Origin of the sequence: Brevibacillus migulae, from assembly GCF_004521915.1 — a bacterium.
Lineage (GTDB): Bacteria > Bacillota > Bacilli > Brevibacillales > Brevibacillaceae > Brevibacillus_F > Brevibacillus_F migulae.
This window is the reverse complement of the sequence record NZ_SDKD01000024.1, coordinates 1-56737: the sequence shown is the minus strand read 5'-3', so window position 1 is coordinate 56737 and position 56737 is coordinate 1. Positions and strand designations below refer to the sequence as shown.

Genomic DNA, 56737 nt, shown 5'->3' with positions numbered 1-56737 from the left:
AAACCATCAACTAATTTTCCTGAATCTAAATAACGAGCAATGCTTACGTCAAATTGCACAAAGGCGTAACGAACAACCAGAAAGAGCAGCTTTTGACACGGAAGCCGTGTTTATTCATGTTACTAAATTTTTTGAGGCACCAGAAGCATCCGAGGGTTTAAATATTTTAGAGTTTAGTGGAAAAGATAAATAACTATATAAATAAATGAAGATCGAAACGGGTTCGATAGCTCAACCAACGAAAGCAGAGGGAAAACAAGTGAATGGAAAGTACTCCAATGCATTGATCGAGTGGGATATTGACCTTAGAAGAATTCCATACATCGATTTATTGAAACGTTCATTTTTCATTAACTCTTTTTTAGGCTGACCGCAATCCATGTTGGACTACGGGTAGAATGAAACTGATAAAAAGCAAAGGTCCTAACCATTCGGCTGGGACCTTTTTGGCATTCAATATTTGATTTTAAGGCTCTCTCCGTCGACATAAACACCTTGGGAACGAGTAATCGGCAATTTCTGTTCGGCCGTAAATCCGATCGTTTCTCCATCCTTTAATGTGACATCATGTTCGACAACATAAGTGGATATATCGATGAGGAATTCACGCAGCTCGCTAGGAGTCAACCGACTGTCCAAAATTTCGATTTCGTCCTTGCCGAATGATTTCAGCCCGTAGGTATATGCATTCATTCCGGTTTCGCTTCGAACTAGACCGAAGTAGACCAGATTCAATAATGGAAAAGCGTCATCAGTTTTCATAAAGTTCGCCATTTCAAGAAATAGCTCAGGCTGGAATACGGTGCCGGACGTGTAAATTCCGATCGCGTTAGGAAGCTTCAAGCAGCTGGCGGCCAGCTTGGTGTACATTCTGCCGCTGTCCAGCGCGGAACCGGAGCTGTTAAGTACAGCCACGATGATTTGGGCTACGTGTGTCTTGGTGACGTCCACGGCTTCCGGCCAAAGATAGTTGCCCTGTGCGAAATGCTCGGCCTCACCATTCGGCACGGGGGCGTCGACAAAGGTTAGCGCCAAGGTGAAGTTGTCGATGTTACAGACAAGCACCCCTTCCTTTTCTTCCCCGGGGTCCCGCTCTTCTCCCGTTTCCGGTGAGCAGGAGATATTCCAATCATGGAGAAGGTTCGCCTTCACTTGTTCAAGATCACACTCGGAAGTATTCAGCAAAACAAACCCGTGAAAAATGCCGGAAGATTCCTCTTGAGGCTCATGTTGGCTATCTTGGGGCTGAGCGGCTTCCAGCATGGCAGCCTGATTCATCCAATATTGACGGATCATTTCCACCATAGCGGTCGCTTCCTGTTCCGCAGTAATAGGGTTATAGGGAGTCATCTCGCTGAAGACATGGCCGCAATGTTCCGTATCCGATGGATGCTCATAGCCGCCACAGACGCCGAGGAGCCAGTTCCCGAACAGTGTTTTTTTATATTTGATTAGGTAGTAGCGCATGCCGTGTAAATCAAATTCTCCTGCAATTTCGATTTTGTTGGGCTTACGGCCGAGTTCGCGTTCGTCCTCCAGCCAGTCGGTCATAGCTTGAATCGCCGCTTGTTGTTGGGGTGTCATGGATTCAGCTCCTTAATGGAGGAATAGTCTTACAAATGCATATTTTACCATTAATAGAATGTGTTTGAAACCAGTAATGAACAGCTGTAGGGAGAAAAGAATATTATCCTTCTATTAGCCACGTATATCGCGTTTTTTTGTTTGGAGGGATAAACTGGGTCTTGCGCCTAATTGTTCCTCCGTGGAGGACAGGCTATGATAGGAAGTAAGTCGCAACTAGCCGTATCTTTGGAACGGTAAGCGCTGCGTTGAAGCAGGAATTTCTTCCTTATTGATAAAGGTTTTTCGGTTTTTGCAGGATCAAACCGGCAAAGGTGCTGTCGTCAGAATACTTGAAGGGAAGCGCAAGTACAAACTACATCACTGCATAAAGGAGCCTTGGATGGATATGGATCACACTTTGGATAGCATTCTGGACGACATGAAGCAGGAGATCGACAAATGGATGGCCTATATTCGTTATATGAACGCGGAAAATAACGTGAAGCGAACCTCACTGCAGGTGGGAATTCATGATTGCGCTCTGCTCGAATATGCCAAAGGCAGGGTGGACGTGACGGATGGGGAGTTCGATTTATCGATGCCGGGAGACGTGGCCAGCCCCGACGAATCGCTGAGCGAGAAACAAGTGCGAGAGCAGATCGTCCCTGAGCTCTCATCTTATATGCGGTATAAATTAAACGAGCTGCCGTCGGAGTTATTTGATTATCAATTTACTTTTAACGGAAAATTTCAGGTGCTGGAAGGCGAAGTCAACATTCGCATTCTCGAATACGTCGACGAGGCGAAGAAGAAACAGTTGCTGGAACGAATCTCCATTTATATCGCGGATAAGCTCGAAGCGGGAAAATATCCAACCCAACCCTTGGAGACGTTTTTTCTCTCCAGGCACTTGTTGGACGAGGGACTGTTTCCAGATGCGGATCCCGGCCAGATCATTTCTATTTTTGAGAACATTCAACAAGTGAATAAAGGGAACAACCAACTTGCTGAGCATCGGAGTTATCTGATTGGAGCTTTACGGGATTGGGTAGAGAAGCATTGGTTGCCCCGTTATTTCGATGATATGGGGACTCCGTGGCAGAAGGAATATAAGAAAAAAAGCGATGCCCGGCTGGAAAATACGGAGCAAGGTCCAATCGAACTGGTCATCTATGCCGCAAAGTTGATTCTGAAACATGAGCCTTCCTACAGTAGAAGTGTGGGACTGGCATTTTTGCATTACGCGATCGAGATGGGGAGTGCCCAAGCAAAACGTCTGACGCAGGAAGGCAGCGGAACCTTCGCTCACGAAGACATCCGTTTTCGCGACGAAATGGTGGAATGCACAGCTAACGATGTGTTTGCTGAGGTGTCCATAGCGATTAAGCAGGAAACGGAGGAGAGCTATGAGCGTGCGCTCCGATTTCTGACTCGCTTGCTTAGCATGGGCTTCCCGAAAAGCTACCAAATCAAGCTGAAATCCGGCGTCAAGCAATGGCTGCCGATCAAAGGGTTGGCCAAATCGAGCACGCACCGCTTCTTTGCCAACGCCCTGCAATATCCGGAATTGCATCCATTGTTGGAGGAGTACGCCCGGGTGGCGATGGAAACATTTGAATGGTATGCGGATACGGAAGGGGAAAAAAATTGCATGCCGGGCAGTTATGCGGTCTTCGGCCTTGGAGTGGCGGATCGGGCTTATTTTCCGTTAGTAGAACAATATATGGAGAAGGTTGACGTAGAGCACCAGTCCGTTCAGAACGAGTTCACTGCTGCTTTCGCCGAGCGGCATGGAGTTAACGCAGAGACGATTCCTACGCTGGTGAAGTGCATGCTGCATAGCACAGATTCGTTGAAAGTGAAGATCAATGCCGATATGGAAGACGAAATGCATCTCCGGCAGCTGTACGAACAAGTGCGCGGCCTTCAGGACCATGAGGTGGAGCATGTCGTTTATTTGATCTGGGGCGGCACGGATAAGTTGAAAAAGATAGCCGCCAAAGCTGAAGGTGATCGGGGAAAATGGCTATCCGAACTAGCACAGGCAGCCAGCCGCGGTTAACTTCGCTTCCTGGACTGCTGACAGGTTCCTTGCAATATGTAGTGATATGAGCAGCGCATTAACTCCGATGAGGTGGCTTATGTACGAACAAGTATTCAAGGGCAGGGTTGAAATCAAAGACAGGCTATCAGAGGAAGAAGTAAAAGAACTACTTGCCAATAAAGACCTCGAAGTGATCCAGTTCTCGAAACCAGTGGAGCCTTATACGTTTGAACTTCTCAATGATCTTTTGTTTGCCATGCGCGATGACGTTGAGCTGCGTGTTTATGGTGCCTATGGTTGGAAATGTGATCTGAGCTTTCTTTCCGCACTACCGAATGTGACTTGTTTTACGGTCGATTCTATGAGTGGTGAGGTTGACCATCTGGATGCCATTATTCAACTCAACCAATTGAAATCTCTGCATATTGGTATTTCTAATTTGGATAATTTCGATATACTTCATCACCTTCCTGATACGCTAGAGTCGATCATGTTGGAGCGCACTCAATCCAAAAAAGCCGATCTAGCTGTTCTGGAAAGGTTCACTCAATTGAAAAAAATCTATATTGAAGGCCATACCAAAAATATTGATGTCATTGGCAGGCTGCACCAGCTGGAAGATGTCACCTTAAGGTCGGTAACCACAAAGCATGTAGAATTCCTTGCCCCACTAAAAAAGATGTGGTCTCTCGATATTAAGTTGGGTGGAATCAATAACTTTGAAGCCATTGAAGGAATGGAAAACATCAAGTATTTGGAACTATGGCAAGTTCGTGGACTGAAGGATCTATCGTTTATCTCCACATTGACGGGTCTTCAATATCTTTTTCTTCAATCCCTCCGAAATGTGGAAACACTGCCGGCTTTGAATGGCTTGTCTAGGCTGCGAAAAATACATTTAGATACCATGAATGGACTCAAGGATATTAGCAGTTTGGGACAGGCACCCTCATTGGTGGAATTCACGCATTGGTCGGCAAAGAATATGCGAATCGAGGATTACATTCCATTGCTAACCAACCCTTCTGTGCAAAGAGTTCGCGCAAGCTTCGGCAGCGATAAACGGAATCAAGAGTTTGATAGGATGGTTGAAAGGTATGGCAAAGCATGTGAAAAGTTGTGGGGGGAGTTCCCCTTTGAGTAACAAGGAAAGTTGAAATGGAATTTTTCATTCTAAATCAAAGAGGTGATCCTACTGGAGGATGTTTTTAAAGAAATTGATGATGTCTTAGAAAAGATGCAAGCGGCTTTAAGGGAGATGCGGGAACAAGAGCCCGAATTTTACGCAAAGTATCTCCCCACGCAACGGATAAGTGAAGCAGAGGAGCAGGAGCTACGCAGTGTAACCGACCAATGGACTCTTCCTGAGGAATACGTGTACTTTTTGAAGCGTTATGCCCCCGAAAAGGTTTCTTGGAGTACGGACGAATATATCAGTCTTACCATTTATGGCGCCAAGGATATCCTGCCTGGTCAATCGGGGTACAATTATAATCATGTTACGGACGAAGTGATTACGGATTGGCCGAGTACCTATCTAGTCATCGCTTCAGATGAAGGCGATCCTTATTGTATCGATCTTTCCAGAGGGGATACCGTCATTTATACCGCGAGGCATGGAGCGGGATCTTGGGATTTTTCCATTGCTTACGACAATCTTGTGGAGTTTCTTCATAGTGTCTTACGGCCACGCAGCTTCCAGGATTGGGAGACTGCTGAGAGTGAACAATATGACTACTACAAAGTGTTTATTACAGGTACAGGTAGCGACAAGATCAAAACATTGGTGTTCATCAAAAAAAGGTTCGCCTGTGATTATGCGCAAGCGAAAGTATATTTAGAGGCGAGACCTCTGCTCGTGTTCAAGGGCATTGAATTAGCCGCTGCTAAAATAGAGGATGAATTAAAGAGCATAGGTGCGGACTATGAATGTCACAAAATTAGTCTGGACGAATTTTTGCGCAAAGACTGAGGTCGTTGTAGGGCATACTCAACACTGAAATGAGGGCTACTATTGAAACAAAACCGTCATGAGGAATCGATGAAATACCTAACAACTGCACCTTTTTCCGAAAGAGATCCTATGTTCATTAGAGCTATAAATAATGTAGACTATACTCTATTAACGAATGCTGAAGTAGGTTTATTAGAGTTTTTGTATTTTCAATTGAAAGATATAGCATTACGAAATAAAATCCTTCAAAGTTTGATGCGAAGCGAACCATTCGAACGGAAGGATTTTTTTCAGAAAGCCTATAAAAAAGAACGATACCTGGACATGAGACTCATGGCGATTCGAGGGTTAGCTCAGTTTTCGTCCAAAGAAGAGATCGACAAGGTAATGGAACATTTCTTGCAAATCTTGAAGAAGAGACCGGAAACTACACCATACAACTACCAAGAATATGAATTTTTAAGGTCAGCATTCGGTTTGCCCTATCTCATAAAAACTTACGGTTATCCTTGTTTTGAAAAAACATTTCAACAAGTCGAGAAACAGTATCACGATATGCCAGACGCATTTAAAGGGCATTTTACAATTGATGAGGATGGGAACTTTATTGAACTGAGGAGTCCAAAAGAAACGAAGCAAATGATGGATAACTTTTTTGCAACGCGGTAGAGTTATTAAACGATCGGGTATCGATAATGGAATCACAACCATTAGAGGCTGCCTCGAAACCACGTGCTTCAGCAGCCGTCTTTTAATTGTGATGCAAGCGGGCAGATACATAATAGCAATCGAAAAGAAATCCAGATGCAGCTTCTTGCTATAATGGGTGTAGGAAAGCTTTGCAACTTAACCACCATGGAGGTTTTGTAATGGGAACAGGTAATCCGGTAACGATAACAGTGGAAACGATCGTTCATTGTCCCGTAGAAAGCGTGTGGAAGTATTGGACAGATCCGAAGCATATCACGCAATGGAATAATGCTTCCGATGACTGGCACACGCCATATGCCGAGAATGATCTAAAGGCCGGGGGTAAATTCATTACGAGAATGGAAGCCAAAGACGGCAGTTTTGGATTTGATTTCAGCGGCGTTTATGACGAGGTGAGCCTTAACGAGAGCATCTCCTATACGTTGGGCGACGGTAGAAAAGTGAAGATCGCGTTTATTCGCCAAGACAACGACACGCAAATCATCGAATCGTTCGAAGCGGAAGAGACCAATGCTGTCGAAATGCAACAAGCTGGGTGGCAGGCGATTTTGGACAATTTCAAAAAGTATGCGGAAACGGCTAAAGAGGAGTAGGAATCTTTCCGCAAACCGATTATGGAGCAGTTTGCCAGCGGCAGCTGCTCTTTCTTTATGCATACGAGAATAAAAGTAAAGGTAAAATGGAGAAGTATGGAAGACTTGATAAAGAATAAAAACTAGTTGGTTACAATTAGCTGGGTAGTAAGGGAGTGCAAAAATATGGATTTCGAAACAGTTATGCAGGAGCTTGAAGCACTCGGCAAGGAACGAATGAAAAAAATGTACATAACTAATGTGGCGCACGAGCCGCTTTTTGGCGTGGCGACCGGTGCTATGAAACCCCTCGCAAAGAAAATAAAAAGGAACCAACGTTTAGCTGAAGAACTTTATGCCACAGGTAACTATGATGCAATGTACTTTGCAGGCATTATTGCAGACCCTAAAGCCATGACTGAGTCGGATTTTAATCGATGGATGGATGGAGCGTATTTTTATATGCTGTCCGATTATGTGGTGGCAGTAACCTTATCAGAGTCAGATCTTGCACAAGACATTGCTGATAAATGGATTGCAAGCGGTGACGAGCTGAGAATGTCAGCAGGCTGGAGTTGCTACTGTTGGCTTTTAGGGAATCGGCTAGACAATGAATTTTCCGAAAGTAAGATTTCCAATATGCTTGATATTGTCAGGAATACGATTCATGATTCACCAGAACGAACGAAATCCGCTATGAATCATTTTCTGTACACGGTGGGGATTTCATATTTGCCGCTACATGAAAAGGCAGTGGAGACCGCAAAGGAAGTAGGGACTGTAGAAGTCAAACGGGACAAGAAAAAAAGCAGTTTCCTAAACGCTTACGAAAGCATTAAAAAAGAAATGGATAGGGGGAGGCTTGGTTTCAAACGTAAATATGTAAGATGTTAAAAATTGGCTTCGCTACGGGGTGTTAATCCAAAAGAATGATTGACGCTCTTTTTTTTGTGAAGGTACTGAACGAAAGGGCAGCATAGTCGAAAAGATAACCTTTCCTTTTTATATGACATAAGTTGACATATTTGAGGTCTATAATCGGTTGTATATCAACGAAAGGAGCTTCCAATCATGAAACGAAGAATCATTTTAGATTTAGCGGTTACTTTAGATAGCTTTATTGAAGGGAAAAATGGGGAAGTTGATTGGTGCATAATGGACTCTGAGATGGGGTTTACTAATTTCTTAAATCAAATAGATACTATTTTATATGGTAGAAAAAGCTATGACTTATGGGGACAATTTACTCCAGAAAATGAACATACGGATACTGAAAAAGAAATATGGGGATTGATTCATAGTAAAGATAAGTATGTGTTTTCCAAGACTCAAAAAGGGACTGATAATAAAGCAATATTCATTAATGATAATATTTTTGAAGAAGTCATTCAATTAAAGGATAAGCCTGGTAAGAACATCTGGCTATATGGTGGAGCAAGTCTGATTACTACTTTTATCAATTTAGGGCTTGTTGATGAATTAAGATTATCTGTTCACCCTGTTATTTTGGGAGAAGGAAAACCGCTGTTTATTGATATCAAACAGAGGTTGAATTTAAAACTGGTTCATACAAGAACGTTCACCTCCGGCGTTGTTCAACTAATCTATCATTTGAATGGGAAATAATATTACTTGTCGCTTTTTCAACTAACGGTTCGATAGTGAATAGATACAAGAAAGCAGTCGGTCAAATCGCCCGGCTGCTTTTCTCCATTCATGAGTAGTGCTCTGTTCCTGACAAAGAAGTCGAACTGTGGAGGGGGTGGCGGTGGGTAGAGACAAACGGTTACAGAAGATGCTTCAGATGTATAGCCGAGTCATAAGAAACAAGCGGCATTCCCGTCCTCAGCCGCTGCACAAAATCCGGGTTGGCCAGCAGCGGTCGGCCAAATGCGGCCAGATCGATAACCCCAGACTGGATTGCATCCGTGGCGGAACTGGGGCTCAGGCCACCGACACCGATCAAGGTGCCATCCCATCGTTTGCGGACAAGCTCGTGCAGCGTAAGCCCACCCGATATCGGCTGTAGGAACGTATTCGTCGAAGGATGGAGTACACGAAGGCCAACTTCGCGAGACGCTTCGAGGTAAGCATTGATTTCCTCTTCGGGCTCCAACCACCGGTAGTCGGGCAGATCATCCTTCAGTTCGGAGAAGCGATAGATGAGACGATCCATCCCGATAACTTCCCCAACGGCGGCAAGGATTTCTTTCATGAACAGAAGACGCCCAGTTCTTCCGGTACCATAGCAGTCGGTTCGGCGGTTCGTTATCTCCGAGGCGAACTGATCGATTAAGTAGCCGTGAGCTCCATGAATTTCTACGCCGTCGAAACCGGCGTCTACCGCGTGCCGCGCCGCCTGCTCATACTGGAGGACAACCTCACGGATCTCACCGAGGGTCATTGCCTCAGGAATTGCGTAAGGTTTGCGCAACCGATGTACAAGTCCCTCTGCTCGGAGGGATGAAGGGGCCAGAGGCGCATGGCCGCCGGTCAAATCCGGATGGGTCAGTCTGCCGACGTGCCAAAGTTGCGCTACGATTGTGCCGCCCTCTTCATGCACCGCTTCCGTCACTTTACGCCATGCGTTTGCTTGTTCCTTGGTAAACAAGCCGGGCACACCGAAGGTTCCTTTCCCTCTGGGCGATGGCGTAATCCCCTCTGTAATAATTAGGCCGATCCCGTCATGAGCCCGCCGCTGATAGTAAGCCACGACCGCCTCATCGACCGTCCCTTTAGCATCGCACGCGAATCCACGCGTCATCGGCGCCATAGCGATTCGTGTACGTAAGTGCCATGAGCCGATGCGGGTAGGTTGAAGCAACTCGGAATACATCATCTATCTCTCCCCTTTGGATATTTCTTTTCCTGGAATAAATTTTATATAATAATCCCATCCGATCACATAATAGTTTCAAGTTATTGATCAAAAATCGGCTTTAAAATCCTTTTATTTTAAGAGGATATATTTAAAAATAAAGGGGGGTCACTTGATGGACGATTTGGACAAACAAATTCTGCTCGTGCTGCAGGAGCAAGGACGCATTTCGATGACGGATCTGAGCAAAATTGTCTCACTGTCGCAGCCTGCGGTCACGGAGCGGGTGCGGAGACTCGAGGAAAAAGGTATCATTGATCACTATCGTGCTATCGTCGTTCCTGAGAAAATTAACAAGCCGATCTCTGCCTTTGTGCTGTTCTATACAAAAGGATGCGACCGATTCGTGGACTACTGCCGGGAGGCGAGGGATGTAGTCGAGCTGCATCGTATCAGCGGGCATCAGTATAATTTTCTTGTCAAGCTCGTCACCGAATCACTGCAAACACTGGAGAGCGCGATCAACGAGCTGGGCGCGTTCGGCGACTCAACAACGCTTATCGTGCTGTCCTCACCTATCGCACAGGACCGGCTGATTCCTTCATAGTGTCTGACAAACGGGGAATCGAACTCACTAACCAATTTTTAAGGATGGGAAGAAGCATGACTTCAATCGTCACGAATAAACGGTTATTGGAAGTTTTCCCGTGTCTGCGGGATGTTTGTCCCCGGGAGTGGGCGGAAGCTCAACCGGAAGTGCGGACATTCCCCGCCAAATCGCGTCTTTTCCAAAGGGAGGAAGCCACTTCCTACGGCATGTTTTTGCTGAGCGGCAACGCCCGCATCAGCCAAATCGGGGAAGATGGGAGCGAGCGGGTCGTCAATAAACTTATCCCCGGCGAAATTTGCGCTCTCTTTGTGCTAAGCGGACTGAGTGGGCGTGACTACCCCGCCGTCATTGAGGCAGAGACGGAGGTCGAGGCGCTGTTTGTGTCCAAACTCAGCTTCCTCCGTTGGGTGCAGGAGTACGAACCGATCCGAAGAAACGTGTTCGGTGGTCTGCTCGAAGGTATTATGCGTATGGGTGAACAGCTTCAAGCGAGGCAGACCAAGTCACTGGACGTGCGATTGGCAGAAGCACTGCTGAGTTCCACGACGGTGCAGCAGCCGCTGCTTCGAATGACGCATTATGAGCTTGCCTCCGAAATCGGCACCGCCCGTGAAGTGGTGAGCCGCGTGCTGCAGCGTTATCAGCGGCATGGGTGGGTGGAGACGGGGCGGGGGTGGATACGGATCACACTCCGCAATAAATTAGAAGAGCTAGTTGGTGACTAGGTCACAGAAGCGGTGCCATTCTTTCTGGTAAGGTGGGTACGTAAATCATTTTCCCATAACAGGAGGTATCCACCGATGACTCACCAAATGCAGCCGGGCATGATTGCCCCATCCTTCCGTACCGTCGACCTCTACGGCAATTTCGTATCGCTTGAAAATTATCGCGGCCGCAAAGTGCTGCTCGCTTTTTTGCGCTTCTCCGCCTGTGCTCTTTGCAATTTGCGGGTGCATCAGTTTATCGGCCGATATCCGGATTGGCAACGCCAAGGTATGGAAGTCATCACCGTCTTTGAATCGCCGGAAGCGAATATGCAGACATACGTCGGTGCGCAAAACGCTCCGTTCCCGCTCGTAGCAGACCCACAGGCGGACTTGTACGATTTGTACGGTGTCGAGACGTCGGAAGAGAAAGTTCGGATGACAATGGCAGATGCGAACACGAAATCGTTTGCCGAAGAGGCGGCAGCTGCGGGCTTTCCCCTTACACCAGAGAACGGTTCGAACTTCAATCGGATACCGGCCGAATTTTTGATTAATGAGCGTGGAATCGTACATCTGGCGCATTACAGCCGCATCCTTACCGACCATCTCCCGCTTGCGGAGATTGACAGCTTCGCTTCAGGTGAATAAAGATGCTTAGCAAAAAGGCATGAGACTTGTCCTTCGGGATTCTCATGCTTTTTTTATGGAATTTTTATCGTGGCTATCATTTCTTGAGTCATTCAAATTTGTGATAATATAAGAAAAATATGAGACGTAATACGAGAGACAGCGAGTGAAAAGAAACCGAATTCTGCTAGAGCTTCTTTTAAAATAGAGGTGGCGTCATGTTAAAACGTTTATTTGTTTCTGGATACAAGGCTCACGAGCTTGGCATTTTCAATGAAAAAAACCCGGGGTTAGCCATTATTAAGAAAGCACTGAAGCGGGAACTCGTTAGATTTCTTGAGGAAGATTTGGAATGGGTCATCATATCAGGTCAACTCGGGGTAGAAATGTGGGCAGCTGAAACTGTTCTGGAATTGAAAAAGGAGTATCCACATCTAAAGCTAGCAGTCATTACTCCGTTTTTGAATCAAGAGGAAAAGTGGAAAGAAGAAACCCAGGATTACTACCGAAATATTCTGATGCAAGCCGACTATATCAATAGTGTCTATCAAACACCTTACCAGGGAGTTTGGCAGCTTGGAGAGAAAGACAAATTCTTGTTATCCAATTCAGATGGTATCTTGTTGGTTTACGATGAAGAAAACGAAGGCTCCCCGAAATTTCTAAGTAAGCTCGCCGCCAAAAAAGCGGATATGGGTGATTATCAGTTATTTCGAATTAATGCATATGACTTACAGACCATTGCGGAGGAACAGCAGCAAGAACTATACAATGACTACTTCTAAAAAAGAAATCAGGTTCGAGACCCCGTAAGTGGCACCAATCCAATTAATTTGAAGCAACTTTACCGGATAGAGTGACTTAACGATCCTTAGGAGGGTCGTTTTTTCATAAGTAACCGTCTTGTTGTTGACAGTGTAGTGCACGTGCCCAAATGACTCGATATGGGTAAGAAGAAAGGATGATAGAAATGCCAAATGATAACCAAGCTCGTCCTCCTGCTGGTTCTGTTAGAGAAGCTGGTCGTTATCCCATCGACTTGACAGGTCCTGGCAGTCACACTCTTGTCATTCAGCCCGGTGTGGGCAGTCTATCCATTGGACCGTCGCAATTAGGGAAGAAGGCAGACCTTCACGTTGCGCCTGACACGCACATCGATTGGACTGTATTCGATGCCTTTGCTACGCCTGCGGGCTCGCCATGGCCGCGATATCTGCACTATACAGGCAGTGACGCAGGCTTCTTTGACTGGGCGCAGAAACGTCCCATTGAAGAAATGACGTGGGCTCCAATTCTGTCTGCAGATACGGTGGCGGACGCTAGCCAGTCCAATTTGCATGGCTTGCATATCGAGTTGGACCAGTCCGGGTGGCGTCTGAGCCTGAAGCTTCCAAAGCGGGATTTCCGCCTGAGTGTGTCCGGCGATCTATCACGCTTCTCTGCCACAGGTGATATGCCATCTTCTCTCACACTAGCGCCGCGTACTAGCCGACGCAAGAATGATACTCCTTTCTTGTTGCCCGACCTGGGGGAATTGCACCAGGTGAAGAGCCTGACGCTACAGAACACACCGCTGGGACAGCCTATCTCGCTAGCGTGTCTAAACCGGTTCCCCAACCTTAACTCACTGAGTTTGTGGGGAAACTTCTGCGACGTTGACTTGTTGGCTCGTCATGCCCGGTTAACAAATCTGGAGCTGCGCTTCATGCATGATCTGGGGGACTTGCCGCCCTTGAATGCGTGGCCGTTGCTTGACAGATTTATCGCTTATAATGTGGATGAGATCGCGGGCAAGCGCCTAAAGCAGCAAGTGAAAACACGGGATAAAATCCGTCCGTGGACCGACCATGTTTCAGTGAGCCAATTGCGAAAGCCTGGGTGGTGGGCGACGGAGTTTGGCCGGCCGTTCTCGTCATGGCCTAAACGTCTGGCCAAGCTGGCTAACGAAGCTTACAACGTTGCACAGGCAAACTTGGCCAAGGCTCGCAGCTTTGCCGATGCCGAGGCAGCCATTACCGCTTTCACCGTACGCTTCAATACCCTCAAAGGCATTGAAACCACCGAACGAGAAGATCTTGGTGAAGCGGTGCGGCAACTCAGCCAGTCTGATCACCTGATTGGCCAGCCTATAACAGAAGAGATGGCTCAACGCTGGTTCGATGCAGCGCGCGATTACTGAATGAATCGAACTAACGGGAATCGATAGTGTAACAACGCGGTTGCTTCGGCAGCCGTTTTTTAATTGTTGCCATTGGGCAGAAGAAATCAGCAGCTTAATTGTCCATAAGCAAATGTAACCTTTACCTTCATAACAGCGTCGAAGGAGGTGGAGGCGGTTTAATGCGAATAACAAGGATTATTTTAGGAATCTTCATGCTAATAAGTGTTGTAGGCTGTGGGGATACACAAAGAACAGCAGCTCCGGAAGTGCAAAGTTCAGCACGTTCATCCCTGGAGGAAGCGAGACGGGATGATCAAGTTATCGTTAGCCGTTCGCTCGGCTTCGGGAGTACCAACGCTGCGCATTATGGTAGTTTTACAGAAAAATGGCAGGTTGGTATCTTTGTAAAGGCGATCCAGTCTGCTAACAAAATTCAAGGCATACTCGATGTGGATCAGCCGGATTACGATGTTGTGATCGAGCATGACGGAAAGCAGTGGGAAATTCATTTGTGGCTCGATGCTCAAGGCAAGCACGGCATGTATACATACGTCTCAAATACTGACACCGGATACCAAATAACTGCTGAATCAACCCGGGAGTTACATAACCTGATATGGGGCTTAAAGTACGATCCGAAACAAGCGATGGCTAACGGGGATATCGTCAACGTCCACGGCGAGCTAAGCAATTTGGACGTATGGGAGAAGTTCGTGGCAAACGTAAAGGCTAGGGTCCGAGATGAAGTCCAAATCGTCAAATATACGATCGAAGGTGAACCGATCTTCGACAATTTGTCTTTCGATGGAGAGACGATTAAGCATATATACGACAATACGCATGATGTCTATGGGAAACCTACCAAGCTTTACGAATTTTGCAAGTCGATCGGGGAGAAAAAGACGGACAGCGGTACGGAATATTATCTTACTGATTGCGGTAAGGGCGACGCCTATATCCGGGAAGGCATGTTCAACTTACGCATCGAAAACAAATGAAACAGACAAATATCCAAATCCGATCAGGAAAGGCTTCAACATCTGGGAGGAGTTAAACTTGAGTAAGATTGATAACGGTGACATATGGTTCGATTTTGCCGCAGCCTTTGTTCAGAAAAAGAATGCTACGGGCTGGAACATGCTGACCTCACAGGAACAAGAAATTGCCGCCTTATGGATGCTGGAAGCCGATGTGTATAACGGCGGTTTTTTGCAGTTTTTTTGCAACTGGGGAGAAGAGGCATGCCTGAAGCCGGTCGCCATTGAAGCAATGGGCAGTTTTGTTGAATGAAAATATACAAGAAATCGATGGCGTTGTCGGGGTAATAATGGGGTTATTCATGACAGCAATCTAAAAGAAATCAATGCAATACTCATTTGCTAAGATTGATAAAAAGGAGCTGATCAATGATGTCAGTAAAAATTACCCCTTATTTCAATATGGAAGGCAACGCAAGGGAAGCTATTCAGTTTTATGAACAAGCAGTAGGTGCCGAAGTCCTCACAATCATTACTTACGGGGATATGCCGGATATGCCTAATACTCTCACTGATGATGTAAAGAATCTTGTGGCACACGCAAAGTTACGAGTTGGTGAATCGGAACTCATGTTTTCGGATGCTCCAAGCGGTTCGTCTATTCCCAAGGGGAAACAGGTGACCATTTGCATTTCAACGAACAACGTGGAAAAATCAAAACGTATCTTTGAAGCCTTACGACAAGACGGTCAAGTTAATATGCCGTTTGAAGAAACCCCGTTTAGTCCAGGTTTTGGTGATGTAACTGACAAATTCGGCGTAACCTTTCAAATATATACTGAAAGCCAAAGCTAAAATATAAATGGAGTATTGAGGCTGGGATACAGCACGTTTGACACCCCAAGATGAAAATCGAACTAAGTTAATCACCCCGCCAGAAAATCAGGGCGGGGCTTACTGCATTTTATGGCAAAAGAGGTGATAAAAATGGAGCAAATCCAGAAAAGGATATTGGAGGACATCATTCGAAATAATTTTCCCGACCTTGATATTCAATACATGCAAATGCTTGGTGAAGGACGAATGAGTATAGCCATGCTTGTCAATGAAGAGTGGGTATTTCGCTTTCCGAAAAAACAAGAAGCCGCGGATGATTTGGAAAAGGAAATCAAAATCATGCCGAAGTTGGCAGAATGGATCACGCTGGCGATACCGCGTTTTGAATACGTCGGCAAACAAGATAATGGGTTTCCCTTTGTTGGTTATAAAATGCTGCCAGGTGAACTATTGGGGGAAGATTCGTTTCCTTCGCTTCCGGTTATTGAGCAAAGAATGATTGCTTGTCAGATCGCAAAATTTATTAATGAATTAAGCGCTTTTCCAGTGGATATCGCAAGGGAACTTGGTGTTCCTGAGGTTGATCTTCGCAAGAAATATACTGACATGTTCGAACAAGCCAAAAAAATCATTTTTCCTTTTTTCGAGCAAGACATGCAACATTACATCACATTTCGTTTCCAGACGTACTTTGATAGCTTGGACAATTTCAGTTATTCGCCGGCGCTAATCCATGCTGACCTTTCGCCGGATCATTATGTAATTGATCCTAAAGAACGCAACCTGACGGGGATTATCGATTTTGGCGACCTTTAGATTAGCGATCCTGACTACGAATATACATATATTTTTGAGGATTGCGGTGAAGACATTGCATGCCATGTTATGGAAGCAAGAAAAGTTGACCATATCGAACGGCGGTTGAAAAAGGTTTCCTTTTTCGTAATCGCCGACCACCTTGCAACAATTTTGGAAGGCAATGATCGAAAAGATCAGACGTTAATTGACGAAGGTATCCAGGCCATCCGTTTGGAAATGGAAAAGAGGTAACTCACTGGTACGTTTTTTAAGAACAGACGCTACCGCAGCTCCTCTTTTTGTTGCTCAACCAATGGGCAGGATAGTTCCAATATGTGGTATTATTTTGAAGACAAAATCTACTTATGGAGGCCATAGGAATTGTCCAATCCAAATCTTATATTTCCCGAAATGGAGACAGACAGGTTGAAACTTGCCATTCTTACCTTAGACGACACTGAAGCCGTCTTTAGGCATTTTTCAGATGAGAATGTAACAAGATTTATGGATATAAGCCCATGTAAAGACAGAAACGAAGCTGAAGAAATCATAAGATTCCACATAGAAGATACGGGTTGTCGCTGGGGGATTTTTAGCAAGAGTGATGCTCAGTTTATAGGAACTTGTGGCTTCCATTGCTGGGTACAAGGTGAACAATCTAGAGCTGAAATTGGATTTGATTTAGCAAGAGAATATTGGGGAAAAGGAATTATGCAAGAAGCATTGAAGCCTGTAATCGATTTTGGCTTCAAACATATGAGGCTAGACATAATTGAAGCTACTGTCGAGCAAGAAAATGACAGATCAATAAACTTGCTTCGAAAACTAAATTTTGAAAGAGAAACAGAATTAAGAGGCCCGTTGATTTATTATTTTTTACTTCGAGAACGTTGGGGAATACACTAACAGGATCGAGAGTTCAATAAGCTGAGCCAATCTTACAATTTATTATCGTACTGTGACTGGCTTTTGTGCAGCAGGATTAAATAGTAAACAAGGTGCCATCGTAATCGATTTCGCAATGGCACCTTTTGTATGTGGGAATCTTATGGTTGAATGGCAGAAGCCATTTTGGCATCCGCATGCTTTTTGATTTTGACCGCCATAAGTGAAGCGAAGAAGCAGACAAAGCCCGCAATCATAAAGGCTTGGGTGTACGTGCCGAGCCAGTCACGCATGACACCTGCACCATAAGCCGCGGCAGAAGCCCCTATCTGGTGGGCCACGACGATCCAGCCAAAGATCATTCCTGCCTTTTCTTTGCCAAACATTTTGCTGGACAGCTTGGCAGTCGGCGGTACAGTCGCGATCCAGTCCAAACCGTAGAATACAGAGAAGATGATGAGCATCATCGGCGTAGTTTCCAGGGCGTACGGCAGGAACAGCAAGGACAAACCGCGCAGTCCGTAGTACCAGAACAGGAGCCAACGGTTGTCAAAGCGATCAGACAGCCAGCCTGAGACCGTCGTGCCGACAAGATCGAATAATCCCATCATGGCGAGCAAGCCAGCAGCAGTTACTTCCGCTAGACCAACATCTCCACAGGCGGCGATAAGATGAGTGCCAATAAGGCCGTTCGTGGAAAAACCGCAGAAGAAGAAGGTTCCCGAGAGCAACCAAAAGGTCGAATTCTTCATGGCATAACGCAGATTTTGCAGGGGAGCCAAAAAGATATTGCCAGTAAATGGTGCAGGCGGCACGACGTCATCGGTTCCATATGGAGCGGCGCCTACATCTGATGGGTGGTTTCGCATCCAGATCGCGACTGCTGCCAAGACGAGGATCAGGGCAACGACAGTCGCGAAAATCGCGTATCTCCAACCCAAGTCCATTGTCAGCTTCGCCATCAAAGGCAGAAAGAGCAATTGACCGGTAGCGGCACTTGCAGTCAACAAGCCTACGACGAGCCCTTTGCTTTTGACAAACCACAGATTGCTTACGGTCACACCCAGGACGTTGGCCATCATCCCAGTAGCAAGACCAGAGACAAGACCCCAAAGAAGCTGAAATTGCCACAGTGCGGTCATAAACGGAGTAGCAGCCAAGCTGAGGGCTAGCACGGCAAGAGAGAGGACGACGACTTTGCGGACGCCGAAGCGCAAGAGCAAAGCAGCGGAAAAAGGCCCAACCAAGCCGTACAGAAAGATCCCCATGGAGAGAACGCTGGAGATGCTTCCTCGGCTCCAACCAAATTCATCCTGGAAGGGTACCAGCAAAATACTTGGCAGCGAACGAATCCCTGCAGATACCAAAAGAGTGACAAAGGTCAGCAGGACAATGATCCATCCATAGTACATACGAGACTTGGGCTTGAGGCCATTTTGTGCATTCGGAGAATCCATACATACACCCCACGATTTATAATTTTGTTTGTACATACAAAATACAAAAAAGGAAATAAAGCTGGTTATTTTTCCAGCTGCTTGCTTGAAGAAGTCAAGTACTGAGTCAACTGGTCGCTGAGTTCTTTTCCAAGGAGTTCCTCGTAGTTCTGCTTCAGCTTTTTGGAAGCTTGGCGAAGTGTTGGTCCCAGTTCTACACCTTTCTCGGTCGGGTACACCATAACGGTCTTTCCGTGAACTTTACGCTCCACGAGCTGCTTGGTCTCAAGCTTGTCGACGAAACGGGTCAGCGTCGAAGGAGTAATGGACAGCTTTTCTGAAAGCTCCTTTTGCGTAATGCCTGGGGATCCAATCACAAGACGAATGAGATACCCGTAAGCGGGCGTCAATCCTGTGGTGGCAAACGCCTCGTCGGCCATACGTGTAATCGCCCGGCTCAGACGGTTTGTGGTAAAGTACAGGCAGTTTTGCAAAAAATCTTCATCCTTTTCAGGTTTCATTTGGTCGGTCATCTTCTTTCCTCCACGTGGGGCAGGCTTGATGAATTTCTATTTTGTATGTACAACAAATAATAAGTGCGACGATTCGATCTGTCAATCAGGTAAAATACATTTTGTGGGAAGAGAGTTTTTTAGCTGTATCCTATAAATGGGTAGAGAATACCCTCAAATATAACCTTCATTGGCTAGACAGCAGGAGGGACAGAAACGCACTATAACATTCCTCCACATTTTGATCGGGAAATGAGCATTCGTTATCTCCAAAAGGAAAAGGTCGCTACCACCCCACTCATCTATGCCTTTCTTAAATCTAAAGTCAATAGATTTATTTGAATGATTCTCTGAAACCTAGCTAATGGCGATAATCTAGAGCGGGCTTTCAATCTATGAATAGGTTTAAAAATTTGGTAAACTTTTCATATGAGATTGTCTGCCTGAGGTCAAAGACTGTGCCGAGCGCATTCTCTTCGTATTCTCACCTGATCATAAAAAGGAATTTACGGATCATATCATTGGGGCGATAGGCTATTTATCGGCAATACCAGATGCCATCATTTTTGATGAAAGCTACCAAACGAACATTGGCTAAAATTCATTTATCCAATCGAATAGAACAGGAGAGATCGCGTTGCAGCTCTCAGATTCGACTTATTCCGCAATTAGGGCTCTATGTAAACAAGGCGATGATTTAGTGAAGACAGGCGACCTTGATGCCGCCAAGCAAAATTATATTGCCGCCCTCCGTTTATTGCCTGAAAATCATCAAGAATGGGAGGCCGCTACCTGGATATATGTAGCAATTGGGGATGTCCACTATCGTATGAAGAATTACGATAAGGCCTTCAAGTGCTTTTTTAATGCCGTACAGTGTCCGAAGGGGTTGGGTAATCCGTATATTCATCTTCGGCTGGGGCAGTTATATTACGAACAGGATAACTTTGAAAAGGCAGCTGACGAGTTAACTCGGGCTTACATGGGCGCCGGTATTGAGATTTTTATGGAAGACGACCCAAAGTATCTTGAGTTTTTGGAGACAAACATAGAGATTTGAAGTTTCAGGTTACGCAACAGATGATTGCGGATTTGAAATTTTTTTACCTTCAATTTCGAGCTGGAAGCAGGTTTATAGGGATTGAAATCACGTTCAAAGTAATTGTGTTAGTATTTGTAATACTGTTAAATTTTTTTAACAAGACGATTTAATGTAGTTCAAACAACCAGGGAGCAGATCGTCGTGAGCTGCTCCCTTTGTCATTGAAGCAACGAACAGATGAGTCTAACTTAAGGGTCCATCCTATGTCACAAATTGGTTTCATAAATCGTCACTTACACAAAAAATAACCAATTTCAAATACTGCGTTATTATTTCTAGGGATGAAAGGGGGTATAACATGTTAAGTCATATCATTACTTGGATAGTGGGAATTATTCTAAGTTTTCTTAGTGTTGTCCATTTATATTGGATGGCTGGCGGGAAGAAAGGTACTATAGCGGCGCTGCCGAGCAGGGGAGCGAAGCTATTGTTTCGACCGACAATTGTGGGAACTGGCTTGGTAGCAATAGCGTTGGCAGTATCTGGCTGGTACGTATTCGAGCTTGGGGGAGTTGTGAACAGATCGCTTTTCCCCGGGTCGTTGTTTCCTTATGGGGGCTGGGTTTTATCGTTAGTCTTCATTATTAGAGCCGTCGGAGATTTTCGCTGGGTTGGTTTTTTTAAGAAGCACAAAGGGACCGTATTTGCCAAATGGGATTCCGTTTTGTATTCTCCATTATGTCTTTTTTTGGGATTTAGCTTGGTGTTTATTACTTTAACGCAAAAATATTAACTGAAGTAAGAAATTGTGGATGGTTAAAACGGTATTAAAAGTGCTTGTTGAACAGGAATCTATAGTGGAATAAAGCGGTTGCTCGGATAACCTTTCTTTAAGTGCTACGCTAAAGGGCAGCTTAGTGGAATTGAAATCAAGAGGATAAGTCTATCTAATATTACTTGTCCCAGGCACCCCTCCACTCCACCGTTTGATGGATGGGATCAACTCAATAAATGCTTTTGAACGGTCTTCTCTCGGTTACACTGTCACAAATCAGATCCTTACGTTGTTATATGTGTGAAAAATGTAAGGAGATGAAGGGACATGAACGACTTGACATGCATTATCATTGGAGGCGGCCATGCAGGGCTAGGGGCGCTCAAAGCAATAAAGGAAGAGACCCGGGGCATGGTGAACGGACATCGTATTCGGTTTGTTCTGATCGACAAGCAGCCCGGTCATGTACGCAAAGTGATGTTGTTCCGACCGGCCGCAGGCGGGGAAGAGATTATGGTTCCCTGGTCGCGTTATTGTTCAAAAGGAGTCGAATTCTTGCAAGGTACTGTTACTTCCGTAGATAGTAAGGCCAAACGGATTCGATATACGGATGCGCAAGGAAATGAGGCCCAAATTCATTTTGACCTTTTAGTAGTTGCGGTCGGAAGCATTGTTCGTCGACCGGATCCCGATATGGGGGGGATCGCCTTGACCGACCCGGAAGCGGCGGCAGACATCCGGGAGCGCTGGCGTGCCAATCTGCGGAAGGCTACCGTCGAGACAAACCCTGAGGAACGAAAGCGACTAATGACAATCGCGGTTGCGGGGGCGGGCATCAGCGGCATCGAGACGTCCGCCGAGCTGGTGCTCGCCATGCGGAAGGAAGCGGAGGCACTAGGACTGAATCCGTCTGAAGCTTCCGTCTATTTGTTAAATGCTAACGAGCGGCTGTTTCCGGAAGGGCCGGAAAAAGTTGGACGAAAGTTGGAGATGTCGCTCAGGGAATGTGGAGTGACCGTGCTTCACAATCGAAAGGCAATGAGGGAGCAAGCAGGAGTGTTGGCGTTGAGCAATAGTGATCGTCTACCGGTTGGCCTATGTATATGGACGATTGGTCTGATACCGAATCCGGCCCTCTGCAGCATGGGCTTGCCGCTTACCTCTGAAGGTCAAGTGCTGGTGGATGAATGTTATCGCGTCCGAGGGATGTCGGGCTTATACAGCATTGGCGATTGTGCGAGAATCGTCGATCCGAGCACCGGCAAGGTAGATCAGATGACGTGCAAAGAAGCTGGGCCACAGGCGTTAAGACTGGGAAAAATCGTGATGGCTGATCTGGAGGGCCGTTCCGCGCCGGTTCACAAATCGTTTATGGATACCTTCGGCTTCGGCCTTGGGCAAAATCGCGGGTTGATGTGGGTACGCAAATGGGGAGTTGATATCATCATAACGGGGAAGCTTGCGTGGAAAGTCAAAAAGCTGGGATGGGATTTTGCTAGCTGGCTCCGATAGAAACAAAGGGACCAAGTATATTAATGTCTAATAGCCCGGAGAAGGTGAAACGACGGATGGAGGAACTGTATGATCAATATAGAGCGCTTTTGTTCACGTTGGCTTATCAGTTGACTGGCTCCACGGCAGACGCGGAAGATGCGGTGCAGGATGTATTTGTTAAGGCGTGTGACGTACATCCCGAACGTTTGGAGGAGCCGAAAGCGTATTTGTGCAAGATGGTAACCAATCGCTGCCTCAATCTGCAAAAGTCGGCGAGGAAGAAGAGGGAGATGTACGTCGGTCCCTGGCTCCCTGAACCGATTCGGACGCAGGATGCGGATCAGCTCGAGACGACGGTCGTCCGCCGCGATCTGCTGTCTTACGCTATGCTCGTACTGCTCGAGCGGTTGTCTCCGACAGAACGGACAGTTTTCGTCCTGCGTGAGGCGCTGGGGTTCGATTATCCCGAAATAGCCGAACTGCTGGGCAAGAAAGAGGCGAATTGCCGCAAATTAATGAGCCGGGCAAAAAGTAAGATGGGAATATCCGAAGATGAGCCAGTCGAGGTCGAGGCGGTCGAACAGGAATGGGTTAACCAGTTCCTCGCATCCCTCGAGCAAGGTAACGTCGATCATGTAATGTCTCTGTTGACCGAAGACGTCATGCTCGTTGCCGATGGAGGCGGAAAAGCAACCGCGTACAAACGTCCGGTGCAATCGTGCGATCACGTGGCCCGAGCTCTGCTCGACGGGTTCAAGAGTATTGGGTCCTATCAGGGAAAACTTCGCTTCGAGGCTGTCCCTCTGAACGGTGAGACCGGTATAGTACTCCGTTCGGAGGACGAAACTCTGGCCGCAATATTATTACAACTCCGACGCGGAAAGCTTGCCAAAATGTATGCCGTACGAAACCCGGATAAGCTTGTCTGGGTTTAGTCAGGCGACTGCGGATTTTTCCAAGTCTCCATCAAAGTTAAATAATTTACAAAGTAAGGGCCATCCCACAAAGGATGGCTCTAAATACTTGTTAAAAGAAAAGACTGAGAAATAAAGTATTAGACTAACAATAGCGGTAAACTAACGCCCAGGTTGCAATGCGACACTACAACCAGATCGGGTATGGGACTGCCAACATCGAAAACAAACGCTAATTAGAGCAGGAATTTGGACTCTAAGAACGCCTTGAAATATAAAGAAACACCGTTCATGTATCTAATCTGTTTTCGAACCCTCGCTCTCCAGGTCGAGGGTTCGATCGCGTTGCGTCAGGACGCCGAAGCCTTAGGGCGCGCAAAATAGATAGTTGCTGGTCCGCCATCGATGTTCGGCCAAGCAGTGATAGGCCTCGTACTAAAGTGAAGCGAGTGCACGTTTGATGATCGCCTTTACGAACTGGTCGTCGATCGGTTCGCGTGAGAACCAGCGGCGGTAGAAGAGTGGCCCCAGCAGAGCTGCGACGATAGTTGACACGTCGGTGTGTGCCGACAGCTCGCCTCTGTCTACCGCGCGCTGTAGAACCTCTCGCAGGGGGGCGGCGTGTCCGCGCTGAATCCGACTGTGGATTTCCGCGAACTCCGGATTGCGCTCGGCTGTGTCGACGATTGACGGCAGGACGTAGGACCAATTCGCCGTCGGTAGCAGGTGCGCGATTTCCATCAGGATAGCCGTGACGTCACCTTCGAGCGAGCCGGTGTCGGGCGTTTCCTGCTCGGCAATCATCCGTGAACAGGCATCGATCACCAGCGCTTCACGCGTCGGCCAGTGGCGGTAGATGGTCGTCTTCGCGACCCCGGAACGACGCGCCACCTCGTCGACGGAAAAGCTAGCCACACCGCCTTCGCTGAGCAGTTCAAACGCAGTGGTCAGGATGGCATGTCGTGAACGCTCGACGCGTCTATTCAAATTGGCCGACGGCACAGGTTCAGATTTCTTAGACGAAGTCACCATCTTCCCTCCAACATAAAAGTACTTAGACTTGGATTCGTTGCCTTAATAAAAATTCCTTCACATTATACCATGAGAGCATCCTTGGCGCCGGGGATTTCGGCTTGCCATTTACAGCACTCCTTGATTGTGCTTCAGTGAGGCAACGAAGCATTTTCGAGTCATTTTTGTTAGTCGTACGGTCACTTGTATTCTCCAGGTCAATATGTTACGCTACGATACAGTATCGTAGCGTTTTATTATCGAAAGGATGATGTTTCATGAATTTCGCTTCTGTACGCATAATTACTGACGACTTGGATCGACTCGTCGTGTTCTATGAAAAAGTCACAGGTGTTTTGGCGAAGCGCCCCGCCCCTGTCTTCGCTGAGTTCATTCTGCCATCGTGTACCCTGGCGATCGGCCACTCCCAGACGGTGCAACTGTTCGGCGCCGGTTCCGTGCGCGCGGCCGACAACCACACCGTCATCATCGAGTTTCGAGTTCACGACGTCGATGCCGAGTATACGCGCTTGAAGCCGCTTGTCGACGAGTGGGTACAGGAACCGACCACGATGCCATGGGGGAACCGCTCTGCACTGTTTCGCGACCCCGACGGCAACCTCGTCAACCTCTTCGCTCCGGTTACCGAGGAAGCGCTCGAGCGGTTCAGCGGCAGGCCTTAACGGACAGCGTTCCTACGCAAAGAGTAATGGAGGAAGTTCGCGCCTGAAACTCTCCTGACCGCCGCGCGTGGTGTGTCCATGTTGGTAGTATTATCGGGTCGGGAGCCGGCGGTTGCAAAAATTCTGGGGAAGGTTAGTTGAATGACAACAGCGGCAGGTCTAAGACTTTTTTTCTAGTCTTGATCCGCCGCTGTTTCCTTTAACGGATCAAATCTAAAACTTATTTTTCAAATGCCGACGGTTTTTCAATTCAAAACCGCGTTAGATCAACGACTCCAGTCTAATGCTTTATTTTCACCGAACAGCTGCCGCGAATATCTACGGCTGCTTCGTTAGGCTAGAGGGCAGGATTGTTTTCCCTTGTGAAACGAAAGAATCAATTCAGTCGGGCCAGGTCTGGTCACATTAGCAATCCATAAGAAACCGGACATACTGTTGGAAGATAAAATGTAGGTATAAAAGAGGCTGCAACTGGAACGTTTAATCCTGATGATAAATGTGCGAGAAAACCAGGGAGGAGAGTCAGTGGCATGGCAAAGATCGTTTTCGCATTGAACCAGTCTCTGGACGGGTTCGTCGACCACATGGCATTTCAGCCCGCCCCCGTGCTATTCCGTCATTTCATTGAGGACGTGCGCGGCCTGGCGGGCATCGTGTACGGGCGCCTTATGTACGAGACCATGCGGTATTGGGACGGAGACCATTTGGAATGGGATGCGCCGGAACGAGAATACGCAGCGGCGTGGCAAAGCAAACCGAAGTGGGTGGTGTCGAGGACGTTAAAGTCCGTCGGTCCGAACGCTTCTCTGATCGAGGGCGACCTCGCAGCGGCCATACGTGGGCTGAAGGCTCAGCATGAAGGGGAGATTGAAGTTGCCGGGCCGGAGTTGGCGCACAGTCTAACGGAGCTCGGTCTCGTTGATGAGTATCGACTTTATCTCCATCCAGTCGTGCTGGGTAACGGCAAGCCGTTCTTCGCTGGTCCGCGGCCGCCGCTGCGCCTCGTGGCAAGCGATCGAATTGGCGAGCAGGTGATCAGATTGACCTACGTACCAGTTTAGTTGTGCGGTTGACCCAGCTGCCAAAAGGGTACGTAAATTATCTGAGGTGGTCTCAAGGAGGAATACATGAATGATATATGTTATCAGACATGGACAAACAGAACTAAATAGAGAAGGGAGATTACACCATGTCGGATGAGATCACAGCACACGGCGTCGCCTGGCCACCTGCCCCGATCATGACCGAGCGGCTGGTACTCCGCCAGTCGGAGGCAAGGGACCGTGCGGCGCTGATCGACCTATTCGCCTCACCAGAGGTGGGCACCTACGTCGGCGGCTCCCGACCGCGTGACGAGCTCGAGCGCGTGCTGCCCGAGGTGCCCGGGCAGCGCTTCGGCTTCTTCGTGGTCGAGCTCAACGGAACAATGATCGGCATGATCACGCTCGATCGGCGCGACCCGGAGCGTAAGGGTCACATCCGTCCAGAGGGCGGGGAGACCGAGCTCGGCTACATGTTCCTGCCGCAGGCGTGGGGACGCGGGTACGCCACCGAGGCGTGCGCAGCGGCGCTCGGATGGTTTGCCGATGCGCATCCCGGCGAGCCGGTGGTGCTCTCTACCCAGACCGCCAACGAGGCCGCGATGCGCGTCGCGGCGAAGCTGGGGTTCACCGAGGTGGAGCGGTTCGAGGACTACGGCGCCGAACAGTGGCTTGGCGTGTGGTACCCGGACACGCCGTCCGAATGAGCTCATGCCCGACAGCGCGACGGTTCGGCTAGGCAACCCATCGGCAGTCAGTATTTGGGGACGATTTTGATAAAAATCAATTAAAAATCCAGCTTAAAAATGTAGCCTCATTTATTGACGAAAGGGATGCGTTGAAGCGGAGAGTCTTTTGATGATTTCTTTGTGCTTCATGGAGTTAATGGGTACGTTTCTGTAATAACGGTTGCTTCGGCAGCCGTTTTTTATTGCTACGTTAATGCGCAGGAAAACGACAGGAAGGAAGCAAAATCTATTGAGGAACAATTTTCATCATTTTAGTTCTTGAAAGGAGAAGAGAAATGGCAGAGATTCTTTTATTTCACCACTCATTGGGACTAACAAAGGGTGTTAATGCTTTCGCCGACGAGCTCAGAGGGGCGGGTCACACTGTTCATGTTCCTGACCTTTTCGACGGTCATTTATTTACTACGATCGAGGATGGTATGGCCTATGTCAATGAGATCGGCTTCGAAGAGATAACAGAGCGAGGTATACGTGTGGCCAGTGAGCTTCCGCGTGAGATCATCTACGCGGGGTTTTCGCTCGGTGTGGTTGCGGCTCAGCAGCTCGCTCAGACTCGTAAAGGCGCTCGTGGTGCATTGTTGTTTTACTCCTGCGTTCCGACCTCGATGTTCGGATCTCCCTGGCCGGCGGAATTACCGGTGCAGATTCACGGCATGGACGCTGATCCCTACTTCGTTGATGAGGGCGACATTGAGGCGGCACGCGAGCTCGTGGATACAGCCGATCATGCCGAACTCTTTTTGTACCCAGGAAATGAGCACTTCTTTGCAGATAGCAGTTTGCCGTCATATGACGCCAACGCAACGACGCTGCTGTTGCAGCGTGTACTCGAATTCCTCCAACATTTGGATAAATGAGCGTTTGCTTAGGAACAGTCACATTGATGTGGATAGCCAGTTACGCTACCGGGGATCGTTAGCTTCAATAAAGCAGCCGTAGTCTAAGACTTCATTTTTCAAGTCATAGAATGCGGCTGTCTTATCCTAGGGAAACTCTCCGCGGTTTTGCAAAATCGGTTTACCACACTTACACCTGCTCAACCCCATAACGAGCCAAAGCTTTTGCCGTCGACTCATACATCCGCTGCTTAAGCTGCTCGCCTTCTATTACCCGCACCCGTTTACCGAGAAACCGGATTTTGGAGAGTACATACTCGCGTTCGTCACCGAGATATGTAACTTTGATGCGGTAAATATCGCTTTCATCCAGGTACGCTACTTCTTTTTCAAAACAGGAGAAAGCATAGAGGATTCTTGATAATTCTCGATTATACATCCGGACAACCTCGATGACCGCATGCTCTTTTCGCGATTCCAGCCTCGCTTCGATTTTCGCCGTTAGCTCTTCAGCAAGGGTGGCAGGTACTGATTCCTCATGGACAGACTCGATATTCTGAAGCTTCGTCGACATGTAGAGGTGATGCCTGCGATGGTACCAAAGCAAATACCATTCCTTTTTGACCATCGAATATTCCAGCTTATAAGGAAAGCCTGATTGATCGCAGTTGATCCTGCCATCTTTATTACAATAGGTGATGCGAATCCCCTGGTTCTTTTCCAGAATGCGGCGGAGTGTGCGCAGGAGCGGGTGATACACCTGCTTCTCCATGCTTTTTGCTTTTTCCATCAACCCGGAAAATTCAATGGTCTCTTCCTGCTCCAAAAGTGTCACTAATTTTTCCAGCGTTTCGGCCGGGAATGCGTCGGCAGCGGCTGGATGGCCGAGCATCGTTTTTAACCAGCTGCGTTCCTGGGAGGTAAGCGTAAACGTCCCCGATTCATCCAGGCGGGAGATCACTTGATAATTAAAGATCTTCTCGAACAGGTTCATAGTAGGATTGAATCTCCTTCCACTCTGCGATAAACTCCCGACGCAAATAGCTGGGTTCCAGCACCTCGCAGCTGGAACCAAAGCTGCGGAGCCACGGCTTAATCTCGGTTGTGCCATTCACCGTGATCTCATAGATGAACGAGTTTTCGTTTTCCTCGGTAATCGTTCCCCATTGTCCTTGGAGCTGCACGCGTTCCTTGATGAAATTGGTTTGCGCTCCCTCTGGATGGTAGAAGCGCGCTTTGATTTTCACCGGATTGCCCGTGTCAACTAACCAGCTGTAACGCAAGCTTTCCTCAAGTTTCTGGAGCTTACGCGCAAACTCCTCTTCGGAAACGGCTTCACCCACCTCGATTTGGGTAAGGCCTTCCACCCTGTATTTCACAATGCCCAAGCGAGGAACGTTGCCGAGCACATACCATCTCCCGTATTGGTGGTCGTACACGACTTTCAACGGGAGCAACAGCTCCTGTTTCCCTGCGGCTTCCCGTTCAAACAGGGGATTCGTATTCTTGGACGCATACCGGGTCCGTGATTTGGGAGAAAAGTAGACAAACCATATTTTCCGCCGCTCACGAATTGCTTGGAATAAGGTGTAGAGGTGCGCCTCATCCAGTATGCGAGAGTAATAGTGATACTTGTAGAGGAACGGCTCTGCAATCGGCTGGGCGTCCTCTTTTTGTTTGCGCGCTTTCTTCAGGCTATCCCGCAGCAGATACCCTTGAACGGAAGGAACCTGAGTGTTTGCCATCACGTCAACGAAGTCATACAGATCTAGCAATTCATCTTCTGACAGCTGCGTCACAAGATCATTATTCATGCGATAGCGATAAGGCCGCCTGCCAGTCTCTCTGCGAATCACTCCGACTTCCTCCAGGTACTTGAGGTCAGTGCGGATCGTTTTCTCGTCAGGGAGCGGGAAATCCTCAGGAAGTCCGCTCGAGCAAACATCCATCAGCTCCGCCGCGGTCAACGATTGCTCCTGAAGGGCAATCAAAATCAATGAAAGCCGGTAGCTTTCCGATTCCTTCAAGGACTTGGCCCGATAGAGGAACAGCAGCATCGGATCGGACGATTCATAGTAGCTAAAGCGGAGCATATCCGCAAATTCTTTGCCCTGGTTTTCGGGAAGCTCTTCCGTAACCGTATGGACGATCTCTTTGAGACGCTTGATCGTTTTATCGAAGGTATGGACGGATATGCCCAAACGTTCCGCAAATTGCTGACGGCTGTAAGCACCGCTTGTAAGCACGAGCATACGCAAGAACTGAATTTCTTTGTCAAAGCTTTCTCTGGCCATCGGTTCTCCCCGTTTCTACGTACAAATCATCTCCTCACATTGTAACGGGGGAGAGCAAATGGAGGAAATGGAAAAGTTTTTCTTCTGTCGTAATACTTTCGCCATGTTCGGTTTCTCTCTCATAAGCGATGATAAAGGCAGATCTTTGAGGCGCATGGATGGGTTACTTCGCTATGGAAGAACTGGTCGTTGGTTCGAATCCAACCTCTGCGTTAATCGCAGTGTAGCTCAGCTGGTAGAGCGGTCTTTGCACCTATCCAAGGGATTTCTTCCTCAATGATCCGCGAAAAGGATTGCCGGCGAGGCGCCGGAGAGGGTTACTTCGATAAATTGAATCGGTCAATATCACTGGGCATTACGGCAGGTTCGAGTCCTGCAAATATCCTTCTCCCCCTTTCCTCGCCGGTTTCCATACATAAGGAGGCGAACGCGATGAGTTTCGCACGAAAGCTGTTCTCAGCATCGAAACCAACCACCTATAACAAAGACGGATACCCGGCGTTTACGCGTTCTATAGAAGAACAATACCTGCAAACACTGTTGACCAATACGATGGGAAACACGTTTTATGCGGACCAAAACCAATTGCTGGCGGAAGCGGAGCTGCTACATATGGAAATGGCGGAGCAGAATCCGCAGTTTATGGCAAAGGCGATCGTGTTTGCCCGCAATGAAGGGTTTATGCGCCTGCAGCCGTTGTTTGGGCTTGCTGTATTGTCGTTGTTTCGGCCTGATTTGTTTGCCAGGATCTTTCTCCAGGTCGTGAAAATCCCGTCGGACTTGTCCGATTTCCTTACCATTTTAAAAGGGATGGGAAGGGGTGAAGGCGGAAGGGCCGTTAAGCGGCAGATCAACCGATTCTTGGCGGGCGTATCTGAATACTGGGCGCTCAAGTATAACGGCCGTGGCCGCGGTTACAGCCTGGGAGATGCTATCGCTACTGCTCACCCGAAGCCGGCTGATCTCAAGCAGCAGGCATTATTCCGCTATTTGCGCGGGTATGAGGCGAATCTGGCGTTGATTCCGCAGGTGGAAGCCTTGGAGAAATTGAAGCAGGCGACGACCGAAGAGGAACAAATCCATTGGATTCATGCAGGCAAGCTTCCCTATGAAACGGTGACAGGCACCATCAAGCCGACGAAAGCGATCTGGGAAGCGTTGCTGCACCAGATGCCGACTTTTGCGCTGCTGCGTCACTTGCAAGCGCTGGATCGCGCTGGGGTGTTCGAGAAAAAGGAGAATCTCGATTATGCCGTAAGCAGACTGACAGACCGCCAAGCGCTGCAAAAAGCAAAAATATTGCCCTTCCGTTTTGCGAAAGCGTTCCAGCAGGTCGAGCATCCTGAATTGCGCGATGCGCTGCGGGAAGCAGTAGAGCTGACGTTTGACAATCTGCCTGAGCTGGGCGACCATACAGCGATTTTCCTGGATATCTCGGGCTCGATGGACGGGGAGTATCTGCAAATCGGTTCGGTGTTCGCGCTTGCGCTGTATAAGAAAACACAAGGAAATTCCTTGTTCTGGCTGTTTGATACGGAAGTGGTGGATGCCAAGCCATCACGCCATGACAGCATTCTAAGTCAGGCAGAACGCATTCGCGCACATGGCGGGACCGATACGGGAGCGCCTGTGAGGAAGCTGACATGGGCAAAGAAGCGGGTCGACCAGATCATCATCATTACTGACGAGCAGCAAAACAGCGGCAGCCCGTTCTATGCGGAATTGCGCAAATACCGCGAGAAAGTGAACCCGGATGTGAAGGCGTTTATCGTCGATATCGCCCCGTATCGCAGTGCGATGGTGCCGCCGCAGGACAAGAATACATTTTATATCTATGGATGGAGCGACACCGTGCTCTCGTATATTGCACAAACGGTACAAGGATATTCAACCATGATAGAGCGGGTTGAATCTATCGAGTAAAGGAAGGAAAGGAGAAACCACCATGTCTGACTACAAACAACTCATCCTGCAAGAGCTTCAAAAGATCGAACAAGAGGAAAATGTCCGCATCCTGTATGCCTGCGAATCAGGAAGCCGGGCATGGGGGTTTCCTTCCAAAGATAGCGATTATGACGTTCGCTTTCTCTACATTCGGCCAGTGGAATGGTACGTTTCCATCTTTGAAAAAAGAGACGTGATCGAGAGGCCGATCAACAACATGCTTGACGTCAACGGATGGGATTTGCGCAAAGCCCTGTATTTGTTCCGGAAATCCAATCCGCCGATCCAGGAGTGGCTGCGCTCTCCGATTCAATATTACGAAAAATATTCGGTGGCGAAGCAGATGCGCAGCTTATCTCCGCTGACTTTTTCGCCCAAGTCTTGCATGTACCACTATCTCAGTATGGCAAAAGGGAACTTTCGCGACTATCTGCAAGGCGAGCAGGTAAAGCTCAAAAAGTACTTTTATGTACTCCGCCCTATACTGGCGTGCGGCTGGATCGAGAAGTTCAACACGATGCCGCCGATGGAATTTGACCTTCTGGTAGAAAAGCTGCTGCCTGCGGATCGTGAGCTGCGAGAAGCCATCCAACGTCTCCTGACGCGAAAGAAGGCGGGAGAAGAGCTGGACTATGAGCCAAGAGTCACGCCGATCCACGATTATTTAGAGGAGAGGATCGAATATTTTCAAGGTATATCAACATCATTGAAGCTTGCGGAAGGCGGTCAGGATCAACAGCTTGATGCCTTGTTCCGCTCCGCTTTGCAAGAAGTATGGGGGTAGCAAATGGCTATTGTGCAACTGAAATCAACAAACCCAACTCTTTCTTTTCTGATCAAGAAGAATCCGAATTCCGGCATGATCCTCCGGTCGATTCGCAAAGGAATCGCTTATGGCTGGTATACGGATAGCTCCACCTACAATGTGTATTTCAAGGATGCAGACAATGAGATTTCCTACAAGCAGGTTCAACAGGAAAACTTCGAATATTTGAATGTGTCACGATATAACACGCCGCTGTTTCCGTTGAACGCAATCAACGAATTCTTTTCTGCGCCGCTGAAAGCGCAGGATGAGCGGGACGTAGAGGGCTATGAGCATAGCTTTTTCATCAACATGATTCATATCGAGTTGGTACGTTACATTGATATATTCGCCCGGCACATGAAGGATTTTTCCTTTGAGATCAAGCATCATGCGCATAAAAGTTACTCGCTCACTGTGACCACGCGGAAAAGTCTCTATCAGCTGCTGCATGTAACGAGTGTTCTGTGCCTGTTTCTGTCCACATTTGGCAATGAATACATCGATATTTCGGATAACATCCTGGATAAATACGTGAAGAGCATCAATGTGATCGATGCCCCTTTCTATATCCGCAGCCTGTTTGTGCGAAACCTCCTGTCTTCCAGGGATCGTTTTGCCAAATATAAAGCGGAGATCGAAAAGAGCGGCCGATACGACATCCAGTTTGCGTTTGGCAATACCGCGCTGCAGAGAAGGAACTATATCGGCAGTGCACTGCCCTTTAACAAATCGATCCTTGATATTGGCTGCGGGGAAGGCTTTTACGCGATTCCTTTCGCGGCCAAGATAGAGGGAAGCTATTATGCGATTGATATCAATGAAGAAGCGTTGGCATCCGTTAATCGCAAAGCAACGGCGAAAGAGCTTGAAAACATAGTAACCTTTGGTTCGATTGAACACTTTTTAGAGGTGTATAACGGAGAGTTGGTCGATATTATTCTGACGGAAGTCATTGAGCACATGAGCCAGGAAGAGGCCGCCATGCTGATTCAGCTGGTTTGCAAGAATATCGATTTCGACTATTTTCTCATTACGACACCGAACGCTGACTTCAATCCGTACTATGAACTGAGCGGATTCCGGCATGACGACCACAAGTGGGAGATGGGGCAAGAAGCATTTCAGAAGTGGTTGCTGGATGTTATCAGCGGGACGGATCTGCATTATGAGTTCGTTTACATGGGTGACGGAGTAAACAACATCCGAACAACGCAAGGAGTCATTCTTAAGAAAAGGGGGGCCTGACAGTGGAGCTCCAGACAAAGGTTCATACGATTCTCATGATGGTCGGATCGACGGAATGCGGCAAAACCACGTTTGCCAAGGAAGTGTTGATACCCGGCTTGCGTTTTGCCTTTGAGTCGCAACAGTTCCAAGCAAACATCCAATATATTTCCTCTGATCAGATTCGCCAGGAGGTTCTTGGATTTGAGTACGATAAATATGATCAGGTCATGCTGGAAGCGAGCGAGCAGGCTTTCCATCTTCTCTATGAAAAGCTGAAAATGGCCACATCCTATCCGATCAATGCGGAGTTCGTCGTACTCGATACTACCGGGTTATCCGAAGAGTTTCGGGCTAAGATTCGGGCCATCGCCCATGAAAATAACTACAACGTGGAAGTAATTCTGTTTGATTATCGCAACCGCGAAGATTATTACGCGTCGGAACGTTCCAAAAAACTGATTAGCAAACACATCAATCGATTAAAAAAGGACGTTCTCGGCACGTTGTCCCGTGAAGGCTATGCAAACATTCACCGGGTGCGTTACAAAAACTTTTACTCACCGACAGAGAAGAAAGCCAATCCTGATTACAACGTGGTCATCGAGGATGTCCATGATTACCTGTCCACGATTCTTCCCCAGGATCAAAGGTATATCATCATCGGCGATGTCCATGAATGCATCCAGGAGTTGAAAGGGCTTTTGCTCAGCTATGGCTATCAGATAGACGGCAATAAGCTGGTTGCCACCGATAAAGTGCAAAATACCAGGATCATCTTGGCGGGCGACTGGATCGACAAGGGGAAGAACACGAGAGAGACGGTAGAATTCCTCTATAATAATCAGGAGCACTTCCTGTTCGTCACGGGCAATCATGAGCATTTTGTCTACAAGTATTTGAAAGGGGAAATAAAGGGCGTCGAGCAAGCGCTTCTCCACTCCTTTTTCGATTCCACCCAAGTCCTGAAAAACGATGCAGAGCTGCTGCGGAAGTTTAACCACTTATATACGCTATCGAAGCCGTTTTTCAAAATGATTGGAGCAAAGGGTCCATCGTTCATCGTGACTCACGCGCCATGCAGAAAAAAATACATGGGCAAGCTGGACATCAATTCGGTCCGCCATCAACGAAATTTCCGTCTTGATCGCAGTGAGAAGCTGGAGGAGCGGCTAGCCTTCCTGGCACAGGAAGCGGTGAACAATCATCCGTATCACGTCTTCGGGCATATCGCCGCCAAGCAAGCGTTCCGCATCAAAAACAAAATCCATCTCGATACCGGAAGCGTCCATGGCAATCAGCTGACTTCGGTGAGCTTTTCACATAAGCCGTTTTTCAAATCACAGAAGTCAGCAAACGCCGTGATGACGGACGAATTGCCAACGTTGTTCCATGCAGAACGAGGCGTTGCGATTCAGGATCTGGGGGATGATGAACTGCGCAGGCTGCATTATTGCTCGCAAAATAAAGTCAATTTTATCTCGGGTACGATGGCTCCGGCCGATAAGGATGATGCCAGGCAAGAGCTCGAGTCGCTGCGTAGCGGTTTGGACTATTTTGCAAAACGAGGGATCCGACAGGTTGTGCTGCAGCCGAAATACATGGGCTCCAGATGCAACATCTATCTGCATAAGGAGCTTGAACAGTGCTTTGCGGTCAGCCGCAACGGGTACAAAATCAAGCAGATTGATTTGAAGGAGATTTACCATTCGTTGCTTGATAAGTTCGGCGGGTACATGGAGCAGAACAAAATAGCCATGCTGCTTTTGGATGGAGAGCTGCTTCCGTGGAGAGCGATGGGGGCAGGGTTGATTGAAAAGCAGTTTACCCCCATCGAGAAAGCCTTGGAAAGCGAATTGGCCTTTGTGCAGCAGAATGGGTTCGAACAAGCATGGCACACGCTGGTGGATCAATATAAGGCAAGCGGGTTTGAACAAGACCAGTACCACACAGCGAAAGCCGCGCTGAGTGAAAAATACGGATCCAGCGTGTATCAAAACTATAAGCATGTCTATGAGCTGTTGGAGGCGCATGTGTCTGTAGACGATCAGGTGAGGGCCTATCAAACCTATCAAAAACAGCTTGAGCTCTATGCGGATGAGGGGGAGCTTGCATACAAGCCGTTCGCGCTGTTGAAGGTGGTCTATGACCATGGGAAAGAGCAGATACCCGATTGGAAAACCTCGGAGATGTACAGCTTCCTATCTGATGATGACTTCCTCCTGATCGACTTATCCGAAGTTGACCATTACGAAAAGGCGGAGCAATTCTTCGCACGGTTAACGCTTGAAAATCATATGGAAGGCGTCGTGATCAAGCCGGAGATCTTGGACGGCAAAACGGTTCCTTACTTGAAGGTTCGCAATCCGGATTATTTAACGCTCGTCTACGGCTATGACTATCGTTTCTCGCACAAGTACCGGAAGCTGATGAAGCAGAAAAACATCCATCAAAAGCTGCGGACCTCGATGAATGAATATCGACTTGGAAACCGCATGCTGGCGATTCCCTTTCATGAGATTTCGCCCGAGCATGAGGAGTATAAGGCAACGGTAGCAAATCTTTTATTTGAAGTGGCCAGGGAAAAAGAATTTGACCCCAGGTTGTAGGGGGAATAACCGATAAAATCAAGCAAAGAGAGTGTCATTCGTGTAGAAAAAACTACTTGAACGACACCCTTGTCACATGAAAATAAAGTTGTAGACTGAGAAAATAAAGTGTTAGACCGTGAAAATAAAGTTCTTGACTGGTAGCTGTTGCGTAAGCTAGCGGGCAGTTTAACGCAGCAAATATTTCGTGCGGAACACAATCCAGTCTGTTATGTCTAGACTAAGGGCCATCCCCTGAGGTGGCTATTTTTTATTTAACCTTCTTTCTTGACCTTTACACTAATGTGAAACTTTATAATAAATTTAGTGCTCCAAATCTGTGAGGTGATCGTTTTGAAGATAGGAAAGGTAAGAAAAATAACCGGCGTTAGCGCCCGATCGATTCGCTATTATGAGGAGAAAGGATTGATCAAAGCATCTCGTCAAGAAAATAATTACAGGGAATATGACGAAAAGGTGATCGATTCCATAAACACAATTCAACTTTATCTAGGTTTAGGGCTGACAACGGAACAAATTCGAGACATCATCTTCTGCAAATATCCTGAGCATCAGGAGCATAAAGATAAGGACGTCTATTGTGAGGAATTACTGATTATGTATCAGTCGAAAATGCATGAGCTCAACCAACAAATAGCTGCATTAACCGAAGCGAAGTTCAATTTGGCCGAAAAAATCAATCAGATGGTACAAAAACGGGAGGAGGAAAACGAGTGACTATATTAGTTACAGGGGCAACGGGAACCGTAGGGCGACACGTCGTGGACCAACTTATTCAAAAGGGACAAAAGGTACGTGCATTGACACGTAATCCGCTGCAAGCCAATCTTCCTAATGATGTAGAGGTTGTCGCGGGAGATTTAAGTGATCCAAGTACGCTAATTTCTGCGTTGGTTGGCATAAGCGGCATGCATTTAATTACAACAGGCGCTGAATATACCCCGTTACAAACGGGTCCAGAAATCGTTGAACTTGCTGAGAAGGCTGGGGTGCGCAGGGTTACCATTTTATGGAATGGTGAGAAAGGCCCTTTTGAGATGGCAGTTGAGGCAAGTGGTCTGGAGTGGACTCAACTTCAAGCCTTTGAATTTATGGCAAATGCACNCTTCAAGCCTTTGAATTTATGGCAAATGCACGAAAATGGGCGAACTCAATACGCTCTGAGGGGGTTGTTCGAGATCTGTTTGGAGGATCACGAATTGCTTCTGTTCATGAAGCGGATATTGGACGGGTCGCAGCGGTTGCACTAACTGAGGAAGGTCATGCAGGTAAAATATATACACTAACGGGTCCTGAGAGTTTGTCCGTTCAAGATAAAGTCCGGATAATTAGTGAGGGTATCGGACGTGAAATTCAATTTATTGAGAGCTCTGAAGAAGAAGAACGTGAACAGATGAGAAGAATGGGTGTTCAGGAGGATGCAATTGATTACGTGATTAGTTGGCACCTTAATCCGCCTAAATCTGCTTATACGGTTTTGCCGACAGTTGAGGAAGTAACAGGACACAAGCCGTATACTTTCGCAGAGTGGGTTAAGGAGAATGCAGGACTTTTTATAAATTTGGGTATCTCTTAAATCTATTATCTTTGAGGGAATGAAATAGACAAACGTGTCCGAATGCATCGCTGGCAGCGGTGAGGTCAGGGGTTCGTCCGCGCAAGGGGTGAACTTCGAATTGTTCCGCTAACGGGTTCGTTAGTTGAACAAAGGCAGCGGTAGTCTAAGACTTTATTTTCAAGTCTTGGTCCGCCGCTGCTTCATTTTTATAGTCAGTCTAATACTTATTTTTCGAAGTCTGGCGATTTTCAATGCTCATAAACCCCGTTAGATCAAGTCTTTCAGTCTAGAACATTATTTTCACTGGACAACCCTTTGTCTGATGCGGCGGGTAACACTAACTGATAGATTAGCTAGATTCCTCTCTAGCAAAATCCCCGCTTGTTCTGCCGAGAGTCGAGAGGATACTTGCAAAGTCCTTTTTGTGACAAAGTCTCTTCCCGTGTGACGAATGGCCATACCAACAATACGTCCGTCTTTCCCAGGATACCCCTTTCTTGGTTCGACAGACGAAAATGTATTTTTTGTTGACTTAAACCATGGTTTAAGTCGTATCATATTCCTGTCGACAAAGTGTAAGAGAAAATTTGGAGGTCTCCAAATGCAGTATTGTACGATTGGTGAAGCTTCAGCCAAATTCAATATTCCTGAATCAACGATACGTTATTATGAAAAAAAAGGATTGCTACCTTTAATCGAGCGTGATGAGGCTGGGAGGCGGTTATTTTCAGAAGCTCAAATTGCACTCCTGGAAACCGTTATTTGTTTAAAAAACACGCATATGCCGATAAGTAGTATTAAGCAATATATCGATTGGGTAGTAGAAGGAGATAGCACCATTGATCTCCGACTTGAAATGATGAAGAATCACAAACAAGCTGTGCTGGCTGAAATTTCGTTGATGACGGAATCCTTAAAAGGGATCGACGTAAAGATTACACGTTATACAAACCGAAAATAGAAAGGAGAAGAAGGTCGGTAATGAAACTTTCTGGGAATACAATCCTTATTACAGGCGGAAGCACCGGGATCGGATTAGCATTTGCCGAACGGTTTATAAAAGCTGGAAATAACGTCATAGTTACTGGACGGCGTGAAAATGCACTTCAAAATGCGAAAGAAAAACTCCCAAGTCTTATTACTCATGTAAGTGATTTGAATATAGAATCCGAGCGTACGGCATTGTTTGATTGGGTAACAGCGAACTACCCAGACGTGAATGTATTAGTTAACAATGCAGGGATCCAACAACGTTTTAACGTGTTAAAAGCAGATGCGAAGAACAATTGGAGTTATTTCAATCAAGAAATCATAACGAACATTGAAGCACCGTTCCATCTCTCTATGCTGTTCGCTCCGTTTTTTGCAACAAAAGAAACGGCGACGATCATTAACGTGACATCTGGGTTAGCTTTTACACCATTAGCAATTGCTCCGATCTATTCAGCGACGAAAGCGGCTCTTCATTCGTTTACGATGAGTCTAAGACACCAACTTTCTGACACGTCTGTAGAAATAATCGAAGTGGCTCCTCCGGCAGTGAATACAGATTTAGGCGGAGCGGGGCTGCATACACATGGAGAACCATTAGATGCTTTCGCAGATGGCATTTTCAAAGGATTGGCAGAGGGCAAACAGGAAATTGGCTATGGCACTTCTGTGGCTCGCTTACGCATGTCGCGAGATGAAGTCGATGAACACGTAGCGAATATGTACAAAGCAATGAAAAACACAATTGAATAGATACACCTGCCCAAAATGTACCAACGTGTAGGTGCTCAAAAGTTAAATAAGAAAACTCGCCGCAGTGTTGGCGAGTTTTCTTATTACATGGCGGTTAGAAACGAGTTGGAGAGGGTGACAGTACCTGCGGAACAACCAATTTGCCTCTATTACAGAGTCGCACAAAGGCGGAGACGCAGTCGGGATCAAAATGGGTGCCGCTTCCCTCGACAATTACTTGCAACGCGCGTTCATGCGGCCAGGGCTCGCGATATGATCTTCGCGAGGTCAGCGCATCGTATACGTCCGCAATCGCAAGGATTCTTGCAAGTAGAGAAATCTCTGTGCCTTTCAGCTTATCTGGATATCCGGTCCCGTCCCATTTTTCGTGATGATGCCGGATAACGGACAGTTCTTCGGTCATAAATCCAATATATTTGCACATTTCGTAACCGATGACGGGATGTTGCTCGATCACGATTCTCTCGTCCGTCGTTAACTTTCCTGGTTTATTCAGGATCTCATTTGGAACCTGTATTTTCCCAACATCGTGAATAAGACCGCCCCGAGCTAGTGCCCGCAAGAGTTCTGTATCCAGATTCATGGCTTGGGCCAGTTGCAATCCGTACATGGCTACACGGAAATTATGACCTGCTGTATATTCATCTTTGGTTTCCGTGGCAACAATTAGATTTTGCATGCTGCTGGAGATGCTAATGCGAAGTTGATCAAAAGATTGATACCTATTCGCTTGATGGAATTTTTGAGTAATGGCTATGTTCGACTGATACTGGGCGATGATCCCATATAACAGCAACAGGGCCGACACAGCGAGGATTGCATGATAAAACCACCAGGCCAATGTCCACATCATTGTGGTGACCATGACAGCTTCTGTGATGGAAAGCAGAACGGAACCAAATACGATAGCCGCATGCAAAGGAAATTTGACTAACCGAAATTGCAGAAAATATCTCTTGGCGGCCCAAAGATACAAGAAGATGGTGAAGTACGCCATCAGATAATTCAATGGAGTTAAATCGATGGGAATGAAGTCGGAAATGCTGGGATAGACAAGAGCCGCGATATTCATCAGGATAATAATGGCTAACCAACCGACGACAATACTCCTCCTATGCTTCGACACATAGCGGATAAAAGAGTGATCCGAGGGAAGGGTCGAGAGAAATATCCAGACTGCACACGTTGTCATCGCGATTTGTGAGGCAACACCTGCCAAGTGGTGTTGGTCAGCAATAATGAACCCAGGGGTCGAAAGCCCGTGAATGAGAAAGAATCCATTTAGAGATAAGATCGCTAATGCCAGCATGAGCACATTCATATCCCGAAGTCGGATCCCCGTCCAGCCAACGGCAATGGCGCTGATGGCCAGCGCAAACAGTGTAGGAGTAATGACGTAAAAGTGGAAACGGGGGAGTTCCCACATGATACTGTGTCCGGGGAAGGTGAATAGATAAGCATACCCGACAAGAAGAACGACAGCGGTTATAGACATGGTTATGACTAAAGAGCGAGGTGAACGAGGCATCATCAATCCAACTTTCCATTATATTCTACAAATGTTTTCAAGATTCGACATTAAACGAGTCGTGTCCTGCCTGTTGTTCGTTCAACCTTTATGATTATTCCGCCCATTATTCAAAATAACATTCTTGGTTGTACACTGATTCTTAGAGGGGATCTTCTTTGGCGAAAAAGGACTGCAATTTGTAAAATACAGGGGAGAACAAAAGCAAAAGTCGGTTAGATGTATTTGTGAAGGGGAGCTGGTTATCAATCCGTTGCTGAGGCTCTTGGGAATACGGAATGCCAGTCAATTTTAAAGATTGGGAAAAGAAACAGCGGGATGGTAAAACACGGGAAGATCAAAGGGGGAAAAACGTCGCCTCTAATCCTTTCATAGGACGCCCTGGTCCAAGTTTTCCAGCATTGAGGGAGAAAGGGGGATTACTTGAAAGCGCAGGTTTCTCATCTAAAGACGGAAACGTCATACTTTAGACAGGTTTTAACCATCGTACATCTAAAATTGTTTTTCTCCGTATGACTGAATCATCCTGTAAAAAGTGACCCAAGAACTTTTCACTAATAAATAAATCACGAAAGAATAATAAATTTTGTACCCATGTTGATAGTGAAAGACCCCTAAGTACACAGCAAATCGTTCAAACCCGACGCTCACTAACGCCCAAACCAAGATGTACATCGGTGAAAAACGTAGCTTGATATGAAAGAAGTCATACAGATAAAAGAAAAGATAGCTATATGGGGCGTACATCACATGCGATAAAAAATCCATCACTTCAAAGGTGGAGCTATCATTTATCACATAAAAACTAACTGGAAACACACTTAAGGTGTGATCGAAAAAGAAACCAAAAAACACGCCGAACATGAGGTAAAGACTGGTAGTCTTTATGGTAAAACGTGCTGGCAGTAATAACACCAATAAGGTACCAACGAAGAGGGAAATGACGATAAACCACTCGTTCGCATTAAAATGATCGTCATAACGAATTACATTCATGTATTTTTGAATCCCCCTCTGCCTAGACCAACAAACCAACGGGCGATCCCCCATATAAAGACCATAAATCCCCCGTACATGAGAGCGGAATAGAATTCATTCCATCTACGGAACACGATAAGACCGAACCACAAGTAGATCCTATCTTCCACGCACAATAACAATAAGATTGCCGCTGATAATCCCCATCGCCATCTGGTTTTCAAATGCGAATGGAGTACGCATACAGACATTAGAATTTCAAAAGGTATCACGATAAAGCGACAAATATACATGGCAAAAGATCCCTCTATATTTCGAGTTAGCGGAACCCAGTGCAAATTCACATCCAGTATGGTGAATAGGGTAATCGTAAATATGCCGATAAGGAAGTACAAAAAGAACATCTCAGTAAGAGTGAACCCTTTGGGGATAATCGCGAAAACAATCATCACAAAGCAGGCAACCAAGGCTAGAACTGCGAGAGACACCACGATCATCCTTTGAACAGGAGTTAGCATATATGATAAATGGTTCCCTTACACCCCGAAAAAATTCCAAAATAGGTTGTCCTCCCAGCGAGTCAAACCTTTGTCACAGAAGATCAAACCGGTTTGGGAGATTGACTAGGAACAGTTGTACCTGTTTCATTGGAAGAACGAGCAGGAAAGTTTAATCCAGTTGAGTTATCAAAACAGCGAAAGCGGTTTCCCGAGTGTAAAAGGAAACCGCCTTTTTAATAAAATTGATGATTTGATTGAAAGTGCTAATTATGTACCACGAATCTTGTGTATGACGCTCATCAAAATAAAGGATAACACCACGATCGAGACTACCCAATAAGAAGCAAGAGTCATATTGCCTGATTCCGCAGCCATGAAGATGGCAGTAGGAATGGTTTCTGTTTCCCCCGGAATATCCCCTGCGAACATTAAGGTCGCACCGAATTCACCAAGGCCGCGTGTGAAGCCTAGCATATATCCTGATAGGGTAAATCTCCATGAAAGCGGCAAGGTGACATACCGGAATACCTGCCATTCGTTTGCCCCCATTGACCTCGCAGCATCCTCTAATTCCTTATCGACCGATTCAAACCCCGTTTTTAATGTCTGGTATATCAAGGGAAAGGCTACTACACTTGCAGCGATGACGGCTGCCCACCAGGTAAACACAATGGGCTGTTGAAACAGCCATTCAATCCCTTTGCCAAGCCAACTCTGGTTGCCGAATAAAACCAAAAGTCCAAAACCGACAACCGTAGGAGGAAGTACAAGAGGAAGCATTAGAAATGTTTCCACAATCATTTTTCCTTTATATGTACGATTCGCCATCCACCAAGCAGCGATGATGGCGGGAAGAAAAGCCACCATACTAGCGATAAGTGTGACTTTTATCGATATTTGAATCGGTGACCAAAAATCCATTATTGCTTCCCTACCGGATCAAATCCATACTTGGCAAACACGGAAGCTGCCTCCGATCCATGCAACCACTTGTAGAGGATTTGGGCTTCATTCGGATGTTTGGAATTCTTCGTGACGCCCATCGGATAAACAATCGGTGAATGACTTTTTTCATCAGCGGTTGCGGCAATGGTCACTTTATCGGATGAAGCTGCATCCGTCTTGTATACGATTCCAGCATCGACGTTACCGGTTTCTACGTACGAAAGCACTTGCCGGACATCTTTGGCAAACACAAATTTCGACTGCAATGGATCCCAAACGTTTAAGTTCGCAAGCGTTTCTTTTGCATAGGTGCCTGCTGGAACAGATTCCGGATGGCCGATTGCCACTTTTTTGACAGCAGGATTTTGCAGATCTTCAAAGCCTTTAAACGGTGTTTCGGTATTTTTGGGGACAACGAGAACCAGTTGATTCTTTAATAAATCCATGGTGTTCTGTGCGTCAATGAAATCTTTCTCCACCAGAGCCTTCATCTGCTTCGATGCCGCAGATACGAACAGATCAGCAGGCGCTCCTTGTTCAATCTGCTGCTGGAGAGTTCCTGACGAACCGTAGCTTATCACGAGCTTTTGGCCAGGATGGGAAGATTCGTAGATCGGTGTCAATTCTTTCATGGCATCAGCAAGGCTCGCGGCTGCCAATACATACAACTCAGTGGGGGCGGATGAATTGGAGTGATTGCCCTGGTGGTTATTTGAAGAACTACACCCCACAATAGCGCTTATTAGGAGTACAAGCATGACCAACATGGGTGTGACACGAGAATACCATTTCATTTAAAACAACCCCCCCACTCCACACTAGATATATCTAAATATAACTAGATTATACTAATCATGTCCATGTGTAACAATCGATTATTTGATATAATCATAATGTGTTCACAAATATGGAGGGAATCATCGATGCAGGAAGTCTCCTATACACCTGAAGAAGTGGCAAAGTTACTGAAGGTTTCCAAATTAACCGTCTATGACCTGATTAAGAAAGGAAGTCTTCCGGCCTACCGTGTCGGAAAGCAGATGCGCATCGAGGCTTCCGAACTGGAGGCCTACAAAGTAAGAGCCAGAGAAGGGAACCATTCCTTTTCCAGCCCCATGCCAGAGCCAGCACTGAAACAAAACCTTGCTGTACCTGGTACCAAATCGATTGTCATTACTGGCCAAGACGTTAGTTTGGATATACTGGCAAAATATATTGAAAAAAACACAAAACGGGTACGTCCGCTCCGATCTTATGTCGGCAGCTTGGATAGTCTAATATCGATGTATCAAGGACAGGCTGATGTGGTTAGTACCCATCTCCTTGATGGAGACACCGGCGAATATAACGTTTCTTACATTCGCAAGCTGCTTGTGGGATTTCCTTATATTGTGATCAATCTCGTTTCCAGAACAGCTGGTTTCTACATACAAAAGGGAAATCCGAAACAGATCTGTACCTGGGAGGACTTGAAAAGAGACGGCATTACCATAGTCAACCGTGAAAAAGGGTCAGGAGCACGCGTCTTGCTTGATGAGCAATTACGCCTTCATGGGATATCCCCTCAGCAAGTAAAGGGATACCACTTGGAGGAATCCAACCATCTTGCCGTGGCAGGAAAAGTCTCGGAAGGACAAGCAGATGTTGGTGTCGGGATCGAAAAGGCAGCTTATATCGTTGGGGTAGATTTTGTTCCGCTCATTCAAGAAAGGTATGATCTTGTCATGCTGAACACCCCGGAAAATAGAGATTATATTGAAACAATCAAAGGAATTTTACGGTCCGAGGAGTTTCAAAATGAACTGAGATCAATCCGTGGGTATGATCTGTCTAGAACCGGGGAAGTCATCTTGGAAGCTTAATACGGAAAGCAATATGGAACATACAAAGCGAGGCTGCCAACTTGAGATGGCAGCCTTTTGCTAAACTAACGAGGATCAATAGTCTCATGAAACAAAGCCAGTAAAGTGTAAGAGGAAGGGCATTAAGGGGGGCAAGAGCAATAAAGTAAAACCCAGAATCTAGGCAAATGGTCATCCCTCAATTTCACTTGTTTTACCTAGAATTAAATACGAAAACTCAAATACGAAATAGTACCATATTTCTTTGGTACCCAAGGAAGTATTTGTTCGGTGCCGTTTTGGGAGGGAAATCGGAAGTCATATAGGACTAGGAAATCTTCTCGTAAACATAGATTTTAAGACTAACCTCACATTCGCATTTCACAGGCACGATCTAACCTACTATTCGCACATCGAAGCTTTACCAGCTGATTCTCCTGCTTTTAATAGATCTGCTCCGAACGGGTGATCCACGATATAGAGCCAGCTGCCGTCCTGCTGTTTTCTAACAATCTCCGAAGTGTGGCCATGGATTTGTATTTGGCTACCGTCCGCACCTTCTGTTTGAAGGATAAAGTGCGCACGTAACAAAGCTATATTTTCAAAAGGGATACAATACATGTTTTTCGATATCATTCTGCCTTGGAATTGCAGTAGATCCTCTAAAGTTTTACGAATTTGTTCAATTCCGTGACGAGGTTCGCCGTTGTGGTTAACCAGAATACCATTCGGCTCGTACAAAGCAAGCAGGTTGTCTATGTCACCTGTGTTGTAGGCTTCTGCAAACGCAGCATTCATATCTTCCGGTTTCATGACCGCTTTATTGGTGGATTTCACAGAAATCTCCTCTTTCTATAGAATTGTCATGTATGTATCGTATCTCGATCCAAGTAATATTGTAAGTACGCAGAAAATGATGACATAGTCATAAAAAACTGACCTAGCGGGAGGAAGAGATGCCTTATCAAGACGGGACTTTCGGCTGCCCTGTAGAAGTGGGGCTGCAAATGATTAGTGGAAAGTGGAAGCCTAAAATCTTATATGAACTGTTTCAGCAAACCAGACGATTCGGTGAACTTCAACGGCGAATTCCCGGCATATCCAGGCATGTTCTTACTACGCAACTGCGGGAGTTGGAAGCAAACAAAATCATTAAACGCACTCCATTTATGACCGTGCCTCCGAAGGTTGAATACAGCATAACTGATTTTGGGAAAAGCCTGGAGCCATTCTGGAGCAAATGATAAAAGTAGGCGAGCATTACATATCCCTTCAAAAAAATGAAGCGATAGATAACTGAAACACAAGCATAAAACAACAATAACCTTACAGTTACCATGTCCATTAGGCGTTCAACCCCAACTCATGATTGGCTGGTTACAAGTAATCATTCCGCCATCTTCAGAAGCAGTTTCCCCCGGGTTGCGCCCGTCTCGAGTACACGTAATGCTTCATTCGCTTCTTCGGCGGGATAGATGCCGTAAATGGTTGAACAGATATCTTCTGTGGCCAGCATGTTCAGCGCTTCCAGTGCTCTTTGGCCGACCCTTGCCGGAAAAGCATCGCTGTAAGAGCCAAGCTGAAATCCTGCAACAGTTTGATTGTGGGACCACAATGCATGGGTCGACTGCAGGACATCCGGTTGGCCCCCGGCATTGCCGAGCACAACGAGCTGTCCGAACGGTCGGAGCACTTCATGGCTTAGCTTCCTGAGGTCACCGCCGACCGGATCGAGTACTGCGTGAACACCTTGCTCTCCGGTTGCCTGGAGAGTCTGCTCGACGAAACGGGACCGGATGAACAGTTTGTCATAGCCATATTCGGAAGCCAAGCTTATTTTCTCCGGCGAGCCTACGGTACCGAAAACCTTGTCAGCCCCCAGACGACGTGCAACCTGGCGAGCTGGATGCGGCGGTGGCCAGCGCGTTTCCCAGCACAAACAGTAGCATGAGGAGAAAGAGCAGCTTTTTGCGGGACATTCGATTCGTGAGCATAATGACGAACGGACGCATCCTCGCATCCTTGGCGCACGGTTCCTTCTTCGGGGTCGCAGCCGTTGTTGCCGCCGGCCTATGAATGGCGTGTTCGCAGGCTTGCCTCCGGCTTTGATCATAACGGCAGAGTATGACCCGTTGCGCGATGAGGGCGAGACCTACGCTCGGCGATTAGCCGAAGCAGGGGTCATAGTAACGCAAAAACGTTATTTGGGCATGATTCACGGTTTTTACGCCATGACAGACCTGTTTGATGACGCCCATTCCGTTTACAAGGAGATTGATGCGTTTTTGCAAACGATTCATGCCCGAAAAGGTGAGAACGAATTACCAAAGGAGGCGAACCGAACTCAATTACGATAAACGTTCTCTGTGTGCTTTGTTTTGGAATATAGCCGCACTTTGTGCATTGTATAACGGAAAGAATACTCCCCCAAACGCCCCGAACGGATGAAATTATATTCATAAAGCAGGAAAGGATAGAGACTCAGCGTATTCCTGAGACCTCTATCCTTTCTCTTTTCACTGATATTGGTAGCTACAAATAGGAGGAGATGCCCTCCAAAAAAGGTACTTTCTCAACAGGAAAGTCACGATACAGCTTTTCCGCATCTTTGCAAATATTCCCTTCCAACAGCATGGTCAGCTGCGTGTTGGTGATCGGGAAAAAAGGGAAACCCTCCATCAGGTTGACCACCGGTCGCATCAGCGGCAAAGGAACATGGATTTTTCTCACTTGCGGCTTACGCAGTGCAGTTCCAATCTGATCTAGCAGCTCCGAATAGCTTAACTGCTCGGGGCCGCCGACCTCATAAATTTGCCCGATCGCCTTGTCGTTGCGCAACGCCCCGGTGAACACTTCGGCAACCGTATCGCGGGAGACAGGCTGCAGCTTGTAAGAGCCATCTCCAATCACAGGCGTTACCGGCATGCGCACGAGACCGGCCAGCATATTGACGAATTCATCGTCGGGGCCGAAAATGACAGACGGGCGAAAGATGGTGTACGGGATGCCGCTGTCTATGACCAGCTGTTCCGCTTCATATTTTGTTTGATGATAGGCGCTCGTTGCATTCGCACGTGCCCCCAATGCACTCATATGGATAAACCGCTTGATCGGAGCGTTCTTGGCAGCTTCCAGCAAATGTTTCGTTCCGGTTACATGGATGCGGGAAAAGGTGATTCCTTTGCTTTTTCTTTCCCGGATGATGCCCACCAGATGAATGACGGCCTCACAGTCTTGCAAGGCTCTTGTCAAAGACAGCGGGTCAAACAAATCCCCGGCAACGAGCTGAATGTTGCCTAGACCTAAGCGTGATATGCGCATTTTTGTTTCCGACCCTGGGCGTACCAGACAGACAGGTTCAACCCCCGCATCAATCAATTGGGTAAGGATGCCTCTGCCGACGAATCCGGTGCTTCCGGTAAGCAGCACTTTCATCTTGGATACCTCCCTGTCGCCATTTTTCCATAGTATACCATGTATGCAGGGAAACGCCACTTCTCGTTGGCGCAGCAAACCAGTATAATAATAAGAAAAAACAGATTGTAAGGAGTCCCTATGGCAAAGCTATCTACCAAGCGGTTTCTCTCCACATTGGCAGAAATGTTTCCTGATGCCCATTGCGAGCTGAATCATTCGAATGCTTTTGAATTGACCATAGCTGTGCTGCTCTCAGCGCAATGTACCGATAAAAAAGTCAATCAGGTGACGGAGCGATTGTTCCAAAAATACAAAACGCCTGAAGATTACTTGGCCGTCCCCTTAACCGAGCTTCAAGAAGATATCAGACAGATCGGGCTGTACAAAAACAAGGCGAAGCACATTCAGGAGCTGAGCAGGCTCTTGCTCGATAAATACAACGGTCAGATTCCGGACAAGCATGAAGAGCTGGTCACACTCCCGGGAGTGGGCAGAAAGACGGCCAATGTGATCATTGCGACATGGTTTGGTGTGCCTGCGCTGGCAGTGGACACTCATGTCGAGCGGATTGCCAAGCGTCTCGGCTTTTGCGAGGAAACGGATACGCCGCTGCAAGTAGAGAAAACACTGATGAAAAAAATCCCCAAAAAGGAATGGGCCAATACGCACCATCGCCTCATCTTTTTTGGAAGGTACCACTGCAAGGCGCAGAGTCCGCAATGCGAGGTATGCCCGCTTGAGGATGTATGTCCATCCAAAAAGAAAGCGGCCAAGAAAACGAAAAAACCGCGCACCGCATGAGAAAGCAGCTGCCTCTGATTGAGGCCGTTGCTTTTTTCATTTGCCGTCAAGCTGTTCCCGAAACATAAGGCTTGCGAATCCGTCATAGTAGATGAGGAATCATCATCTTTTATAAATGAGGGAAATGCCGTGTACAAACAAAAGATCGCCGTAATGCTCTTCGCCAGTTTGACCATCACCAGCGCACCTGCCTTTTACTTTGGCCCACAGGGGGGCGAAGCCGCTAGGGCTTATGCCGAGAGTATAGACCCGGTGCAGCAGGTGGTGACAGAGGCTTACCAGACGTTTCTTCAGGATCGCGCGTTGACCACGCAACAGATCGCAGCCCTTCAGCAGCATAAAGAACGGCTTTTCCCTTACATTCAGGCAGGATTAGCCTTGACGGAAAACCGTTTACGTCTGACGGACGAGCAGCAGGCCTATATCTTTCAGGAATGGGGATTTTGGCTGGAGGTTGCTCGTCAGCTGAAGGATCCGCGCGTAAAACCGGTATTGTTGTCCTGGCTTAGGACAGCCAAGCCCATCCCGGATCCATTTACACTAGGGGAAGTGCTGGATTCGATGGTACAGGCCGGCGATAAGCAGCAACTGCTCGAAACCCTGAAGCATTCTTCCGAAGTCGGGGCGATGGTGCTGCTGCCGATCTTGGAAAAAAAGCAGGCGATCAGTGATCAACAATTGGATTCCCTTCTTTCTGCCTATCCTGACCGGCCGCAAGCGAGAGCGATCATCGGGGCAATCGGGAGCAAGCAAGACGGGCAAGAGCGTTTGCAAAAACTGTATGGGAAGAAAGAGATCCCGGCAACCGCGAAACGGCTGATCGTCCAGGAACTGCTGGTAAAAGGAAATGGTAAGGACAGCGCCTGGTTAAAAAAAATAGCCCAGCAGACGACAGACCCGGCAACGGAACAATTGATTGACCAAGAGCTGGTCCGCAATCACGGAGACATGGAAGCGGCCAAGCGCCTGCACGACAGCGGGATGCAGCATGGATTTACCATTGCCTTGGATGGAATAAGCGAAAAGTTTTTGGCGGAGCATTTCCCTGCTGGCAAACTGGCGCAAGGAATCGCCGCCTATGAGGAGATTCGCGGCTTCCCCTATTTTCATCAACAAGACGGAGAGGAATGGCTTTCGTATCAGTCTCACGGCTCCGACTTTGCCAGTCCGCAAAAGGCGATCAACCAATGGCTCGCCTTTATTGAAAACAATCCGAATCATCCTGCCTTGGACGATGCCGCTTATCGCTTGGCGCGTTGCTATCAGATCACGGGCAACTATGAACGGGCGCTTTACTGGTTTGATCGTGCCCGAACGCTCGGAGACCAGGACCTGCAGTATGACGCCTATGGCCAGTTCTTGTTCGTGCTGGATGTGAATATGAAGGCAGACGGGCTTTCCCGGTTGGATACAGCCCAACTGCCTTCCTGGTCGAAGGGGTGGGTAGATTATTCGCTCGCTGTGGAATATTTGCGCGAGCGGCAATATAGCAAGGCGAGTAGCGCCATGCAGCAGTTCATCAGAGCTTATGAAGCGAAGCAGCCTGATCTTTTCGCCCACGAATCCGGCCAAGAAACACTCTGGCAAAGCTTTTATCCATTTTGGAGCTATGTAAAGGAGCAGCAGTCACTTGCCCAGCAAGCAGCTGAGCAGCAGGAGCAGATCAATCGGGCTGCCGGAGCTGAAAAGGCCCAAAAACAATACGAGCTCGCGGCGATGATCTCCAAACAGCCATTGCTGTATTACAATCATCTTTGGCGTGGAGACAGACAGACGTTCTTTTGGCTGGGACAAATCAAGAGCATGGATTATCAGGTGAGTCTGGATCATTACATCGCGCGCTTCAATCACTTGGTTCACGCTGCGGATGTTTTTTCGCAGATCCATTTGCAGGAAGCGGATGAGCTGACGGGGGCAAAGACGTTATTTTCGCAGATGCTCATGAACAGCAAGCTTATCGATTACGGGGAAGAGGTCTCCTTCCATGCAACCAAAACCGTGCTGCAGCAGCAGATACTTCAGACTGGGGAAGAGCTGCTGAAAAGATATCCGGAATCCGAGCTTGCAGACGATACGCTTTTGCTGATCTATCACTACACCAAGGATACGGCGAAATTGCAGCAGCTGCTGGAACGATACCCGCAGAGCGACAAAGCGGCAGAGGCAGCCAAGCTGCTTAAGGAACAGCCGGAAATGGCCGACTCATCGAGGATGGATCTCGTTCCGGTCCAAAAATTGGCTGAACAGGACTGGCAGCTCCCTGCAAATATTAAGAAATGGGTGGAACAGTGCAAAGCGAAGCCTGGGCGCTATGTGATGAGAGATGGCGACTGGATGTATGCCTACATGGTTCCCCAGCAAGGGAAGCAGGCGTATATGTATCTGCAAACGAATCGTGACCGGGCAGTATTCTTTTATGAAGAAAGCAAGCTCGGAAACTTCGCTCGGGAGAAGAATGACGGCGCACGGCTGGTACGACTTCCCTATCGCTTTGTTGCACACGCGCCGGTAACCTGGGAGGCCATCGGCAATTAGCAGAGAGAATCCATGCAATGGTATTGACATTTGCGTTGAAATAGACGTACACTTAATTGTAACAATTCTAATAAAATGATTGTTACTATCTAGCTAATCCAGATGAGTTTCGCTAAAGGATTGTGAGGTGCATGACGGAGATGACGCAACGTGTTGAAAAGGCCGTAGAAATCCTAAAACATACGGGGGTACGGATGACACCGCAGCGTCATGCCATATTGGCGTATCTGCTCGATACCATGTCCCATCCAACCGCTGATGAAATCTACAAAGCGTTGGAAGGTCAATTCCCAAATATGAGCGTGGCTACGGTATACAATAATTTGCGTGTCTTTAAAGATGCTGGACTCGTACGAGAGCTAACTTATGGGGATGCTTCCAGCCGCTTTGACGCAAATATTGTTGAAGATCATTATCATGCGATCTGCTCCGAGTGCGGTGCTGTCCATGACTTCCATTTCCCGGCCTTGACGGAAGTCGAAAAGGCTGCTTCCCAGGATGTCGGTTTTAAAGTAACTGGGCATCGCATGGAAGTTTACGGGATTTGTGAAGATTGCCAAAAACAATCCTCCCATTAACCTATGGATACTCGGGATCAAAACACTTTTCTCTATTCGGTATGATGGAGAAAAGTGTTTTTTTCGTATGAATGGCGGACCATGTAACCTTTTGTCTGTTCCCGCGTCCTGTTATACATAGTCAAAACGTGCAATATATTCTAAAGGTTGTGGGAATAGGGATGCTGCTATATCATCGAAAGAGTATGATAGACCATTGGACGGAGGTGTCGAACCATGGAAATGCCATTGCGTAAGTCATCACGTCCGAGACGAAAGCGCAGGCTGTGGGCTGGTATGCTCTTGGCATTCCTGCTGCTCTGCGGGGGAGTAGTAACGGCTGGCCTATGGCTCCTGGGAGCGTGGCCATCTGCGGAACAAGTTGCCCCTTTTGACGGGCGGAAAAACGTGATCATTTATCAAGGTGAAGTGCAAGAAGAGTCATTCTTGTTTGAAGAGGGAGAGATTTCCGTCCCATTTTCACTGATTCAAAAACATATGGATCATGCGATATTCTGGGACGAGCCGACTCGCTCCGTGATCGTGACATCAAAAGATAAAGTGCTGCAGATGGAAAGTGAGCAATTGGTTGCTTATTTGAATCAGACACCTGTGAATTTGCAGGTGCCGGTCAAGGAAGTAGAGGGCATTCGCTATGTGCCGCTTGCTCCCTTGCAGAAGCTGTATCCTTACCAGATGAAGCATATCCCGGAAACGGGCGTTTTGCTGCTTGAAAAAAGCGGATATGCCATTCAGCAAGGGAAAGTGCTTTCCGCCGATGAGGATGGCCCGCAAGCCCAGCCGCTTCGGGTAGAGCCGTCGGTAAGGGAAGGTATAGTAGGTGAGCTAGCGCCGGATCAGGCCGTCGATCTGTTAGGGGAGGAAGCGGGGTGGTACCGCGTACTAGCTGGCAATGGTCTCATCGGGTACTTGCCAAAAGAGGCAGTGAAGCTGTCGGCGATCAGGAAAGTGGAAGCGGCCGCAGCTGACCGATCGGAACAGCAGCCGGCGGCATGGAAGCCGCTTGGCGGCAAGATCAATCTGGCGTGGGAGCATGTGGTCAACCGGAATCCAAAAATCGCGGGCATTCCACAAATGACGGGTCTGAACGTGGTATCCCCTACCTGGTTTGAACTGACAGACGAAAAAGGGACGCTGGGGAACAAGGCGGATCCGGCCTATGTCACATGGGCGCACAGCAGAGGCTACCAAGTATGGGGACTGGTTTCCAACGGCTTTAACCCCGACTGGACGACGGCCGTGCTGAAGGATTACCGCCTGCGTTCGAAAATGATCGCGCAAATTTTGCAGTATGCCAATATGTATGATCTGGACGGGATCAACCTCGATTTCGAGAACGTCTATCTGGAGGATAAGCCTCGGCTGGTTCAATTCGTTCGTGAATTGACTCCGTATCTGCACGAACAGGGTCTTACCGTTTCGATGGATGTGACGATTAAATCGACGAGTGACAACTGGTCGCGGTTTTACGATCGGGCTGCATTGGCGCAGACAGTCGACTATATGGCGGTCATGACCTATGATGAGCACTGGGCATCCAGTCCGGTTGCCGGGTCAGTCGCATCACTCCCCTGGACAGAAGCGGGGCTGCAAGGGGTTTTGGAAGAAGTGCCAGCCAAAAAAGTGCTGCTGGGCGTACCTTTCTATACTCGATTGTGGAGCGAGACCAAACAGGCGGACGGTACGGTGAAGGTGACCTCCAAGGCCCTGTCCATGGAAAGTGCGCAAAACTGGATCAAGGAACGGAAGCTGACCCCTCAGTTGGATGAGAAGTCAGGGCAAAATTACGTCAGCTATACAGATACCGCTGCGGGCGTGACGTATAAAATGTGGCTGGAGGATGCGACCTCCATGGCCAAGCGGATTGAGCTTGTACACAAATACAACTTGGCCGGAGTGGCAGCATGGAGACGGGGATTTGAGCAACCGCCGATTTGGTCGACGATCGCAGAAGGTTTGACAAAACCGCAGTAACAGGAAAAAAAGCCGAGACAGTTTGATGTCTCGGCTTTTTTGGCAAATCAGGAAGCATAGGCTTTCCGATTGACAGAATGGCAACTTGGCTACGACTTTTCAATTTGAAGCAGCTTGCGATTTACTGTGTTTCTTCTGTCAAGGCAAGAGGTTGGCCGCAATACATGCAGGCGTCTTCTTTTCCCAGCATTTTGGTTACTTTGTTGCAAGAAGGGCATTGAACCTGCGGCGAGGTCATGGAAACCATGCCGGAAATCATAAAGAGTACGGTTGCCACCATGGTCATGATGAATCCGATTAACAGCAGGATCAGCATGAACAAATAGTTTTTTTCAAACCAAGAGCCCAAGTAACCGGCAAAAAAAGCATAACCAATGTACATAAGAAGAATGCCAAGACCGATATTCCAGTTCGCCCAAGTGCGCATTCGTTTGATCTTGCTGATGCGATCCACATTTTTCATGTATGATTCCTCCAATTAAGGCAGTACCTCTATCGCGCCGGATGGCTGCGGAATGAGCCTATCTTTCAAAGCGCTGTCAATCATTATAGCATACAAGCAATTAACTGTTGAGAAGCAGGAAACGGCGATTTTAAGTAGAATCTTTTCCTAACCGTTTCTGGAAGGGGGGAGATTTCATGGAGTTGTATGTAAAAAGCCTGCATGATCAAGAAGAGATCTTATCGGTTATGCGGGTTACAAAGCATGATTCCCCCAGTTTATTTCTAGATGGCGCCAACCAATTATACCTGCTGATCGTGAATCGACCTACACCGCAATGGGAAACGAGACATTTTCAGATGGAGACGGAGCGGATTGTCGAACATCGAATCAGCCAATGGCAGATCGAAAATTGGGCGATTCAAGGTGCTGATGAGCGGTTTTCCTATTGGTTGAATCAAGCGGAGATTATTCTTGATCGAAATGACTTTATGAAGGTCAATCGAAAACGGTTGCTGCGCATCTCGGAGCAGGCAAAAAAGCAGCGGGTTTATATCGAGTACTCGTCATTCCTGCGTTATTATTTGGAGGCGAAGGAATTGCTGCAGCTCGGGTTGGCGTTTGATGCTTATCAAGCGATCCTCCGTGCACTCGAGGGGCTGGCTCGGCTCGTGATCTGGGAGGGAGGCCAACAACCTTCGCCGGCACTCTGGGTCCAAGTCAAGCAAGTCGATCCATCAGTATTCAAGCTATATGAAGAATTGATTGCAAGCCATGAACCATTGGATAAGCGAATCGAGCTGCTGCTTTTACCGATCGAGTTCCATGTGATGTCAAAAATGAAGGATTGCACACAGCTGTTATTGGATGTGCTGCAATCGCGAAATCGACCATGGCTCGTAAAGGAATTGTCACAGCAGCCGGCGCTGGCAGGAAGCCAGATTGATCTGCATTTACTGCTAGATAAAATGGCGAAGAAGACGATCGTTCACGAGGTGCTGCTTCATAATAAAGAGAAGTCCATATACGAAAAAGGCTATCAGCTTTCTGGATAAATTTATTAATAAAATGCTATTGACTTCATTCTTGGTGACGTGCTATATTAACAAACGTCACTTCGAAAGACTTGATAGCGACAAGATAAAAGAAAAAAATACCACTTGATTTCATAAGAAGTTCTGTGGTAAATTAAAAAAGTCGCCTCTGGGCGATGAGACATCAAATGTTCTTTGAAAACTGAACAGCAAAAGCGTGAAACG

The 56737-nt window shown here is 47.3% G+C and carries 59 protein-coding genes (1 of these 59 cut by a window edge); 44 read left to right on the top strand and 15 right to left on the bottom strand.

Features of this window, described 5'->3' with window-relative positions; all coding sequences use genetic code 11:
- Window positions 1–193: the end of an AAA family ATPase gene (locus EIZ37_RS21815; protein ID WP_134686877.1), read on the top strand. The gene continues 308 nt to the left of window position 1, outside the view; only the last 193 of its 501 coding nucleotides appear in the window; the start codon falls outside the window, past its left edge; its stop codon occupies window positions 191–193.
- A 260-nt stretch (window positions 194–453) separates the two neighbouring features.
- On the opposite strand, the gene EIZ37_RS21810 is transcribed toward EIZ37_RS21815, so the two are convergent.
- Window positions 454–1584 (bottom strand): DUF4261 domain-containing protein, encoded by a 1131-nt coding sequence (locus EIZ37_RS21810; RefSeq protein ID WP_134686876.1) that lies wholly within the window; start codon window positions 1582–1584, stop codon window positions 454–456.
- 388 nt (window positions 1585–1972) lie between these two features.
- Here EIZ37_RS21810 and EIZ37_RS21805 point away from each other — a divergent pair, with 388 nt between their 5' ends.
- The 7 genes from EIZ37_RS21805 (at window position 1973) to EIZ37_RS21775 (ending at window position 8473) form a co-directional block, all read left to right on the top strand.
- Complete coding sequence (locus EIZ37_RS21805) at window positions 1973–3628, top strand: DUF6138 family protein (RefSeq protein WP_134686885.1); 1656 nt, start codon at window positions 1973–1975, stop codon at window positions 3626–3628.
- 79 nt (window positions 3629–3707) lie between these two features.
- Complete coding sequence (locus tag EIZ37_RS21800; protein WP_134686875.1) at window positions 3708–4754, top strand: hypothetical protein; 1047 nt, start codon at window positions 3708–3710, stop codon at window positions 4752–4754.
- Window positions 4755–4796: 42 nt separating this feature from the next.
- Complete coding sequence (locus EIZ37_RS21795; protein ID WP_235828155.1) at window positions 4797–5582, top strand: SMI1/KNR4 family protein; 786 nt, start codon at window positions 4797–4799, stop codon at window positions 5580–5582.
- Window positions 5583–5624: 42 nt separating this feature from the next.
- Complete coding sequence (locus tag EIZ37_RS26260; RefSeq protein WP_235828154.1) at window positions 5625–6233, top strand: hypothetical protein; 609 nt, start codon at window positions 5625–5627, stop codon at window positions 6231–6233.
- Window positions 6234–6433: 200 nt separating this feature from the next.
- Window positions 6434–6868, top strand: a complete 435-nt coding sequence (locus tag EIZ37_RS21785; RefSeq protein ID WP_134686874.1) for an SRPBCC family protein — start codon at window positions 6434–6436, stop codon at window positions 6866–6868.
- A 165-nt stretch (window positions 6869–7033) separates the two neighbouring features.
- Window positions 7034–7741, top strand: a complete 708-nt coding sequence (locus EIZ37_RS21780) for a DNA alkylation repair protein (RefSeq protein ID WP_134686873.1) — start codon at window positions 7034–7036, stop codon at window positions 7739–7741.
- 177 nt (window positions 7742–7918) lie between these two features.
- A complete protein-coding gene (locus EIZ37_RS21775; RefSeq protein WP_134686872.1) occupies window positions 7919–8473 on the top strand; it encodes a dihydrofolate reductase family protein in 555 nt (184 codons plus the stop codon).
- 160 nt (window positions 8474–8633) lie between these two features.
- On the opposite strand, the gene EIZ37_RS21770 is transcribed toward EIZ37_RS21775, so the two are convergent.
- Window positions 8634–9683, bottom strand: a complete 1050-nt coding sequence (locus EIZ37_RS21770) for an oxidoreductase (RefSeq protein ID WP_235828158.1) — start codon at window positions 9681–9683, stop codon at window positions 8634–8636.
- Window positions 9684–9840: 157 nt separating this feature from the next.
- Between EIZ37_RS21770 and EIZ37_RS21765 the strand changes: the two genes are divergently transcribed.
- From EIZ37_RS21765 to EIZ37_RS21720, 11 genes are all read left to right on the top strand, one after another.
- Complete coding sequence (locus tag EIZ37_RS21765) at window positions 9841–10272, top strand: Lrp/AsnC family transcriptional regulator (protein ID WP_134686870.1); 432 nt, start codon at window positions 9841–9843, stop codon at window positions 10270–10272.
- 56 nt (window positions 10273–10328) lie between these two features.
- On the top strand, window positions 10329–11000 hold the full coding sequence (locus tag EIZ37_RS21760; RefSeq protein ID WP_167569080.1) for a Crp/Fnr family transcriptional regulator: 672 nt from the start codon (window positions 10329–10331) through the stop codon (window positions 10998–11000).
- Window positions 11001–11075: 75 nt separating this feature from the next.
- On the top strand, window positions 11076–11630 hold the full coding sequence (locus tag EIZ37_RS21755; protein ID WP_134686868.1) for a redoxin domain-containing protein: 555 nt from the start codon (window positions 11076–11078) through the stop codon (window positions 11628–11630).
- Window positions 11631–11827: 197 nt separating this feature from the next.
- On the top strand, window positions 11828–12394 hold the full coding sequence (locus EIZ37_RS21750; RefSeq protein WP_134686867.1) for a DUF1273 domain-containing protein: 567 nt from the start codon (window positions 11828–11830) through the stop codon (window positions 12392–12394).
- Between the two features lie 185 nt (window positions 12395–12579).
- A complete protein-coding gene (locus EIZ37_RS21745) occupies window positions 12580–13788 on the top strand; it encodes a hypothetical protein (RefSeq protein ID WP_134686882.1) in 1209 nt (402 codons plus the stop codon).
- A 248-nt stretch (window positions 13789–14036) separates the two neighbouring features.
- Window positions 14037–14768 carry a DUF4362 domain-containing protein gene (locus EIZ37_RS21740; RefSeq protein ID WP_167569079.1) on the top strand — a complete coding sequence of 244 codons (732 nt, stop codon included), beginning with the start codon at window positions 14037–14039 and terminating at the stop codon, window positions 14766–14768.
- 58 nt (window positions 14769–14826) lie between these two features.
- Window positions 14827–15060 (top strand): DMP19 family protein, encoded by a 234-nt coding sequence (locus tag EIZ37_RS21735; protein ID WP_134686865.1) that lies wholly within the window; start codon window positions 14827–14829, stop codon window positions 15058–15060.
- Window positions 15061–15179: 119 nt separating this feature from the next.
- Window positions 15180–15602, top strand: coding sequence for a VOC family protein (locus EIZ37_RS21730; protein WP_134686881.1), 423 nt, complete (start codon window positions 15180–15182; stop codon window positions 15600–15602).
- Between the two features lie 132 nt (window positions 15603–15734).
- Window positions 15735–16400: a phosphotransferase family protein gene (locus EIZ37_RS21725; RefSeq protein WP_167569078.1), complete on the top strand. Its 666-nt coding sequence runs from the start codon at window positions 15735–15737 to the stop codon at window positions 16398–16400.
- A gap of 69 nt (window positions 16401–16469) precedes the next feature.
- Window positions 16470–16634, top strand: coding sequence for a hypothetical protein (locus EIZ37_RS26120; RefSeq protein ID WP_167569076.1), 165 nt, complete (start codon window positions 16470–16472; stop codon window positions 16632–16634).
- Window positions 16635–16808: 174 nt separating this feature from the next.
- Window positions 16809–17288: a GNAT family N-acetyltransferase gene (locus tag EIZ37_RS21720; RefSeq protein WP_328591373.1), complete on the top strand. Its 480-nt coding sequence runs from the start codon at window positions 16809–16811 to the stop codon at window positions 17286–17288.
- 140 nt (window positions 17289–17428) lie between these two features.
- Here EIZ37_RS21720 and EIZ37_RS21715 read toward each other — a convergent pair whose 3' ends face one another.
- Both EIZ37_RS21715 and EIZ37_RS21710 read right to left on the bottom strand, forming a co-directional pair.
- A complete protein-coding gene (locus EIZ37_RS21715) occupies window positions 17429–18724 on the bottom strand; it encodes an MFS transporter (RefSeq protein ID WP_134686862.1) in 1296 nt (431 codons plus the stop codon).
- A gap of 65 nt (window positions 18725–18789) precedes the next feature.
- The gene (locus EIZ37_RS21710; protein ID WP_134686861.1) at window positions 18790–19236 is read right to left on the bottom strand and encodes a MarR family winged helix-turn-helix transcriptional regulator; all 447 of its coding nucleotides are present in this window, start codon (window positions 19234–19236) and stop codon (window positions 18790–18792) included.
- Between the two features lie 616 nt (window positions 19237–19852).
- On the opposite strand from EIZ37_RS21710, the gene EIZ37_RS21705 reads away from it, so the two are divergent.
- From EIZ37_RS21705 to sigJ, 4 genes are all read left to right on the top strand, one after another.
- On the top strand, window positions 19853–20275 hold the full coding sequence (locus EIZ37_RS21705; protein ID WP_134686860.1) for a tetratricopeptide repeat protein: 423 nt from the start codon (window positions 19853–19855) through the stop codon (window positions 20273–20275).
- A gap of 340 nt (window positions 20276–20615) precedes the next feature.
- Entirely contained in the window at window positions 20616–21050 is a 435-nt protein-coding gene (locus EIZ37_RS21700) for a DUF3995 domain-containing protein (RefSeq protein WP_134686859.1), read from the top strand.
- 309 nt (window positions 21051–21359) lie between these two features.
- On the top strand, window positions 21360–22544 hold the full coding sequence (locus tag EIZ37_RS21695) for an NAD(P)/FAD-dependent oxidoreductase (RefSeq protein ID WP_134686858.1): 1185 nt from the start codon (window positions 21360–21362) through the stop codon (window positions 22542–22544).
- A 56-nt stretch (window positions 22545–22600) separates the two neighbouring features.
- Window positions 22601–23461 carry an RNA polymerase sigma factor SigJ gene (gene sigJ, locus EIZ37_RS21690; protein ID WP_134686857.1) on the top strand — a complete coding sequence of 287 codons (861 nt, stop codon included), beginning with the start codon at window positions 22601–22603 and terminating at the stop codon, window positions 23459–23461.
- Between the two features lie 414 nt (window positions 23462–23875).
- Here sigJ and EIZ37_RS21685 read toward each other — a convergent pair whose 3' ends face one another.
- Complete coding sequence (locus EIZ37_RS21685) at window positions 23876–24472, bottom strand: TetR/AcrR family transcriptional regulator (protein WP_134686856.1); 597 nt, start codon at window positions 24470–24472, stop codon at window positions 23876–23878.
- A 257-nt stretch (window positions 24473–24729) separates the two neighbouring features.
- Here EIZ37_RS21685 and EIZ37_RS21680 point away from each other — a divergent pair, with 257 nt between their 5' ends.
- The 4 genes from EIZ37_RS21680 to EIZ37_RS21665 all read left to right on the top strand — a co-directional run bounded on the left by EIZ37_RS21680 (window position 24730) and on the right by EIZ37_RS21665 (window position 27780).
- Window positions 24730–25134 (top strand): VOC family protein, encoded by a 405-nt coding sequence (locus EIZ37_RS21680; protein WP_134686855.1) that lies wholly within the window; start codon window positions 24730–24732, stop codon window positions 25132–25134.
- Window positions 25135–25664: 530 nt separating this feature from the next.
- Window positions 25665–26195, top strand: a complete 531-nt coding sequence (locus EIZ37_RS21675) for a dihydrofolate reductase family protein (RefSeq protein WP_134686854.1) — start codon at window positions 25665–25667, stop codon at window positions 26193–26195.
- Window positions 26196–26323: 128 nt separating this feature from the next.
- Window positions 26324–26881, top strand: coding sequence for a GNAT family N-acetyltransferase (locus EIZ37_RS21670; protein ID WP_205683873.1), 558 nt, complete (start codon window positions 26324–26326; stop codon window positions 26879–26881).
- Window positions 26882–27198: 317 nt separating this feature from the next.
- Complete coding sequence (locus EIZ37_RS21665) at window positions 27199–27780, top strand: dienelactone hydrolase family protein (protein ID WP_134686853.1); 582 nt, start codon at window positions 27199–27201, stop codon at window positions 27778–27780.
- Window positions 27781–27949: 169 nt separating this feature from the next.
- Here EIZ37_RS21665 and EIZ37_RS21660 read toward each other — a convergent pair whose 3' ends face one another.
- A complete protein-coding gene (locus EIZ37_RS21660; RefSeq protein ID WP_134686852.1) occupies window positions 27950–28753 on the bottom strand; it encodes a WYL domain-containing protein in 804 nt (267 codons plus the stop codon).
- The gene (locus EIZ37_RS21655; RefSeq protein WP_134686851.1) at window positions 28728–30053 is read right to left on the bottom strand and encodes a helix-turn-helix transcriptional regulator; all 1326 of its coding nucleotides are present in this window, start codon (window positions 30051–30053) and stop codon (window positions 28728–28730) included. Before EIZ37_RS21655 ends, EIZ37_RS21660 begins: the two co-directional genes overlap by 26 nt.
- Window positions 30054–30485: 432 nt before the next feature.
- Between EIZ37_RS21655 and EIZ37_RS21650 the strand changes: the two genes are divergently transcribed.
- The 9 genes from EIZ37_RS21650 to EIZ37_RS21615 all read left to right on the top strand — a co-directional run bounded on the left by EIZ37_RS21650 (window position 30486) and on the right by EIZ37_RS21615 (window position 39939).
- Entirely contained in the window at window positions 30486–31976 is a 1491-nt protein-coding gene (locus EIZ37_RS21650) for a TROVE domain-containing protein (RefSeq protein WP_134686850.1), read from the top strand.
- Window positions 31977–31998: 22 nt separating this feature from the next.
- Entirely contained in the window at window positions 31999–32781 is a 783-nt protein-coding gene (locus EIZ37_RS21645) for a nucleotidyltransferase domain-containing protein (RefSeq protein ID WP_134686849.1), read from the top strand.
- A gap of 3 nt (window positions 32782–32784) precedes the next feature.
- Complete coding sequence (locus EIZ37_RS21640) at window positions 32785–34050, top strand: class I SAM-dependent methyltransferase (RefSeq protein ID WP_134686848.1); 1266 nt, start codon at window positions 32785–32787, stop codon at window positions 34048–34050.
- 2 nt (window positions 34051–34052) lie between these two features.
- Entirely contained in the window at window positions 34053–36638 is a 2586-nt protein-coding gene (locus EIZ37_RS21635; RefSeq protein WP_134686847.1) for a metallophosphoesterase, read from the top strand.
- Window positions 36639–36962: 324 nt separating this feature from the next.
- A complete protein-coding gene (locus EIZ37_RS21630) occupies window positions 36963–37355 on the top strand; it encodes a MerR family transcriptional regulator (protein ID WP_407921165.1) in 393 nt (130 codons plus the stop codon).
- Window positions 37352–37888 (top strand): SDR family oxidoreductase, encoded by a 537-nt coding sequence (locus EIZ37_RS26475; protein WP_235828153.1) that lies wholly within the window; start codon window positions 37352–37354, stop codon window positions 37886–37888. Before EIZ37_RS21630 ends, EIZ37_RS26475 begins: the two co-directional genes overlap by 4 nt.
- A 50-nt stretch (window positions 37889–37938) precedes the next feature.
- Window positions 37939–38214: a Rossmann-fold NAD(P)-binding domain-containing protein gene (locus EIZ37_RS26470; protein ID WP_235828152.1), complete on the top strand. Its 276-nt coding sequence runs from the start codon at window positions 37939–37941 to the stop codon at window positions 38212–38214.
- A gap of 583 nt (window positions 38215–38797) precedes the next feature.
- Window positions 38798–39157, top strand: a complete 360-nt coding sequence (locus EIZ37_RS21620) for a MerR family transcriptional regulator (protein ID WP_134686845.1) — start codon at window positions 38798–38800, stop codon at window positions 39155–39157.
- A 20-nt stretch (window positions 39158–39177) separates the two neighbouring features.
- Entirely contained in the window at window positions 39178–39939 is a 762-nt protein-coding gene (locus EIZ37_RS21615; RefSeq protein WP_134686844.1) for an SDR family oxidoreductase, read from the top strand.
- A 94-nt stretch (window positions 39940–40033) separates the two neighbouring features.
- Here the strand turns inward: EIZ37_RS21615 and EIZ37_RS21610 are convergent, their stop codons facing one another.
- From EIZ37_RS21610 to modA, 4 genes are all read right to left on the bottom strand, one after another.
- The gene (locus EIZ37_RS21610; protein ID WP_134686843.1) at window positions 40034–41470 is read right to left on the bottom strand and encodes an HD-GYP domain-containing protein; all 1437 of its coding nucleotides are present in this window, start codon (window positions 41468–41470) and stop codon (window positions 40034–40036) included.
- 489 nt (window positions 41471–41959) lie between these two features.
- Window positions 41960–42463: a hypothetical protein gene (locus EIZ37_RS21605; protein ID WP_134686842.1), complete on the bottom strand. Its 504-nt coding sequence runs from the start codon at window positions 42461–42463 to the stop codon at window positions 41960–41962.
- A gap of 749 nt (window positions 42464–43212) precedes the next feature.
- Window positions 43213–43866, bottom strand: coding sequence for a molybdate ABC transporter permease subunit (gene modB / locus EIZ37_RS21600; RefSeq protein ID WP_134686841.1), 654 nt, complete (start codon window positions 43864–43866; stop codon window positions 43213–43215).
- Complete coding sequence (gene modA / locus EIZ37_RS21595) at window positions 43866–44684, bottom strand: molybdate ABC transporter substrate-binding protein (protein ID WP_134686840.1); 819 nt, start codon at window positions 44682–44684, stop codon at window positions 43866–43868. The genes modB and modA overlap by 1 nt, the downstream gene beginning before the upstream one ends.
- 129 nt (window positions 44685–44813) lie before the next feature.
- On the opposite strand from modA, the gene EIZ37_RS21590 reads away from it, so the two are divergent.
- Window positions 44814–45752 (top strand): helix-turn-helix transcriptional regulator, encoded by a 939-nt coding sequence (locus EIZ37_RS21590; protein WP_134686839.1) that lies wholly within the window; start codon window positions 44814–44816, stop codon window positions 45750–45752.
- A gap of 381 nt (window positions 45753–46133) precedes the next feature.
- On the opposite strand, the gene EIZ37_RS21585 is transcribed toward EIZ37_RS21590, so the two are convergent.
- Window positions 46134–46568: a YybH family protein gene (locus EIZ37_RS21585; protein WP_235828151.1), complete on the bottom strand. Its 435-nt coding sequence runs from the start codon at window positions 46566–46568 to the stop codon at window positions 46134–46136.
- Window positions 46569–46687: 119 nt separating this feature from the next.
- On the opposite strand from EIZ37_RS21585, the gene EIZ37_RS21580 reads away from it, so the two are divergent.
- Window positions 46688–46975, top strand: a complete 288-nt coding sequence (locus EIZ37_RS21580) for a winged helix-turn-helix transcriptional regulator (protein WP_235828150.1) — start codon at window positions 46688–46690, stop codon at window positions 46973–46975.
- 143 nt (window positions 46976–47118) lie between these two features.
- Here the strand turns inward: EIZ37_RS21580 and EIZ37_RS21575 are convergent, their stop codons facing one another.
- Window positions 47119–47751 (bottom strand): zinc-binding dehydrogenase, encoded by a 633-nt coding sequence (locus EIZ37_RS21575; RefSeq protein WP_134686837.1) that lies wholly within the window; start codon window positions 47749–47751, stop codon window positions 47119–47121.
- Between the two features lie 52 nt (window positions 47752–47803).
- On the opposite strand from EIZ37_RS21575, the gene EIZ37_RS21570 reads away from it, so the two are divergent.
- Window positions 47804–48088, top strand: coding sequence for an alpha/beta hydrolase fold domain-containing protein (locus EIZ37_RS21570; protein WP_134686836.1), 285 nt, complete (start codon window positions 47804–47806; stop codon window positions 48086–48088).
- 175 nt (window positions 48089–48263) lie between these two features.
- On the opposite strand, the gene EIZ37_RS21565 is transcribed toward EIZ37_RS21570, so the two are convergent.
- Window positions 48264–49166 (bottom strand): complex I NDUFA9 subunit family protein, encoded by a 903-nt coding sequence (locus tag EIZ37_RS21565; RefSeq protein ID WP_134686835.1) that lies wholly within the window; start codon window positions 49164–49166, stop codon window positions 48264–48266.
- Window positions 49167–49286: 120 nt separating this feature from the next.
- Here EIZ37_RS21565 and nth point away from each other — a divergent pair, with 120 nt between their 5' ends.
- The 4 genes from nth (at window position 49287) to EIZ37_RS21545 (ending at window position 55036) form a co-directional block, all read left to right on the top strand.
- On the top strand, window positions 49287–49949 hold the full coding sequence (gene nth, locus EIZ37_RS21560; protein ID WP_134686834.1) for an endonuclease III: 663 nt from the start codon (window positions 49287–49289) through the stop codon (window positions 49947–49949).
- A gap of 129 nt (window positions 49950–50078) precedes the next feature.
- A complete protein-coding gene (locus EIZ37_RS21555; RefSeq protein WP_134686833.1) occupies window positions 50079–52484 on the top strand; it encodes a tetratricopeptide repeat protein in 2406 nt (801 codons plus the stop codon).
- Between the two features lie 140 nt (window positions 52485–52624).
- Window positions 52625–53062, top strand: coding sequence for a peroxide-responsive transcriptional repressor PerR (gene perR, locus EIZ37_RS21550; RefSeq protein WP_134686832.1), 438 nt, complete (start codon window positions 52625–52627; stop codon window positions 53060–53062).
- Window positions 53063–53278: 216 nt separating this feature from the next.
- Window positions 53279–55036: a glycosyl hydrolase family 18 protein gene (locus EIZ37_RS21545; protein ID WP_134686831.1), complete on the top strand. Its 1758-nt coding sequence runs from the start codon at window positions 53279–53281 to the stop codon at window positions 55034–55036.
- Between the two features lie 121 nt (window positions 55037–55157).
- On the opposite strand, the gene EIZ37_RS21540 is transcribed toward EIZ37_RS21545, so the two are convergent.
- A complete protein-coding gene (locus tag EIZ37_RS21540; protein ID WP_134686830.1) occupies window positions 55158–55499 on the bottom strand; it encodes a DUF2614 family zinc ribbon-containing protein in 342 nt (113 codons plus the stop codon).
- 176 nt (window positions 55500–55675) lie between these two features.
- Here EIZ37_RS21540 and EIZ37_RS21535 point away from each other — a divergent pair, with 176 nt between their 5' ends.
- Window positions 55676–56533, top strand: a complete 858-nt coding sequence (locus tag EIZ37_RS21535) for a nucleotidyltransferase-like protein (RefSeq protein WP_134686829.1) — start codon at window positions 55676–55678, stop codon at window positions 56531–56533.
- Window positions 56534–56737 lie beyond the last annotated feature (204 nt).

What these genes read in the sequence shown, in the direction of transcription:
- EIZ37_RS21810 (WP_134686876.1), bottom strand. Translation starts at nt 1,584, where the DNA reads ATGACACCCCAACAACAAGCGGCGATTCAAGCTATGACCGACTGGCTG.
- EIZ37_RS21805 (WP_134686885.1), top strand. Translation starts at nt 1,973, where the DNA reads ATGGATCACACTTTGGATAGCATTCTGGACGACATGAAGCAGGAGATC.
- EIZ37_RS21800 (WP_134686875.1), top strand. Translation starts at nt 3,708, where the DNA reads ATGTACGAACAAGTATTCAAGGGCAGGGTTGAAATCAAAGACAGGCTA.
- EIZ37_RS21785 (WP_134686874.1), top strand. Translation starts at nt 6,434, where the DNA reads ATGGGAACAGGTAATCCGGTAACGATAACAGTGGAAACGATCGTTCAT.
- EIZ37_RS21780 (WP_134686873.1), top strand. Translation starts at nt 7,034, where the DNA reads ATGGATTTCGAAACAGTTATGCAGGAGCTTGAAGCACTCGGCAAGGAA.
- EIZ37_RS21775 (WP_134686872.1), top strand. Translation starts at nt 7,919, where the DNA reads ATGAAACGAAGAATCATTTTAGATTTAGCGGTTACTTTAGATAGCTTT.
- EIZ37_RS21770 (WP_235828158.1), bottom strand. Translation starts at nt 9,683, where the DNA reads ATGTATTCCGAGTTGCTTCAACCTACCCGCATCGGCTCATGGCACTTA.
- EIZ37_RS21765 (WP_134686870.1), top strand. Translation starts at nt 9,841, where the DNA reads ATGGACGATTTGGACAAACAAATTCTGCTCGTGCTGCAGGAGCAAGGA.
- EIZ37_RS21760 (WP_167569080.1), top strand. Translation starts at nt 10,329, where the DNA reads ATGACTTCAATCGTCACGAATAAACGGTTATTGGAAGTTTTCCCGTGT.
- EIZ37_RS21755 (WP_134686868.1), top strand. Translation starts at nt 11,076, where the DNA reads ATGACTCACCAAATGCAGCCGGGCATGATTGCCCCATCCTTCCGTACC.
- EIZ37_RS21750 (WP_134686867.1), top strand. Translation starts at nt 11,828, where the DNA reads ATGTTAAAACGTTTATTTGTTTCTGGATACAAGGCTCACGAGCTTGGC.
- EIZ37_RS21745 (WP_134686882.1), top strand. Translation starts at nt 12,580, where the DNA reads ATGCCAAATGATAACCAAGCTCGTCCTCCTGCTGGTTCTGTTAGAGAA.
- EIZ37_RS21730 (WP_134686881.1), top strand. Translation starts at nt 15,180, where the DNA reads ATGTCAGTAAAAATTACCCCTTATTTCAATATGGAAGGCAACGCAAGG.
- EIZ37_RS21725 (WP_167569078.1), top strand. Translation starts at nt 15,735, where the DNA reads ATGGAGCAAATCCAGAAAAGGATATTGGAGGACATCATTCGAAATAAT.
- EIZ37_RS26120 (WP_167569076.1), top strand. Translation starts at nt 16,470, where the DNA reads ATGGAAGCAAGAAAAGTTGACCATATCGAACGGCGGTTGAAAAAGGTT.
- EIZ37_RS21715 (WP_134686862.1), bottom strand. Translation starts at nt 18,724, where the DNA reads ATGGATTCTCCGAATGCACAAAATGGCCTCAAGCCCAAGTCTCGTATG.
- EIZ37_RS21710 (WP_134686861.1), bottom strand. Translation starts at nt 19,236, where the DNA reads ATGACCGACCAAATGAAACCTGAAAAGGATGAAGATTTTTTGCAAAAC.
- EIZ37_RS21700 (WP_134686859.1), top strand. Translation starts at nt 20,616, where the DNA reads ATGTTAAGTCATATCATTACTTGGATAGTGGGAATTATTCTAAGTTTT.
- EIZ37_RS21695 (WP_134686858.1), top strand. Translation starts at nt 21,360, where the DNA reads ATGAACGACTTGACATGCATTATCATTGGAGGCGGCCATGCAGGGCTA.
- sigJ (WP_134686857.1), top strand. Translation starts at nt 22,601, where the DNA reads ATGGAGGAACTGTATGATCAATATAGAGCGCTTTTGTTCACGTTGGCT.
- EIZ37_RS21685 (WP_134686856.1), bottom strand. Translation starts at nt 24,472, where the DNA reads ATGGTGACTTCGTCTAAGAAATCTGAACCTGTGCCGTCGGCCAATTTG.
- EIZ37_RS21680 (WP_134686855.1), top strand. Translation starts at nt 24,730, where the DNA reads ATGAATTTCGCTTCTGTACGCATAATTACTGACGACTTGGATCGACTC.
- EIZ37_RS21675 (WP_134686854.1), top strand. Translation starts at nt 25,665, where the DNA reads ATGGCAAAGATCGTTTTCGCATTGAACCAGTCTCTGGACGGGTTCGTC.
- EIZ37_RS21670 (WP_205683873.1), top strand. Translation starts at nt 26,324, where the DNA reads ATGTCGGATGAGATCACAGCACACGGCGTCGCCTGGCCACCTGCCCCG.
- EIZ37_RS21665 (WP_134686853.1), top strand. Translation starts at nt 27,199, where the DNA reads ATGGCAGAGATTCTTTTATTTCACCACTCATTGGGACTAACAAAGGGT.
- EIZ37_RS21660 (WP_134686852.1), bottom strand. Translation starts at nt 28,753, where the DNA reads ATGAACCTGTTCGAGAAGATCTTTAATTATCAAGTGATCTCCCGCCTG.
- EIZ37_RS21655 (WP_134686851.1), bottom strand. Translation starts at nt 30,053, where the DNA reads ATGGCCAGAGAAAGCTTTGACAAAGAAATTCAGTTCTTGCGTATGCTC.
- EIZ37_RS21650 (WP_134686850.1), top strand. Translation starts at nt 30,486, where the DNA reads ATGAGTTTCGCACGAAAGCTGTTCTCAGCATCGAAACCAACCACCTAT.
- EIZ37_RS21645 (WP_134686849.1), top strand. Translation starts at nt 31,999, where the DNA reads ATGTCTGACTACAAACAACTCATCCTGCAAGAGCTTCAAAAGATCGAA.
- EIZ37_RS21640 (WP_134686848.1), top strand. Translation starts at nt 32,785, where the DNA reads ATGGCTATTGTGCAACTGAAATCAACAAACCCAACTCTTTCTTTTCTG.
- EIZ37_RS21620 (WP_134686845.1), top strand. Translation starts at nt 38,798, where the DNA reads ATGCAGTATTGTACGATTGGTGAAGCTTCAGCCAAATTCAATATTCCT.
- EIZ37_RS21615 (WP_134686844.1), top strand. Translation starts at nt 39,178, where the DNA reads ATGAAACTTTCTGGGAATACAATCCTTATTACAGGCGGAAGCACCGGG.
- EIZ37_RS21610 (WP_134686843.1), bottom strand. Translation starts at nt 41,470, where the DNA reads ATGATGCCTCGTTCACCTCGCTCTTTAGTCATAACCATGTCTATAACC.
- EIZ37_RS21605 (WP_134686842.1), bottom strand. Translation starts at nt 42,463, where the DNA reads ATGAATGTAATTCGTTATGACGATCATTTTAATGCGAACGAGTGGTTT.
- modB (WP_134686841.1), bottom strand. Translation starts at nt 43,866, where the DNA reads ATGGATTTTTGGTCACCGATTCAAATATCGATAAAAGTCACACTTATC.
- modA (WP_134686840.1), bottom strand. Translation starts at nt 44,684, where the DNA reads ATGAAATGGTATTCTCGTGTCACACCCATGTTGGTCATGCTTGTACTC.
- EIZ37_RS21590 (WP_134686839.1), top strand. Translation starts at nt 44,814, where the DNA reads ATGCAGGAAGTCTCCTATACACCTGAAGAAGTGGCAAAGTTACTGAAG.
- EIZ37_RS21580 (WP_235828150.1), top strand. Translation starts at nt 46,688, where the DNA reads ATGCCTTATCAAGACGGGACTTTCGGCTGCCCTGTAGAAGTGGGGCTG.
- EIZ37_RS21575 (WP_134686837.1), bottom strand. Translation starts at nt 47,751, where the DNA reads ATGCGAGGATGCGTCCGTTCGTCATTATGCTCACGAATCGAATGTCCC.
- EIZ37_RS21570 (WP_134686836.1), top strand. Translation starts at nt 47,804, where the DNA reads ATGAATGGCGTGTTCGCAGGCTTGCCTCCGGCTTTGATCATAACGGCA.
- EIZ37_RS21565 (WP_134686835.1), bottom strand. Translation starts at nt 49,166, where the DNA reads ATGAAAGTGCTGCTTACCGGAAGCACCGGATTCGTCGGCAGAGGCATC.
- nth (WP_134686834.1), top strand. Translation starts at nt 49,287, where the DNA reads ATGGCAAAGCTATCTACCAAGCGGTTTCTCTCCACATTGGCAGAAATG.
- perR (WP_134686832.1), top strand. Translation starts at nt 52,625, where the DNA reads ATGACGCAACGTGTTGAAAAGGCCGTAGAAATCCTAAAACATACGGGG.
- EIZ37_RS21545 (WP_134686831.1), top strand. Translation starts at nt 53,279, where the DNA reads ATGGAAATGCCATTGCGTAAGTCATCACGTCCGAGACGAAAGCGCAGG.
- EIZ37_RS21540 (WP_134686830.1), bottom strand. Translation starts at nt 55,499, where the DNA reads ATGAAAAATGTGGATCGCATCAGCAAGATCAAACGAATGCGCACTTGG.
- EIZ37_RS21535 (WP_134686829.1), top strand. Translation starts at nt 55,676, where the DNA reads ATGGAGTTGTATGTAAAAAGCCTGCATGATCAAGAAGAGATCTTATCG.